The 56907-nt window shown below is 36.2% G+C and carries 65 protein-coding genes (1 of these 65 running past the window's edge); 40 read left to right on the forward strand and 25 right to left on the reverse strand.

What is annotated here, in order from left to right:
• Positions 1 to 51: 51 nt before the first annotated feature.
• Complete coding sequence (locus CG11_RS05940) at positions 52 to 480, reverse strand: SRPBCC domain-containing protein (protein WP_231512761.1); 429 nt, start codon at positions 478 to 480, stop codon at positions 52 to 54.
• A gap of 326 nt (positions 481 to 806) precedes the next feature.
• Between CG11_RS05940 and CG11_RS30120 the strand changes: the two genes are divergently transcribed.
• Positions 807 to 965, forward strand: coding sequence for a hypothetical protein (locus CG11_RS30120; RefSeq protein WP_156039671.1), 159 nt, complete (start codon positions 807 to 809; stop codon positions 963 to 965).
• Here CG11_RS30120 and CG11_RS05945 read toward each other — a convergent pair.
• From CG11_RS05945 to CG11_RS05960, 4 genes are all read right to left on the reverse strand, one after another.
• Positions 952 to 1176, reverse strand: a complete 225-nt coding sequence (locus CG11_RS05945) for a hypothetical protein (RefSeq protein ID WP_052594097.1) — start codon at positions 1174 to 1176, stop codon at positions 952 to 954. The genes CG11_RS30120 and CG11_RS05945 overlap by 14 nt on opposite strands.
• Positions 1177 to 1199: 23 nt before the next feature.
• Positions 1200 to 1505: a hypothetical protein gene (locus CG11_RS05950; RefSeq protein WP_052594099.1), complete on the reverse strand. Its 306-nt coding sequence runs from the start codon at positions 1503 to 1505 to the stop codon at positions 1200 to 1202.
• A 9-nt stretch (positions 1506 to 1514) separates the two neighbouring features.
• Positions 1515 to 1844, reverse strand: a complete 330-nt coding sequence (locus tag CG11_RS05955) for a zinc ribbon domain-containing protein (protein WP_052594101.1) — start codon at positions 1842 to 1844, stop codon at positions 1515 to 1517.
• A 239-nt stretch (positions 1845 to 2083) separates the two neighbouring features.
• Entirely contained in the window at positions 2084 to 2812 is a 729-nt protein-coding gene (locus CG11_RS05960; protein ID WP_052594103.1) for a LexA family transcriptional regulator, read from the reverse strand.
• A 67-nt stretch (positions 2813 to 2879) separates the two neighbouring features.
• Here CG11_RS05960 and CG11_RS05965 point away from each other — a divergent pair, with 67 nt between their 5' ends.
• The 15 genes from CG11_RS05965 to CG11_RS06030 all read left to right on the forward strand — a co-directional run bounded on the left by CG11_RS05965 (position 2880) and on the right by CG11_RS06030 (position 12452).
• Complete coding sequence (locus CG11_RS05965; RefSeq protein ID WP_052594105.1) at positions 2880 to 3089, forward strand: hypothetical protein; 210 nt, start codon at positions 2880 to 2882, stop codon at positions 3087 to 3089.
• A gap of 22 nt (positions 3090 to 3111) precedes the next feature.
• A complete protein-coding gene (locus CG11_RS05970) occupies positions 3112 to 5124 on the forward strand; it encodes a DDE-type integrase/transposase/recombinase (protein WP_052594106.1) in 2013 nt (670 codons plus the stop codon).
• 2 nt (positions 5125 to 5126) lie between these two features.
• Positions 5127 to 5363, forward strand: a complete 237-nt coding sequence (locus CG11_RS05975; RefSeq protein WP_052594107.1) for a hypothetical protein — start codon at positions 5127 to 5129, stop codon at positions 5361 to 5363.
• Positions 5364 to 5372: 9 nt separating this feature from the next.
• Positions 5373 to 5852 carry a hypothetical protein gene (locus tag CG11_RS05980; protein ID WP_052594109.1) on the forward strand — a complete coding sequence of 160 codons (480 nt, stop codon included), beginning with the start codon at positions 5373 to 5375 and terminating at the stop codon, positions 5850 to 5852.
• A gap of 5 nt (positions 5853 to 5857) precedes the next feature.
• Entirely contained in the window at positions 5858 to 6517 is a 660-nt protein-coding gene (locus CG11_RS05985) for a hypothetical protein (RefSeq protein WP_052594111.1), read from the forward strand.
• Positions 6518 to 6593: 76 nt separating this feature from the next.
• Positions 6594 to 7457: an ATP-binding protein gene (locus CG11_RS05990; protein WP_197043786.1), complete on the forward strand. Its 864-nt coding sequence runs from the start codon at positions 6594 to 6596 to the stop codon at positions 7455 to 7457.
• The gene (locus CG11_RS05995; protein ID WP_052594115.1) at positions 7457 to 7852 is read left to right on the forward strand and encodes a hypothetical protein; all 396 of its coding nucleotides are present in this window, start codon (positions 7457 to 7459) and stop codon (positions 7850 to 7852) included. Before CG11_RS05990 ends, CG11_RS05995 begins: the two co-directional genes overlap by 1 nt.
• A 35-nt stretch (positions 7853 to 7887) precedes the next feature.
• Positions 7888 to 8292: a hypothetical protein gene (locus tag CG11_RS06000; protein WP_052594117.1), complete on the forward strand. Its 405-nt coding sequence runs from the start codon at positions 7888 to 7890 to the stop codon at positions 8290 to 8292.
• Positions 8293 to 8364: 72 nt separating this feature from the next.
• The gene (locus CG11_RS06005; RefSeq protein WP_156039672.1) at positions 8365 to 8799 is read left to right on the forward strand and encodes a hypothetical protein; all 435 of its coding nucleotides are present in this window, start codon (positions 8365 to 8367) and stop codon (positions 8797 to 8799) included.
• Complete coding sequence (locus CG11_RS06010) at positions 8780 to 9196, forward strand: hypothetical protein (RefSeq protein WP_052594120.1); 417 nt, start codon at positions 8780 to 8782, stop codon at positions 9194 to 9196. The genes CG11_RS06005 and CG11_RS06010 overlap by 20 nt, the downstream gene beginning before the upstream one ends.
• The gene (locus CG11_RS30125) at positions 9139 to 9438 is read left to right on the forward strand and encodes a hypothetical protein (RefSeq protein WP_156039673.1); all 300 of its coding nucleotides are present in this window, start codon (positions 9139 to 9141) and stop codon (positions 9436 to 9438) included. The genes CG11_RS06010 and CG11_RS30125 overlap by 58 nt, the downstream gene beginning before the upstream one ends.
• Complete coding sequence (locus CG11_RS06015; protein WP_052594122.1) at positions 9435 to 10313, forward strand: hypothetical protein; 879 nt, start codon at positions 9435 to 9437, stop codon at positions 10311 to 10313. The genes CG11_RS30125 and CG11_RS06015 overlap by 4 nt, the downstream gene beginning before the upstream one ends.
• Positions 10314 to 10379: 66 nt before the next feature.
• Positions 10380 to 10883, forward strand: coding sequence for a hypothetical protein (locus tag CG11_RS06020; RefSeq protein WP_052594124.1), 504 nt, complete (start codon positions 10380 to 10382; stop codon positions 10881 to 10883).
• Positions 10884 to 10895: 12 nt separating this feature from the next.
• Positions 10896 to 11807, forward strand: coding sequence for a peptidoglycan-binding protein (locus CG11_RS30365; RefSeq protein WP_197043787.1), 912 nt, complete (start codon positions 10896 to 10898; stop codon positions 11805 to 11807).
• A 30-nt stretch (positions 11808 to 11837) separates the two neighbouring features.
• Complete coding sequence (locus tag CG11_RS06030; RefSeq protein ID WP_052594128.1) at positions 11838 to 12452, forward strand: hypothetical protein; 615 nt, start codon at positions 11838 to 11840, stop codon at positions 12450 to 12452.
• Between the two features lie 60 nt (positions 12453 to 12512).
• Here CG11_RS06030 and CG11_RS06035 read toward each other — a convergent pair whose 3' ends face one another.
• From CG11_RS06035 to CG11_RS06065, 7 genes are all read right to left on the reverse strand, one after another.
• A complete protein-coding gene (locus tag CG11_RS06035; protein ID WP_052594129.1) occupies positions 12513 to 13100 on the reverse strand; it encodes a hypothetical protein in 588 nt (195 codons plus the stop codon).
• On the reverse strand, positions 13100 to 13612 hold the full coding sequence (locus CG11_RS06040) for a phage virion morphogenesis protein (protein WP_052594131.1): 513 nt from the start codon (positions 13610 to 13612) through the stop codon (positions 13100 to 13102). The genes CG11_RS06035 and CG11_RS06040 overlap by 1 nt, the downstream gene beginning before the upstream one ends.
• The gene (locus CG11_RS06045) at positions 13612 to 15522 is read right to left on the reverse strand and encodes a phage tail tape measure protein (RefSeq protein WP_052594133.1); all 1911 of its coding nucleotides are present in this window, start codon (positions 15520 to 15522) and stop codon (positions 13612 to 13614) included. The genes CG11_RS06040 and CG11_RS06045 overlap by 1 nt, the downstream gene beginning before the upstream one ends.
• Positions 15523 to 15524: 2 nt before the next feature.
• The gene (locus CG11_RS06050; protein ID WP_052594135.1) at positions 15525 to 17957 is read right to left on the reverse strand and encodes a DUF935 family protein; all 2433 of its coding nucleotides are present in this window, start codon (positions 17955 to 17957) and stop codon (positions 15525 to 15527) included.
• Positions 17958 to 18036: 79 nt separating this feature from the next.
• Positions 18037 to 18594 carry a phage protein Gp36 family protein gene (locus CG11_RS06055; protein ID WP_052594137.1) on the reverse strand — a complete coding sequence of 186 codons (558 nt, stop codon included), beginning with the start codon at positions 18592 to 18594 and terminating at the stop codon, positions 18037 to 18039.
• Positions 18594 to 20102, reverse strand: a complete 1509-nt coding sequence (locus tag CG11_RS06060; protein ID WP_052594139.1) for a hypothetical protein — start codon at positions 20100 to 20102, stop codon at positions 18594 to 18596. The genes CG11_RS06055 and CG11_RS06060 overlap by 1 nt, the downstream gene beginning before the upstream one ends.
• Before the next feature lie 2 nt (positions 20103 to 20104).
• Positions 20105 to 20548 (reverse strand): helix-turn-helix domain-containing protein, encoded by a 444-nt coding sequence (locus tag CG11_RS06065; protein WP_052594141.1) that lies wholly within the window; start codon positions 20546 to 20548, stop codon positions 20105 to 20107.
• Positions 20549 to 20737: 189 nt separating this feature from the next.
• Between CG11_RS06065 and CG11_RS06070 the strand changes: the two genes are divergently transcribed.
• The 18 genes from CG11_RS06070 to CG11_RS06155 all read left to right on the forward strand — a co-directional run bounded on the left by CG11_RS06070 (position 20738) and on the right by CG11_RS06155 (position 32711).
• The gene (locus CG11_RS06070; RefSeq protein ID WP_052594143.1) at positions 20738 to 21739 is read left to right on the forward strand and encodes an HK97 family phage prohead protease; all 1002 of its coding nucleotides are present in this window, start codon (positions 20738 to 20740) and stop codon (positions 21737 to 21739) included.
• Between the two features lie 67 nt (positions 21740 to 21806).
• On the forward strand, positions 21807 to 22274 hold the full coding sequence (locus CG11_RS06075; protein ID WP_052594144.1) for a hypothetical protein: 468 nt from the start codon (positions 21807 to 21809) through the stop codon (positions 22272 to 22274).
• A 45-nt stretch (positions 22275 to 22319) separates the two neighbouring features.
• Positions 22320 to 22661, forward strand: coding sequence for a hypothetical protein (locus CG11_RS06080; RefSeq protein ID WP_052594146.1), 342 nt, complete (start codon positions 22320 to 22322; stop codon positions 22659 to 22661).
• A 70-nt stretch (positions 22662 to 22731) separates the two neighbouring features.
• Positions 22732 to 23661: a hypothetical protein gene (locus CG11_RS06085; protein WP_052594152.1), complete on the forward strand. Its 930-nt coding sequence runs from the start codon at positions 22732 to 22734 to the stop codon at positions 23659 to 23661.
• Positions 23662 to 23752: 91 nt separating this feature from the next.
• Positions 23753 to 24301, forward strand: a complete 549-nt coding sequence (locus CG11_RS06090) for a hypothetical protein (protein WP_052594154.1) — start codon at positions 23753 to 23755, stop codon at positions 24299 to 24301.
• A 60-nt stretch (positions 24302 to 24361) separates the two neighbouring features.
• Positions 24362 to 25600 carry a DUF2586 family protein gene (locus tag CG11_RS06095; protein ID WP_052594155.1) on the forward strand — a complete coding sequence of 413 codons (1239 nt, stop codon included), beginning with the start codon at positions 24362 to 24364 and terminating at the stop codon, positions 25598 to 25600.
• A gap of 53 nt (positions 25601 to 25653) precedes the next feature.
• Entirely contained in the window at positions 25654 to 26067 is a 414-nt protein-coding gene (locus CG11_RS06100) for a hypothetical protein (protein ID WP_052594157.1), read from the forward strand.
• Positions 26068 to 26085: 18 nt separating this feature from the next.
• Positions 26086 to 26412 (forward strand): hypothetical protein, encoded by a 327-nt coding sequence (locus tag CG11_RS06105; protein ID WP_052594160.1) that lies wholly within the window; start codon positions 26086 to 26088, stop codon positions 26410 to 26412.
• A 183-nt stretch (positions 26413 to 26595) separates the two neighbouring features.
• Entirely contained in the window at positions 26596 to 27255 is a 660-nt protein-coding gene (locus CG11_RS06110; protein WP_052594162.1) for a DUF6046 domain-containing protein, read from the forward strand.
• Positions 27245 to 27841 carry a hypothetical protein gene (locus tag CG11_RS06115; protein ID WP_052594164.1) on the forward strand — a complete coding sequence of 199 codons (597 nt, stop codon included), beginning with the start codon at positions 27245 to 27247 and terminating at the stop codon, positions 27839 to 27841. The genes CG11_RS06110 and CG11_RS06115 overlap by 11 nt, the downstream gene beginning before the upstream one ends.
• Before the next feature lie 2 nt (positions 27842 to 27843).
• Positions 27844 to 28242 (forward strand): hypothetical protein, encoded by a 399-nt coding sequence (locus CG11_RS06120; RefSeq protein ID WP_052594166.1) that lies wholly within the window; start codon positions 27844 to 27846, stop codon positions 28240 to 28242.
• A 6-nt stretch (positions 28243 to 28248) separates the two neighbouring features.
• Positions 28249 to 29214 carry a hypothetical protein gene (locus tag CG11_RS06125; protein WP_052594167.1) on the forward strand — a complete coding sequence of 322 codons (966 nt, stop codon included), beginning with the start codon at positions 28249 to 28251 and terminating at the stop codon, positions 29212 to 29214.
• Positions 29215 to 29241: 27 nt separating this feature from the next.
• Entirely contained in the window at positions 29242 to 29598 is a 357-nt protein-coding gene (locus tag CG11_RS06130) for a hypothetical protein (protein WP_052594169.1), read from the forward strand.
• A gap of 1 nt (position 29599) precedes the next feature.
• On the forward strand, positions 29600 to 30169 hold the full coding sequence (locus CG11_RS06135; RefSeq protein ID WP_052594170.1) for a hypothetical protein: 570 nt from the start codon (positions 29600 to 29602) through the stop codon (positions 30167 to 30169).
• On the forward strand, positions 30169 to 30483 hold the full coding sequence (locus CG11_RS06140) for a hypothetical protein (protein ID WP_052594173.1): 315 nt from the start codon (positions 30169 to 30171) through the stop codon (positions 30481 to 30483). Before CG11_RS06135 ends, CG11_RS06140 begins: the two co-directional genes overlap by 1 nt.
• Positions 30484 to 30486: 3 nt before the next feature.
• The gene (locus CG11_RS06145) at positions 30487 to 31374 is read left to right on the forward strand and encodes a hypothetical protein (protein ID WP_052594174.1); all 888 of its coding nucleotides are present in this window, start codon (positions 30487 to 30489) and stop codon (positions 31372 to 31374) included.
• Positions 31367 to 31861, forward strand: a complete 495-nt coding sequence (locus tag CG11_RS06150) for a hypothetical protein (RefSeq protein ID WP_052594176.1) — start codon at positions 31367 to 31369, stop codon at positions 31859 to 31861. The genes CG11_RS06145 and CG11_RS06150 overlap by 8 nt, the downstream gene beginning before the upstream one ends.
• Positions 31862 to 31874: 13 nt before the next feature.
• Positions 31875 to 32711, forward strand: a complete 837-nt coding sequence (locus CG11_RS06155) for a site-specific DNA-methyltransferase (RefSeq protein ID WP_052594178.1) — start codon at positions 31875 to 31877, stop codon at positions 32709 to 32711.
• Between the two features lie 746 nt (positions 32712 to 33457).
• Here CG11_RS06155 and CG11_RS06160 read toward each other — a convergent pair.
• The 5 genes from CG11_RS06160 to CG11_RS06180 form a co-directional block, all read right to left on the reverse strand.
• Positions 33458 to 35206 carry a M48 family metalloprotease gene (locus CG11_RS06160; protein ID WP_052594179.1) on the reverse strand — a complete coding sequence of 583 codons (1749 nt, stop codon included), beginning with the start codon at positions 35204 to 35206 and terminating at the stop codon, positions 33458 to 33460.
• Positions 35207 to 35362: 156 nt separating this feature from the next.
• Entirely contained in the window at positions 35363 to 35929 is a 567-nt protein-coding gene (locus CG11_RS06165) for a hypothetical protein (RefSeq protein WP_052594181.1), read from the reverse strand.
• Positions 35926 to 36501: a hypothetical protein gene (locus CG11_RS06170; protein ID WP_052594183.1), complete on the reverse strand. Its 576-nt coding sequence runs from the start codon at positions 36499 to 36501 to the stop codon at positions 35926 to 35928. The genes CG11_RS06165 and CG11_RS06170 overlap by 4 nt, the downstream gene beginning before the upstream one ends.
• Positions 36502 to 36541: 40 nt before the next feature.
• Complete coding sequence (lgt, locus tag CG11_RS06175) at positions 36542 to 37357, reverse strand: prolipoprotein diacylglyceryl transferase (protein WP_052594185.1); 816 nt, start codon at positions 37355 to 37357, stop codon at positions 36542 to 36544.
• 107 nt (positions 37358 to 37464) lie between these two features.
• Positions 37465 to 38007, reverse strand: coding sequence for an NADPH-dependent FMN reductase (locus CG11_RS06180; protein WP_052594187.1), 543 nt, complete (start codon positions 38005 to 38007; stop codon positions 37465 to 37467).
• Between the two features lie 725 nt (positions 38008 to 38732).
• Between CG11_RS06180 and CG11_RS06185 the strand changes: the two genes are divergently transcribed.
• Positions 38733 to 39437 (forward strand): metal-dependent hydrolase, encoded by a 705-nt coding sequence (locus CG11_RS06185; RefSeq protein WP_052594189.1) that lies wholly within the window; start codon positions 38733 to 38735, stop codon positions 39435 to 39437.
• A gap of 18 nt (positions 39438 to 39455) precedes the next feature.
• Positions 39456 to 41717 carry a leucine-rich repeat domain-containing protein gene (locus CG11_RS06190; RefSeq protein WP_052594190.1) on the forward strand — a complete coding sequence of 754 codons (2262 nt, stop codon included), beginning with the start codon at positions 39456 to 39458 and terminating at the stop codon, positions 41715 to 41717.
• 103 nt (positions 41718 to 41820) lie between these two features.
• Here CG11_RS06190 and CG11_RS06195 read toward each other — a convergent pair whose 3' ends face one another.
• On the reverse strand, positions 41821 to 42363 hold the full coding sequence (locus tag CG11_RS06195) for a DUF6794 domain-containing protein (protein ID WP_052594192.1): 543 nt from the start codon (positions 42361 to 42363) through the stop codon (positions 41821 to 41823).
• Positions 42364 to 42542: 179 nt separating this feature from the next.
• Positions 42543 to 43709, reverse strand: a complete 1167-nt coding sequence (locus CG11_RS06200) for an endonuclease/exonuclease/phosphatase family protein (RefSeq protein ID WP_052594194.1) — start codon at positions 43707 to 43709, stop codon at positions 42543 to 42545.
• Between the two features lie 399 nt (positions 43710 to 44108).
• On the opposite strand from CG11_RS06200, the gene CG11_RS06205 reads away from it, so the two are divergent.
• Entirely contained in the window at positions 44109 to 45284 is a 1176-nt protein-coding gene (locus tag CG11_RS06205; RefSeq protein WP_052594195.1) for an OmpA family protein, read from the forward strand.
• 268 nt (positions 45285 to 45552) lie between these two features.
• Entirely contained in the window at positions 45553 to 45921 is a 369-nt protein-coding gene (locus CG11_RS06210) for a hypothetical protein (RefSeq protein ID WP_052594197.1), read from the forward strand.
• 73 nt (positions 45922 to 45994) lie between these two features.
• On the opposite strand, the gene CG11_RS06215 is transcribed toward CG11_RS06210, so the two are convergent.
• Entirely contained in the window at positions 45995 to 47194 is a 1200-nt protein-coding gene (locus CG11_RS06215) for a thioredoxin family protein (RefSeq protein WP_052594199.1), read from the reverse strand.
• 286 nt (positions 47195 to 47480) lie between these two features.
• Positions 47481 to 48827 carry a (Fe-S)-binding protein gene (locus CG11_RS06220; protein ID WP_052594201.1) on the reverse strand — a complete coding sequence of 449 codons (1347 nt, stop codon included), beginning with the start codon at positions 48825 to 48827 and terminating at the stop codon, positions 47481 to 47483.
• 482 nt (positions 48828 to 49309) lie between these two features.
• On the opposite strand from CG11_RS06220, the gene CG11_RS06225 reads away from it, so the two are divergent.
• A complete protein-coding gene (locus CG11_RS06225; protein ID WP_052594203.1) occupies positions 49310 to 51577 on the forward strand; it encodes a S8 family serine peptidase in 2268 nt (755 codons plus the stop codon).
• A 239-nt stretch (positions 51578 to 51816) separates the two neighbouring features.
• Positions 51817 to 52425, forward strand: a complete 609-nt coding sequence (locus CG11_RS06230) for a T9SS type A sorting domain-containing protein (RefSeq protein WP_052594205.1) — start codon at positions 51817 to 51819, stop codon at positions 52423 to 52425.
• 61 nt (positions 52426 to 52486) lie between these two features.
• Here the strand turns inward: CG11_RS06230 and CG11_RS06235 are convergent, their stop codons facing one another.
• From CG11_RS06235 to CG11_RS06250, 4 genes are all read right to left on the reverse strand, one after another.
• Positions 52487 to 52816, reverse strand: coding sequence for a multidrug efflux SMR transporter (locus CG11_RS06235; protein WP_052594207.1), 330 nt, complete (start codon positions 52814 to 52816; stop codon positions 52487 to 52489).
• Positions 52817 to 53058: 242 nt separating this feature from the next.
• Entirely contained in the window at positions 53059 to 55617 is a 2559-nt protein-coding gene (locus tag CG11_RS06240) for a glycoside hydrolase family 2 protein (RefSeq protein ID WP_081909478.1), read from the reverse strand.
• 51 nt (positions 55618 to 55668) lie between these two features.
• Positions 55669 to 56397 (reverse strand): copper homeostasis protein CutC, encoded by a 729-nt coding sequence (locus tag CG11_RS06245; protein WP_052594209.1) that lies wholly within the window; start codon positions 56395 to 56397, stop codon positions 55669 to 55671.
• 2 nt (positions 56398 to 56399) lie between these two features.
• On the reverse strand, positions 56400 to 56907 hold the 3' end of the coding sequence (locus tag CG11_RS06250) for a glycoside hydrolase family 20 protein (RefSeq protein ID WP_052594211.1). Its footprint extends 1760 nt past the window's final position; 508 of the gene's 2268 nt are visible here — the last part of the coding sequence; the start codon falls outside the window, past its right edge — the gene reads right to left on this strand; its stop codon occupies positions 56400 to 56402.

Here is a 56907-nt window from a genome sequence, read left to right on the forward strand (position 1 = left end):
AATAACAGTAATAAAAAACACAAAATCAAAAACAAAGCATCGTAACAATGCTTAAGCGTTGGCGATAAGTTCTGCTTCTGCTTTCAAATCTTTGGTAAATTGCTCAAACGAAGCATCAAAGGAGGGAATTTGACTAGCAAATAAAGGGAATAGGGGACCACCTATTTTTTCATGCATACTGAATAATGTATCGTTACCTTGTGGTGTTAAGGTATAGGTTCGTTTCCCCATTGCATCTCCCCAAACTAATTTCTGCTCTGTAAGCATTTCTTTTACTTTCAATTTAAACGTTCGATTAGGGGCAAGTGTACTCTTTAGTTTGATAAGATTTCCTTCTTTTATAGTACCTTCTATAGAGATAATAGTAGAATTCCATTTCGGAAAATTATCTGCCTGCGTCAATAAACCCCAAACGACAGTAGGAGTTGCTTTTATTATTTGAGTAATGCTGGTTGATCTACTTAAGGGGGGTATAACCAAATGTATACTTTTATAAATAGCACTAAAAACGGCACAAACCTAATAAACATCGGGATTGTGCCGTTTTTTTATGCAAAAAGTACGGAAAAACAAAAGGTTGATTTTTGTTGACAAGCGGTTGACAACTTAAACGGACTTGGACAATTATTGAATAATTTGTGTACAATAATTGTCCAAGCAGTTGACAGATGGTTGATGCTTTGCTCTTGTTTGGACGCTAGAAACGGCTTATCTTAGTAATGCTAAGTATAGGTTACGTTGAATGTTACCAACAAGGGACTGGACAAAAGGTCTAGTCCTTTTTTTACAAAAAAAATATCAAGATTATGGGAAAGCCTGTTTATAACATCACTGTTAATATTAATATTTGTCCTAGTAAGAAAGAAGATAAATCCAAAAAAGTAGTAGAATTTGATCCTTCTCAATATGGACTGGATGTATCTGAAGTAATTTGTCAAATAATAAAAGGAGCTACGAATCCTTAATGCCTTTATAATCTTTAAATTTTTGGATTGATTCCTCTCTAAGCTCACCTAGCTCTTTTGTTATCTCATCTTCTGTTTGATTTATCAAAGGAGCTATATTTTTTATATAGTGGTTCTCCATTGCATTAATCCTAGATATAATATTCTTATGAAAAGCTAATTGCGCTTGTTTCATTCCTTCGCTTTCTTCTTCGTTTTTATTATCACTCATTTTTATAAGTTTTTGATTATGAATTAATTATTTTTTAATAACTTCTTTAGCAAGTCGTTTGTTTCTAAAAGCTTACTGAACTCTTCTTGACTATGTTTGTTTAGATCATTTTCGACTTCTTCAGTTAGGTTATGTATTTCCAATCTTAAATCCTCGATGCTCTTATCAGTTAATTCAGACATTTGCTTTACATAGTGTTTTTCTAATGCCAAACACAAAGCTGCGCTTCTATTCCACTGATTAACAGAATCTTTGTATCTTTCAATTAGAAACACAATTATATCTGTCATATCTCGGACATCCTTCTTTCTCTTTTCTTTTTCGTTCATGTTTATTTATTATTTAGGGCGTGTAAAAAGCACCAATAAGCCAAGCACAATATCACCAAACACCCAAATTACCATTATCATCATAGCTCCTAATCCTGTACCAATGGCAGCCCCCGCTTGCTCTGCTTCCGATGCGCTTGCATCAATTGTTTCTGCCGCTCCTCCCACACCTGCAATCATCCACCACAACATTAGGAGATTAAAAGCAATGAAGCTATACTTGATAATTTTGCCGACAACTCCTCTTTTAGGCACTCTTAGTGTTGTCCCACACTTGGGGCATGTTTTTGCTTTGTCGCTTACTTCTGCATTACATTCTTTACAATTTATTAGAGCCATTGTTACAATAGTTTTAAAGGTTATTTAATTGTTTATAATTTTTATTTATAGATGTAAGTCCAAAAAAAAAGCATCAAAAATGCTCTTCCTTTTGTCATAACATTGTCATAAAGTATTTAAAATACTTTTGCTTTGTCTATCTCTATTTTTCATACTGTTCAAATGACTTGAACACTGCTACTCGGTTTATTTGGGGTATTAGGGATACAAAAAGGAATACAAAAAAGGGGTACACAAGTTTATTCTATTTTGACTCCACCTGCTACAACTGCTAATCCAGTAATTTCATTTTTAGGAATTTCAAAAGAACTGTATTCTAAATTATCTGAATCCATTTTCAAATTATGTGTATTTTGCGCTTGATTAATTCTTTTCATTATTATTCCTTGTTCTCTGGTTGCAACAACATGGATCTTATTCCATTGAATAAAACTGTTTGACCGAATAATAGTACAAGCAACTATATCTCCACTATTATAACATGGTGACATTGAAGTTCCTCGAACACGCATCATGAAATCAATATTTTTATCCTTGAATTCAGGAATAATATAATAAGCTTCTACATCCTCTTCTTGAATACTAAAGGAGCTATTCCCAAAACCTCCTATGACTTCAATATTTAGTAAGGGAATTGGCTTTTGGCTTTTATAGTAAAAATGGTTCGATATTAAAGCAGCTGATGCTTTTCTTCCATCCTCAGATTTTAATAGCATTTCACCTTCTCCTGTAAATAGCCAAACTGGATTTATGTTTACAGAATATTCTGTACTGAAGAATTTATTAAAAAAATCAAAACTTGGTTTAGTAGGTTTTTTGCCACCACTTTTATTATTGGGGGTAATGTCATATATAGACTGGCTTCTAGCATAACCTAAATCTTTAGCAAAAGAATTCTTATTAACGCCATGATAATCAATAACTTGCTGTATTCTTTCAGAAATTTCTGTATTTTTCCCTGTATTCATCTTGCTTTTATTCAGAATATTCTGTATATTTGTAACAGAAACAATTAATAACAATCACAATGTAACTATGGAAATTGAAAAAAGAAAAAAAATAGCTATGTATTTACGTTGGGGTGACAAAACTGAAATTGCAACATTAGCAAATGTTAGTCGCCAAACAGTTGAAAGATGGATAAAGGGAGAAACTGTTTCAAGTACAGTTGAACCTTATATAATTGCTTTTTCTAACAAAAGAAAAGAAGAAGTTGAAAGAAGATTAGCAGCAGCTGACATCTAATTATATCCTATCAAATAACAGAATGATAATATTTAGAACTATATCTGAACTAATCTACATTAGCATAGACATTCTTGTTGAAGTTGGAATAAACTATACAACCATAAAGCAAGGTTATTCAAGAAAAGCTTCTCACTGGCAATCAATCAAAGACCCAAGCGACAAACGTAGACGCTTAATAGCTTTTGAGCCAATGAAGGACAAGTACAAGCAGCTAGTGATAGAAAAGTACGGCAATCCTACAGACTGGCTAAAGGGGCAAGCAATAGAGAATCAATTCAGAATACTAGAAGAGCTAGAGGAGCAGATGGGGGTTGATGGCAGACAATACAACTTTTTTCAGAAGTATTATCCTAAGCAGAAAGCTTACGCATACGCAAAGGTTTGTAAGTGGTTAGAATTAGTAATTAGCCTAAAACCAAGCATGTGTAAAGAATGGGGATTTAAAGGAAAAAAGCACTTTTTAGAACAGTTAGCTGCTTATCTAAAAGACAAGAATACACCTATCAGTATGAGTAGTAGAGCGATTATCGAACGCACACGAGGTAAGTATAAAAAGGCTTTAAAAGAGAGTGAAGAGGCTGCTTTAACAAGTATTATGGATGGTCGCCTACACAATCAAAATCCTCGAAAAATAAACGAGGTTCAATTGAAGTACTTGATAGGCTTAATGTCTAGGAGCAGTAAGCCTCCAATTACAACGGTAAAGAGCCTGTACAACCGAAAGGCTAGAGAAATGGGATGGAAGGAAATTAGTGAGCGTACTGCTAGAAATTATTTACTTGATCCCAATGTAGTAAGTCGCTGGTATTTGGCTAGAAATGGCAAAAAAGCAGCCTACAATGAGCTTGAAATTTCAACACTACGAGACAAAGCTACTGCCCCTAATTTACTATGGATGATGGATGGAACGCCCATTGATTTATATTACAAGTCAAGAAAGCGCAAATACAACGATGTTAAGCAAGATTATGAATGGACAGAAACGAAATGGAACCGCTTGAATATGTTTGCCATTATGGATGCTCATTCTTGGAAAATCATAGGCTATTATTTATCAGATAGAGAAAACCATATAGCAGTCATTGAAGGCTTGCGAGATGCTGTTAGAAATACAATGGAGCTGCCGCTTCAAATTATGTACGATCAATCTTCTGCCAATAAATATGTGAATAGTGTTTTAAAGGAATTAGCCAAGTACAACACAGCAAACAAAGCCTATCGAGCTAGACCAAAAACCCTGGAGGCATTGTTTGGACATTTTCAGCAAAAGATGTTACGCTATAATGATAATTGGGGAGGGCAAAATATTACTGCTAAGAAGTTGGCTAGTAGAGTGAATCCACAAGCTTTAAATAAAGCAATGAAGAAACTCCCAACTAGAGAGGAGTTGATAAAAAAAATACAGTTGATGGTGGCGACTTGGAATGAGTTAGCAACCGAAAAGAGAGAGAAACCAAACTACTTGTATGCTGCTAAAAAATCTAAAGGACAGGCAATTGATTGGATGACATTTAGCAATTTATTTTTTGTAGTAACAGAGAAGCCTTACAAGTATCAGACGCATGGTATTGAAGTAACAATCAATAAGCAAAAATACAACTTTCAGACCTATGACCAACATTTGCATTTGAATGTTTTGATCAACCAAAAGTTTCAAGTTGCCTACGATCCTGATACAATGGATTATATCTATTTGTATCAAAATAATAAGCCTGTTTTAGACGAAGAGGGACAGCCTCTTTTGATACCAAAACTAGAGCGTTTACCGCAAGCAATTGGAGACTATAAAACGGACTCAGGCAAGCAAGTAAAAGAATATATCAACGCTCAAAGTGAAGGCACACAATTACTAGAACAATGGGCAGACGAAGCAGATGCTATTGCAGCAGAATATGAAATAAACCTAACGCCTGAATTTGTATACAAAGAAGCTTATAACCGAGCTGAAGAAAATGTCAAGCGTCAGCAAGTGATGGACGAGTCTTGTACCAATGATTGGGAAGAGGCATTTAACAACCCTTATAATAGTTAAAAATGAATCAAAATCAAGAAATAGCCTACTGGGCAAAAGTAAAACACTCGAAGGAATACTTCAACGCTGAAAGTAGAGAAGAATTAAAAGCCGTAGAAAAGAAGATCGAGGCTGAAGAGTGGGCTCCTGTAGAATTAATAGAGCAAAATCATCGAACTTCTTTAGTGAGAATTTTAAAAGGGGACAGAGAAGGGTTTCGTGAAATTGTACCTAATCAATTTTTAGTATCAGAACAATAATATAAAATCATGGCAAAAACAGAAGTACAAAGCATAGTCAATGCTTTAAAACAAGAAGTAAAGAATCAAGAAACTCTCAAAATGATAAATGGTGCTTTAGCAGATATTCCTGTGAGAGAGACTAGAGCAAGTAACGCTTATCCAATAACACGGTACAATAAAAAGTTCCACCAAGAACTTCTGAGGGCAATTGAAATACTAGAGGGTGGTGCTCAAGCAGATGAAACAAGAAGAATAAAAGCTGTAAAAAAGGCTCTTTTTTATATTAATAAGCTAGTAGCTAACTTATTAAGAGTGTATGACAAAGGAGCGTTTTTGGAAGTAGGAATACTAGCAGATAAAGGATGTATGAACGAGGAAGAATCTGAGGATTGTTTAAGAGAAATATTTAATAAAGCTTATTCTGAATCAACACACAATACGTCAAGCCCATATTATGAAGAGTATTTGGCTATTCATTCTATTGCAGACCTAGTTTTAAATTACTAGAGCCTATGTTGTACGCTATCGACACAGACGGGCAACGCATCCGCCCAAGTATCCACAAACAATTAGCTACTGATCCTTATAGCGGACTACCTACTCAAGGGATCACTGGAGAAGGACTGGACTACTGGCGATTGATAGAAGGCAAGTACGATGCATGGGCATTGCCCAATGCTACTTGGAATTTACGATGGAAACTAGAATTTCCTGAGCCACTAGTTGAAATATCGATACAAGGAGATCATGCCAAGCACGTGGCAGATGTCCGAACGAATAAGGGGACGGTGTTAAAATTTCAAGCTCGAAACTTAAATGAGCAGCAACTAAGAGAGCGAGAGGTATTTTTTGAGCAAATGGTTTGGATTTTCAGAGCGGATAAATGGGACATAGAGTTGATGTTTAATCCGACCCGATACCGAACAACAGAAGGCAGAGATCGCCAACTACCGAAATCAGATAGTTTTAAATGGGTCAAGTTTCAGTCTAGGCATTCAAAAAGTGTTTTTAAGGCGTGTAAAATGCCTGTATTCTTGGACTTTGGAGATGATTGTATTTACTGGCTGAATTGGCAATCTAAAAGCAACTTAAACGCATTATACCACCCCACTCAAGGCTTGTTAAAAAGCTACCCTAAACAACAATTTATTCAAAAGTACTCCCAGCTGTAAAGCTAGGAGCACTAAAAACAACGCATCCTCTCTGTGTTTTGGACGACGCTAGAGGATGCAAAAACAGACACATGATATGTTAAATGAACAAAAAGACCAAATTGTAAGAGCAATAAAAGAAGAAATGCAAGCAAAAAGTTTAAGCCAAAATGCTTGGGCCACTAAAAAAGGGATTAGTAAAAGCCACATGAGCAACATCTTGAATCCTGATAACTGGGCAAAAGTTGGAGAGCGAACATGGAATGTACTAGCTAATAAAGTGGCAGCCGTTAGCCTTGGTTCTAGCTTGTATCCAACGAGCAATATGCGAATCATTACAGCAGCTTGTCAAGATGCTCAGATTAATAAACGTGTTGTAGCGATCAGTGGCTACACAGGAGCAGGAAAGACAACCGCTCTGAAGGATTACGACAGCACGAACTTCAACACCCACTACTTGGTCTGTCGTAGCTCTTTTGGAGTTAAGGACATGGCAATTAATATCGCTGAATCTATGGGCGTACAAGCAAAGAGTGGGCGCACGATTGATATTGAGGACGCCATTATTGAAAAGATGAACAACAGCTCTGAAAGCCTTTTGATTTTGGATAGTGTGTCCAAATTAAGAAAGGATGCTGCACTTCAATTTATAGGCGACCTATGCGAAGCAACCGAAAATAAAGCAGGAATTATCATAGCAGGAACAGAGTTTTTGAGTGATTACATCGGTAAGATGGTGCAACGGAATAAGCGTGGTTTTAGAGAATTAAACAGACGTATTTATGCTTGGACAAACCTACCGAGTTTTAATACTCCCAAAGTTCAAAAAGAAGCCATAGCAATTTGCAAAAATCATGGCATTTGGAATGAGCAGCAAGTAAAGACCATCCTCAAAAAGTCCACTTGCTTTGGAAGCTTGCACAACTCTATTGATAAAATGAAAAAAGCAATTGGAAACTAATGAGCAAGCAACTAGATAACCTCAAGAAGCACCGAAAGCAAACCAAGCAAGAGGTAGATAGATTGATTCAATATTGGACAGGCTTGACACCGTTTGATCACAGCAACTTAATCTATGAGTCAGGGCTAGAGTTCTTGGAATTTATGGAGGGCGACACCGAAGGCGAATATTTTAAAAAATTAGAATCTAAGCGTTCCTTTTGGAATTGGTGGACAAGTAAGTGGTTCTCTCGTGACGTGGCTTTCTTGCGCCAAAAATTGGACGAATACAGACATTTAAAAGCAGATTACATTCAGCCATACTACAGAGAATGGCATGACTTGGAATATATCAAAAAGAAATCTCCTATCGAACAGAGCTATTATCATTTTATCGCTCTCCAGGAAAAAATTTAACCATTTATTACAAACAATTTAAACACATCAAAAAGATGAAAAAGTTAAGTCAAAAACAACTTGAAAAAACTATTAATCGCCTAGCTAAACTAAAAGAATACAAATCGGATGTTGCCAAAGAGGAAAAGGAATTGAAGGAGCAATTGATGCAGCAATTGGAGCTGCAAGCAACAGAGAGCATCAGCGTTGGGAATGTTGTTATTGGAAAGAAAGTCTCTAGTTATGGGATTCATGTTTCTACTATAGGAGTCAAAGTAACTGAAGCAACAAGCGATCTGACGAAATCTTTACTTGATGGAGGTAAGACGAATTTGCTTTCTATCAAACCTAAAACAGCACTACTGTATCAGTTGCAGGAGCAAGGAGATGAAGAGACAAAGGAGCTGCTTGAAGGGTTGGGGATTGAAGTGGTTGAAAAGCATACGCTTGAAATCAAGTAACTAAAGCAATAAATGTGTTTGTGTAGGGGTTGCGTTCGCCATAGCGCAGCTCCTCTTTCTCTCAAATTAAAAATGATGTTAGAAAATAAATATATCGCTGCTATTTATGCAGGACTTAGAGCCCAAGGGCTTGAAGACCAAAAGGAGGAGCTTGTCTCCAGTTATACGAACGAACGAACAACAAGCACAAGAGGCATGACAAAAAGAGAAGCTCTAGATTTGATTGCTTATTTGAATGGTGATCAAAACAATAAGGAGGACAAACGCAGCAAGATGATCCGCTATATCTACTCCTTAGCCTATCAGATGAATATGACGCAGATCACCAAGAAAAAAACAAAGGTAGATACAGAACGCCTTAATGCCTTGGCAAAACGCTTGTCTCCCCAAAAGAAAGGCTTACAGGAGCATACTTACGATGAATTAAAAACATTGGTCACGCTCTTTAATAAGTATTACAAAGAACAACTAAATAAAGGAGGATTTTATGAAAGCCCTAATACATGAATTTTCAAGCGAAGATGCCTTTAAGACCTTTGCTCACTTGCTCAATTTCTCCTTGGAGCATTTACGTCAAATAGCAGCGGATTCCGAAATACTTCAGGCACGGTTAATCCTTAGCCTTGTTGAGGAGATTTACAAACAAAAGGTATTAATCAAATTACTGAACGACCCCGAACAATATAAGATATCCCTCAAGGAGCAGGAAGTGATTGCCATAAAAATACTATTGACCAATTATGATTTTATAGAAGCTCCCAATTCCTACACGATGGCAATTTTATCCGAGTTCAATGCCCAAATAGAAGACTATTTAACAAACAATCCAGTAAAAAACAAACAGCCATGCGTGAATCTACTCAGCAGCGATACCAACGAATCCAAGCTTTTTATCGAAGGTTAAGCAAAGCAAAGCTGAGTCATGAGTTTTGTTTGGAGATACTTTGCGACTTTTTTAATGTAAAAAATCCTCGGACGATCGAGCGAGTGATTGTAAAAGAATTAGGAGAGATAGAGCCATACGAACATCAGGACTTGGACAGGCTTTGGATAGATGGTAGGATTCGCAAGCACTTAGAAGCCATTGCTCCAACAGCAGACCTAGAATTAAATAATCCATTAACACAAGAATCAACAGAACAATGAGAGACATAGAATTTGATGAGTCCATAAATTTGGGAGGACACCGTTTTTCTAATAATGATATTTTTCAATTAAAAACAGCCATCCAACAACTAGCAACAGCCTACGCAGAATCTTTTGGTACTCATGGCAGTGGTGGTATAATGCTAGCAGGAGGCAAAGAAACAACGACAGCAACGGACATCAGTTACAGTGGTGGTTGGTTGTATCATAATGGTGCGTTTTGGAAAGTGAATCCAATGGCAGCGCAAACAATTACAGCAGGGCATATTATCTTATTTATTTACAAAACAATAAGAAACTATACAGCCGTTAACTACCAATCAGGAGCTAGTTTTCAACCGCACATAGAGCGTTTTGTAGATGTCATCTATACCGATAACTCGCACCCAGTATTGTCAGGAACCCTGAACCAAGACTTTACTCTTCCCTTCTACGTTCGTTTTGAGCGCATAGAGGACTTGATCAATAGAGAAGCTGCTAATACGGCACATAGAGAATTAGTAGAGCGTTCTTGGACAGAATTAACCGAAACACAACTAACTTCTTTAGTCCATTCGGGAATGACAGGAGTAGGAAATGGCTCTAGAATGAGATACAAAATAATAGGCAAGCAATGCTATATTCAAATGAATTTGATTACTTCAACCGTATCAGCCACTTCTACAATAGCCGTGAAATTCCCAACAGGAATAAGTTTAAGGACGACTACTTACCCCAGTATTATCGCCGCAGACAGCTATAATTTACTTAATCCATGCACCGTCCACTTTTCAGCAGCTTCAGGAAGCACTCCTGATTTAATGACTTTCTCAAGAAGCCACACCGATACCTCACAACAAACACTTTCATTTAACACGGTTATTGAAATCGCTTAAAATAGGAAGAAATTTTCAAGCAAGTTAATCTTATGATGACATTAAAGTTCCTTAAATCAAATCATTATGAATGTATACTATAACACTTCAGCTCAACTGGAGACGAATCAAAATATCTTCCTCAAGAAAGGCACAACACTATTCCTAGAAAACGAGAATGCCAAGGAGCACCGACTTGGAGAAGATACTTGTGCCACTTATCGCTTGTTGATTGATGACCAAGACTTTTTTAATCCTTTCTGCAATTTACATCTAGAGGGCGTGATCGAGTGCTATACAAATCCTGTTCAATTTGGTGGACGTAGCTATCCAAGAGACGAGTTCTTTGAACAAGTATTCTTGAATACAGATACCAACAAAGCAGCGATTATATGGAAGCACACTAGAAATGTTTTGAAGCTACAACGCTATACGGCTGCTTACTATTTGGAGGGTGCTATGATGTGTTTGTACTTACTGGACAACATGTATGCGAAGATTACAGATAGAGTGGGCTATCATGCTAGAGTAAGTTTTCGGGATGCAAAAGGCTATGATCCTGTGACAGGTTATATTATTAACAAGGCTTAAATGAATCATATTATGAACAAAGTCGAGGTAAAAAACCTTCAATACAAGCTTAGAAAGGTGCTTAGAATAAGTTTATCAGTAGATGGGATATTAGGCCCGTCTACTGAAGGAGCAATTAGAAAGTTTCAAAGATTAAATAACTTAGTAATAGATGGCATTGCAGGGCATAATACTTTGAAGCGGTTGAGACATGTCTACATTGAACTATTTATAGATAATTCAAGTTTACTCCATTTTGGGAAACAAAGATTTGTGGTTTTTGTCGATGCTGGGCATGGTGGAATTGATAATAAAGGGAAATATGTTACTCCTGGTAAAAGAGCTTATCATCAAGAAGAAGAAATGCATGAGCGTGGGCATTACTACGAAGGTTTTGAGAATAGGCTAATTACTGAAGCTTTTATTGAAGCTTGTACAGATGCAGGGATCATGTGTGTTAGAACCTATCATCCTTACAAAGATACATCCTTATCTGATAGAGCAGAGATTATCCGCAGTTGGCTTCGTAGAGGTTATTGTGGCTATCTACATTCCTTCCATTCCAATGCAATCTCAAGTAGCAATTCAGCCGCCAAATTAGATGCTACTCGTGGCTTCATGGTCTTCAATACACGAGGTGATAACTTTTCAGATCAGATTGCGACAAAACACTTTGAACATGTAAAGCAAACCATTGGAGCAGACAATTGGAACTATCGCACCCAGACTAAAGATGGAGATGTGGACTTTGAAGTTAACTTTCAAATTTTACGAGAGACCGACTTACAAGAATTTATGTGGTTTGGAGCTATCCTAGAGGAATGGGGCTTTCATACATCAAAGACAGATGCTCAATCTATTATAAATCCTGAGAATAGAAAGAAACGAGTACAGGCTGCTCTTAAAACGGCTCAATGGGTGAAAGAATCTCTTGAAGCTAAATAACTTAATTTTAACGATTTTAAATAGTAATTTATGGAAACATCATTAAAAAACTTAGATAAATTAGCTAAGGAAATATTTATAGAAAGATCATTAGAAAGCTTAGATGAGTTAGCTAAGGAAATACACAAAGCTCAACAAGAAGCTGGATGGTACGACAACGAGAGAAGTGACAATACACTTTTATTGCTAATCAAGTCTGAAATGTTTGAATGTTTTGAGGCTTACCGAAAAAACAAAGGAGTCAATCCATTAAGTCCTGCTGAATTGGACTATTTACTTAGATTAAGCATAATAGAGGCAGAACAATTTAAGAGCCTTTTTGAGTTAAGAGTAAAGGATGGAATGGCGGATGAATTTGCAGATATGGTGATTAGGTTGTTGGATTTTGTAGCTTACAAGAAAATTACAATCATACAAATTAAACGCTTAGAAATTAGCTTTTGTCCTGAAAACTATTTCTTACAATTAGATGAACGCATTACAAGCCTCTACAACAAAGAAGTAAAAGCACTGGATGTAGGGTTTATCTTTGAAACTATTGACCATATTACTGCTTATCATGGCTTTGACCTACGAAAGCACATTGAATTAAAATTAGCTTACAACAAACTAAGAGGTAAGCGTCATGGCAATAAAAAAATATAATTATGTTGGAATTTACATTTAATAAAAAAAGGTTAAGCATTTTGCTTAACCTTTTTCAATTTAAGAAGGTATTTTAAACGTCCCTCCAGTATCAGGCTTTTGGTTGTTGTCAGATAAATCTTGAATCTGAGTATCATTATTTCTATAAACATTAGAGTTAGCAGTAGTAATCTGCACTTGATCCAAGGCTCTAGCTTCCTCCAAAGAGCAATCAACCACCCTAGCAACAAAGTCCAAGGTATGATTAATTAAATTAGTCCTAGACGCATCGATCTCTTCTCTTACAAACTCAAAATTATGGGCATAAGTAAGCGTTTTTAAATCTAGCACATTAGCCAAAATAGAGACCTTATCCAAATTTGCCAAGGCTTGGCTCTGGGTAGTGCTTCCTGAATGGGTCTTTTGGTAATCGGATAAAACAAGATGCAAGCGAAAGAAGTATTCTTCCGATATACGGATATTTTGATCGTGCTGCCAGTCGCCTCCAACAAACTCAATTAAGACCAAAGGTTTTGGGAGCGCAGCTGCATTGTTATCTTCTCCTCGATAGTCGTCCAGTTGATTGTTGAATAAGTCTATTGCTCTGATCTCAGGCATTTGGTCGAGGATTAATTGTTGTATTTCTTCAAAGGTTGTTTGACGCCACATTATTTGAATATTTTTAAGAGTTCTAATTTAATTTTCCTAGCCATTTGTTGCTGCAAATCGGTGCTATTGCCTATGAATTTACGCCTAGGAATGCGTATTTCTAATTTGGTGGACATTGCCATTCGTTTGTATAGTTCGTTCCCTGAAGCTTTATATTTCGCCCAAAAGAAGGCTCGTTGTTTGTTGGTAACTTTTTGATTAATTTGTCCCCCTTCATTGTGGATGCGACCATAAGGAATCCCTTTAGTCCCAATAACTATTTCTGAAGGAGAAGCACGAATAATAGCAATGGACTTTTTCAGTTTACCACTTTGGGTTAACAAAGCTTTGCCTTCATTGCCACCGCTGAACTTTCGTTTCTTCCATTTGTTGACACGCCCACCATCCAAGAAGCCTTGTCGTCTAAAGTTATCTTTAGAAAAATTGACAGCTACTTGACCAATTGTTCTAGGTAGCCGACGCTTGAGGTGGTTGTATTTGCGCTGAATTTCCTTTATTTTATTCTTAGCCATTACCCTCGATTTAAAGTAGTTTCTCCTCCTTGAAGAACTTTAACAAACATTTCCTTGAGCGTATCCTGAATCTCTTCTGAAGCTTCAGCAACAGTTGAATGAATTTCTAGTTTATCAATCATGCTTTGAATATTGACAGACAAATTTCTGACTTGAGAGCCTCCTGTTGTGATTGAATTAATGCCTGTATTTAATTGCTCTTTTGCATTATTAGATAGTTGAGGTTTGTTCTCTTTTATATTGAAAACATTACTTTCTTTATTTAACTTAGTTAATGTTTTCTCTTGAGAGTTGGCAATCTCTTGACCAATCTTTTTACTATTTAAGCCTTCATTCTTTCTTTGCTTATCAGTTGTTCCATTTAAGCCAGACCGTATATCAGCCAATCCTGCTTTAATCTGAGAAAAGTCAAAGTTTTTAATTCCTTTTAGTGTTTCAACAATACCACCTAAGGCATCTCCTATGCGTCGTAAAGGTGTGGTTAAATAATTAAGTACACCACCAACTGCTGTTTTAATTCCATTAAATCCGCTTTTAATCCGCTGAACAAAAGATGATCCCATCACTCTATCAAATAAATTATTAATTGCATTTATACCATTAGTAATAAAATCAAATGTTCCTCCAATAGTGAATTTAAGCACTTTCCATGTATTGGATAATCCTGTACTTAAGGCATACCATGAAGCTTTTAATGCCACAGATACACCATTAATAGACCACAAGCGGCTTACCAAACCAGTAAAGGCACTCCCCAAAGTCCAAACTTTAGAAAACACAGAACCTATAAAATTGAGTCCATTAAAAAATGCAATTTTCATTTTGATTCCAAAGATTTTAACTTTATCGCCAACCTTAGCAAAGGCTTTAGACGATTTTAGCTGTGCCGATGCTAATTGCTTTTCTAATTCTAATTGTTGATTTTTAGACTTATTAAATGAATCGTTCTTGCTTACCAACTTATCTAGATTCGTTTCAAATGAAGAGAAATTATTAAGCAGTTCTACAGCGTTTCCTGAATCCTCTCCAAATATTTGAGCTGCTAAACCTTTAGCAGCACCTTTCCCTAGTTTAATTTGCCCTACAGCAGTACTAATAGCTTTCAAAGCATGAATAGCCGTAGCTTCTCCATTCTTGATATTTTTTTTAAGGCTATTGGCAAAACCTTCTCCAAAGTTCTGATCCAACAATCGCCCAACATCTCCACCGAGGTTAGGCAAATTTTTATTAAAAGACTCCAGGAGTTTGGGAGCATCTTTAATACCTTTAGAGACACTTTGTTGAAGGATCGCCATTTGTTGGTCAGCTGTAGCTCCAAGACCTTTAAAGGCATCTGCCGAATCTTCTAATGTTTTTAGCATGTCGCCTCCAATGTTTGCTCCTGAAGCATATCCTTTTTTGAGCAAATCAAAAGCACTGGCATTGTCAATACCAAATTTAGTAGCTAATTTGGATGCTGCTTGCACGGTGCTTGTATAATCATCTCCATAGACTTTACTCAATGCTGTAGCTTGAGCAGTTAGGTTTTTAGTTTCTTTAGCAGAGCCACCAAGGAGTTGGTTGGTTATTTGTAGGTTGTTTTGTAATTTTGTGCCACTATCCACCAAAGCAATTCCAAGCTTAACAGCTCCAACTGTAGCCAAACCGATTCCCGCAATAATAGGATTCAATCCCGCAGCAGCAAACCTAGAGGAAGAGCTGAAGGCAGCCATCCCATTTCTAGCTCCTGCTAGTCTCCCAAGGTTATTTAAGGCAGAGAGCTTTTTGTTGGTACGTCCTATTCCTTTGTTTGCTTTGCCTTCAAAATCATCAGCCGCTTTAGAAGCTATGCCAAAACGCCTAGAAACTTTATCCAATTGAGAAGAAACTAGGTCTTTAAGTTTTATTTTAAATGTTGCTAAATCAGTCATGATTATGCTTTTTTAATGAGTAAACCAGTTCGAGCTTTGTTGATATTAGAAGCGAAGCTCCAGCTTTTTATAGTCGTGTCCTTTTCTGTGATCACAAGCTCAACGACCAAAGGTTTGGGGTTGTAATATTGTAATAAAGTAAGCGTATAGCCTTTTTTAAGGCGTTTAAAATAGACCTCGTCAGGATTCTCCAGGACTTTTGGGATAAGGTCTAAAATATCCCAAGATTTATTCTCTAGGAGCGTTTTAGCATCCAAGTGAGCAGGGCGTTTGTTGTAGTCTAGTAAACGGATTCTATCCTTGCTGTTTAGATCATTTTTATCGGTCTTATCAACAAACCATAAGATTGCTTGATCTTCGTTACGTTTGACTTTTTGAGCCGTAGCAGCTTTGGTCTTGATTTTACTATAAGCAGCCAAACCAAAGTTTTTAAAGCTCAAGCTTTCTTCGGAAAAGTTAGGAAGGTACATTTGATCCTCTCCAAAGACAAAACCACTGGCTGCTCTATTAACCGCAAAGCCTGCCTTTTTCATTTGCTCAAATTCATCACCTAAAAGCTCCTTAGCTTGTTCTTCATCGATTAGCTGCTTACCTGCTTTGGAATCTCTAGGAATTTGCTCACAACGACAACCAAAACCATTAGGAGGCGTAAAAACACCGCTTTCTCCTGCTTTGAATACCATCCCATCGAGGGCAGCATGAGCAGGGCGTACTCGATCGTCTCCAACGGTCTGATATTCCCAATAAGGGAAGTCCTCGATCACTTCTAAGTTTCGTAAATAATTAGACGTGTTTTGAGCCGTGGAGTAAGCAAGGTTAAACTCTGTTTTTAAATGATGCTTGTTGTATTGCTCAAATAAAGGAGCCACTTGCTGCTCAAACTCATTGAAGCTCTTAGCATCAGATAATAGTTTGTTTGCTTGCCTGATTAAATCAATATCTTTTGTAGCAGAGAATCTGTACAAGTTGAGTTCAAGTAGTGTTTTAGTTAGGTGATCAGGACTATTGTAATCAATGCCTTTGGATTCATTCCAACCACCATTTAACTCCTCAATTAAGCTAGTGGCTAATAAATTAAAATAGGTTGGGTCAAAGCTTGCTTTTCCTTTGGCTTTATAGATACGCTCTAACAAACTGTTCTCTTCCTTCTTAGTTAATCGGAAGGTTTCTATTGAAAGCTCGTCCTTCAAAAGGCAACTACAGGCTAGGTTGTACCTACTTTTTTTTTTAGCTCGTTGCTTGGTTTCTTCTTCCTGCTCCTGGTTATCCTCCTCCTTTTTCTTTTCTTGGATAGATTCCTTTTCTTTGGGCGTTAATTTAACCCCAAAATGTTTCTCCAGGGTTTCCAATGGGATGTCTCCAAAGTTAGCCAAGCCTTGGAATATTTTAATCAAGTCTAGTTTGGAGATCTTCTCTGTTTTTTCATACTCAAACTCTCCATTGGCTACATCAAAGCCATGTTTTTCTAAAATTGGTTTGAGTTGAAAGTTTAAGACCATTTCAATAAACAACTTGTATCCTGCGATCAATTCATTCTCGCCTACTTCGTGTACTTCAGCTTGAGATCGAGAGGAGCCGTCTTTGGTAGTCATTGTTTGCAATAAGAAAATCAGTAACAATTCCTCGTCATTGGCTGCCTTGTAATCCTTAAAGACCGTAGAGCCAGCACCATCAGCTCCTTTGTGAATCTTTGTGCTTGTTCCATTGGGCATAATAATCTTAGCTCCTGATCCTCGTTCTTTTGCTTGTCGTTCAACTTCTTCCTTAGCTCCAGTAACTTGAGGGTCGTATTGATATTCCTCAATAGGTAAACCAAACCGCTCAATAAACTCTCCCCAGCTACTAATCCCAAATCTTTTGAAAATAGCATAAGGAGTGGCATTATTCAATAAGCCTAAGTCTTTCTTTTTACCCACACTCAATACATAATTTACATAAGGAGGGTCATTGTAAGCGAAGCCCTCTTGATCTCCAACTTGTTTGACAACGATCCCTTTCTCTGGGATAACATTTTTTCTAGCAATTAACTCTGCTTTTTTTATTACCCCTTTTTCAAAGTCTAGCTCAATTAATGAATAACCATACCATTTGGATTCAATGATCCAACGAATGATGTCTAAAAAAACAGGTGTTTTAATTACTTTAGAAATAGGATGTTCTTTATCTGTTTGACCGCCCACCTTAAAAATAATCTTAGAGTTTGTGCACTTCAGTACGATACGCTCAGTCACAGAAGTAATTAAACCATCTAAGGTTGTTTCTTCGTAAATATCATAAAGCACACTTCGATCAGGGTTCTCTTCATCCTCTGCATTTCTAAGCGCATATCTCCAGTTCCGAATATCAGGATTAATTCGGAGTGTAGGCTCTATAATTATCTGCTCGCTTATTTTGCGGTTATTAGTTAAGTTTAGTTGATAAGGTTTATCTTTCATGCTTATTTTACTTTGAGTTGCTTAGAATTGAATTTGAACACCATTTGAACAGGGTCTAAGTTTTAAGTTCAGTTGCGAACTAGTAAAAATTAGTTCTTTTGGGGTTAGATAGGATTGTAATGGTTTGGCTAGGGCTATTGGTATCCTCTGTATTAACTTGCTTTAAAGGAAGCATTGGATTCATTTTTTGAGTGCGAATATCTTTGAGCTTTTTAATGGCTTGTTCGTATCGCTCGGTGGTGTGTTTGGGGATCATATTGTCAGCAATTTTGCTAAAAAGATGATACGCCAATAAGTCCACTATAATCATCACGATAATAGGATTGCGACCATCTTTTTCTTCAAAGAAGTTCGTGTCGGTTAAAGTTACTGGAGCAACTGCATCCGCAATACAGGTATAAGCAATAGCCTGATCATTAACGACAATTTCCCCTTCTTTGAAGTCTTGAGTGTTGTTATAATCAAAAGCTTTGTACCCAAAGATTAAAGGCGTGTCGTATTGAAAATTCAAATAAGAAGCTGCTTCTTCTATAGCAAAATCCTCTGCTCTTTTTCTACTATATAGTGTGGCATGGATGACTTGCATCATTTGCTGCTCGTCTAGAACAGTTGTTAGGTCTGAATCGGTTATAAACATTAGTATCTGTATTTAGAATGTGATTTTTTGTGAGGGATGATTATTGTATTATCTTTTGTCTCCGTTCGTTTATTGAGTAGGAAGATAGCTCCTTCTACGGCATCAGGGCCATCATCAGCAGTTCTTGTACCTTTTTCCATGTTCGTGAATTGCTCAATCAATGTATCAATATGCTTGTTTCCTAGTTCTTTCTTGTCTATAAAGAAGTAACCATTTTCAAAATATGGAGAGAGTGCTTCTATACGACCAAATTTCTCAGGCTTCTTTCTTTTGTCAGGTCTAAGAGGGACTCCTAACTTCCTTTTTTTTGCAGCTTTCTTAAAATTGTCAATTAAAGTTCCTTGCAAGAAATTTGCTTCCATATAGTATAGAACATTGGCTTGACCATTAACATAAGCCATCATTTGATAATGCCAATCAATCATTGTAGCGATAGATGTTTGCTCGACAAAGGCTTTTAATAAGTGGTATTCCTCTCTTTTCTTTCCTATTAACACCGTTGCTTTATAATCACCTGTACTGGTAAAGGAAGGATCTGTATAGCAGATAATAGAATCGTAGTTTTTTAGATTTAAGCACTTTTTGTATTGGAAATATTCTTTTTTAAAGATAGTCCCCTCTTCAATAGGATTATTAAAATATTCAGCTTGAGCAAAACGATAAGTCATTGCATCTATCATATAATCACAGTCCTCCTTGGTATAAATATCCCAAGCAGGATTTCCATTCTCATCTAGCAAATTAATTTGTTCTACTTCAGCAATTTTATTCTCAGAAACCAGTTTAAGTATAGAGGTTTTTGATATTAGGTTTCCAACGATTACAAACCGCCCTGTACCAATACTGAAAGTACCAAATAAGGCTCTAATCATCCACTCATAAGCTTTTTTAACTAGTTTAGGGTTCTTGACTAATTCATCATCGTCCAAATCATCGCAAAGGATAAAATCAGGGCGTTGTCCTTTTACGTTCAGTCCACGTGGTTTTTCCCTTCGACCAAAACTTTTAAAAATGACGCCCTTTCTAGTCATGAAATCACCAAACTCCCAGTTACCTATCTTTTTGAAAACACCAAAATCATGTAATAAGCGAGGGTTTGCCTCTAATTGCGCCTTTATATTATCTAACAAATTTGCAGCCCCTTCTCCATTTGCTGAAGCTAAGACCATAAATTTTAATTTGCCATTTAACATCAAAAAGATGGGAATGATCATAGCAGCATACGTAGTTTTTGCTAATGCTCTAGACCACATTTTTACTAAGAGGCATCTTTTCCTTGTTGAAAGCTCATTAGCTAAATTAACATGGAAAGGAGCAGCATCTCCTTTGCATAATTTAGGGAAGTAATACCTTGCAAATTTATTGAGATCACCTAGAAGCATCTTTATGCGTTCTTTCTGATCTGATAGACTTTCATTAGGATTAACACTACACTCCTCAGCAGCTGCATCAAGCTTCTCTTGATAGGCTTTTAGTTGATCCTCGTATTTTTTTTTGATTTTGACCATATCTAATTCTTACTTAATTCGGATGCTTTAATAGTTAAGAATTCCATTTGATAGTCGCCTATTCGTTGGGCAAGTTCAGGGTCTTGTTTTCGCATGAAATTGACAAATTCCTCGAACGCTTGAATGTATGTAGCAAGGTCTGCTCCTCGATCTAATGATCGAATGCCAGCCATTAACTTTGCTATTTGATCTGACTCAGTAGAAGTCAATATCCTTTCTTCTTCTTCAGACTTTTCGTAAATCATTCCTATTTGTACATAAGTCCGTTGTACAATTTGCTCAGAAGTGACTAAACGAGCATTTCTAAGAACTTTCCAATTTTCTTTAGTTACCCATTTAGAAATCTGTTGCCGACTAATCTTTAGTCTTAAAGCGATGTCCGCTTGACTCAAGCCCAACTCTATGAAGAGTGTTTTTGCTATTTTTTTATTTTCTTTTCCTTTCATACCAACAAAAATGCACCTTTTTAACTAGTAATTAGCTGCTTATAATTTTAAGCTACACATATACGGAGAAAAACGACATGTATACGGAGCTTAACGCAAAAGGGCAAAAATGCTACTTGGAACTGACTTATATTTGTATAACAAGCCTGAACTATCAGGCTTGACATTGAAAAAAATAAGGATTAAACAATGACTGATACGAATAATAAAAAGCCAAAAACATTTGTCCTATCGGATGATTCAATAAACAAATCGGGGTCTAGGATTTTGACCGTTGGAATAGACATAAAAGAGTTTAAGAAAAATCCTGTCATGTTTTACAATCATCACCGCTCAAGCAACTGGGATCATCCTAATCTGCTCCCGATAGGTCGGTGGGTGAATATCCGTAAAGAAGACGGTCGCCTGTTAGCAGATGCAGAATTTGACATGGATGACGAATTTGCTGCTAAGATTGCAAGAAAGGTTGAAAAAGGAATTTTGAATGCAGCCAGTGTTGGGATTAGAGTGATAGAAGTCAGTACAGAGCCTAAACACTTAGTAAAAGGGCAAACAAGAGCAACAGTAACCAAAAGCCGAATGATGGAGTGCTCTATTGTTGATATTCCAGGCAATGGAAATGCACTAAGGTTAAGTTATGATGATGATGGTGATATATTGGAGTTAAGTGCGACCAAAAACAGAGAAAAAGTTAATACGATTTTACCACTTATAAATTCTACAAATAATACGCAGATGAAAACGATTTATAATTTTTTTAAACTAGGTGCAGATGCTTCTGAGGCTGATATATTAGCTGCGGTTACAACACTTAGAAACAAGAACAGTCAATACAAGCAACAAATAGCATCCTTGGAATCAGAGGTTGACAGCTTGAAAGGAGCAGAACAGAAAAACAAATGCTTGAGCTTGGTTGATAAGGCTATTGCCGATAAAAAATTGACTGAGTCTGATCGAGAGACGTGGATGCAGCTAGCAGAGGCAAACTACGAACACGCTGAGAAAGCTATTGGTAATATGAAAGGCTTTACTTCTTTGAGTGCTCAGATCGAAAGTACTACAACAGTGGACACGACTCTCAGCGATGCTGAAAAGTATGAAAAGAAATGGGAGGCAGGAGAACTAAAAGATTGGGAAAAAAAGAATCCTGAAGAATTTCAAAGATGCTATAATGCTTACTTAGAAGTATAAAATCAGCCAAACTAAAGCCCCAAAAGACCTAAAACCAAACCTATTATTAATATATCAATTAAACATTATGAAAACAATACTCTCATTAATTTTAGTTTTTAGTTCCCTATTTATCCTCGATAAGGTTTTTCCCTATCAAAGTCCTTGTGATTGCGAACAAGTACAACCCGAACAAGTAAAACAAGACACTTATGCAACGGTTGATCTTGTCGATTATACCTCATTAGAAGAGCATCAGGTAGCAAGATTTGAAAATGGAGAGCCATATGATTTTAGCCATGATTTAAATGTGACTCCCATTGATGATCCTGCTATTCCTGATGACATTCCCATTAGAGGGAACAAATATTTTGAAATAGAGCCATGCTTGGATTGCAATTATCAGTTTGTCCCTACAGATAATTTTGAAGAGGTAAGGCAATCTGTAGAAGAAAGGGTGGAGAACTTAAACACCTATCGACACGAGCCATCGAAATACGTCCCCAAGAGATGGAATCGCCACGCTAAGAAAGTTCTGACAAGAACAACACCTTAGCAAAAGCAAAGTAACAATTTAGAAACATCTTATACTTTACCTAATATGAAATTTTTATTCCTAACAAATACAGCTGTTGATTGGGGACAACTAACCGAATACGGTCTAACAGCTATGGTAGTTACAGCAGTATTTGTGATCATTGTAAAACCAATCATAAACCAAATTCTGAAGAATAATTCAGAGTCTACTGAAGCTTATAAGAAGTTGGCAGACACGATAGCCACAGGCGATAGCTTGAATAGAGAAAGCACCAAAGATGTAGAGGCAAGAGTCCTAAAATCTTTAAATGAGTTAACCGAGCCTTTGACTGTCATTAAGGAGAAGATAAAAGCTATCAAAGAACAATTGAATAGAATCGAAAAGCAAACCAACAGCAGCAATTAAATCAGATACTTCTATTTGTTTTTGCCAAAAAACGAAGGATTAATTCAACAACAAATAACACAAAATAAATATGCCAGCAACATTAAAAATCTCCCAGTGGAGTAAATTATTAGTCGGAAAGGATAATGAGTTCCTCCATGATAGTTCATGGTTTATTGCAGCAGCAGTAAATATGGATAAATTTGTAGAGGGGGAATTCATCAACTTTACCCATAAAGGAACGATTCCAACGGTAAGTAAGAATCCTACTTATCCTTTAACTCAAGTCAACCGTGCAGACATTCCTGATCGTATTCCATTAGCAGACTATGCGTCACAAGAGTTTATCATTCCTAAAATTGATTTGATTGGGCTACCGTATGACAAAAGAAAAAGTGTCTTGAAAGATTATCGAGATGTCATTACAGATACCATTACTTCTGAGGGACTTTGGAATGTGTCTCCTTACCAAAATACGTCAAAAACGCCAATGATAACTGCGACGGGCCCTGTTGTAAATGGTTATAAAACAATCATAGGGGATGATATCAAACGCCTAAGAATTGCACTTAATCAAGCTTTCCCTGGATTAAAGAAAGCTCCTTGGATATTGACATTAGATTCCAATTCTTACTGGGGTTTATCTCTCAATGATGACATTTTGAGAGGTCAAATGATGTACAAGAAAAATGCAGGAGATGTGAATCTTGATGGGATTAAATACTTAGGCTTTGAGTTGATGGAGGATGATAGAACCCCCTACTACGATGCCACTACTCGTCAACGTATGGCTTACGGCTCAACACCTGTCATTGGGACGGATTTTCGTTCTGCAACTGCTTTTATCAAAAACAAGACCTTTATCAAAGGTTTTGGTAAGCTTGAATTTTTTGACAATCCACGGGATAGCTCTATTCAAGCAGATAAAGGATCATTCTTGCAACACGCATACATAGGGCCTCTAACTGAAAACCTGCAAGATAATTTAACCTTCATGGGAGCTATTTATATGACTCCATAGAGTGTAAACCCACATCTTATTTAAAGAGCGCATTATATTTGAAGCAATGCGCTGCCTTATCCAATTTATTCCATTTCATAAAAATACCGCTATGAGCGATTTTGATAAAGTACTAGAACAGACAAAAACAAAAAACGGGCTTGAATTAACTGCTTATATTCAAAAAAACAAGGAAGCATTAGAACAATCTCAAGTAGCCCTAAAATCAACTCAAGACGAATTAGCTGCTTGTAAGGCAGAGTTAGAAACTGCTAAAAAAGAACGCTCAAAAATCAAAGGGCAAACGACTAAAGCCGAAAACAAAGCAACCTCTCTACAAAAGGAGAAAACCTTGCTAGAGAAAGAACTAGTCGAAGAAAAAAGAGCAAAAGAAGATTTGATGATGGAATTGAATAATCAAGCGAAAGAAATCGCTCAACTCAAAGACAAAATTCATCAAGATAAAAAGAACCTACCTTCTTTAAGTCAACTAAAAGACAAAGCAAAAATTGTCATGAAACAAGAAGGAGTACATAAGGTTTTTATTTCTCTTACTGCTCAAGTATTCTTAGATGAAAATAAAATCAAGAATGCTTTTGGAACAAAGTATAAAGTGGCGATTCTAGTTGATGAGGATAGCGTTCAGCTCTCTAATCCTTAAAAATAAGTAATTGCTTATTTTTTCATTTAATCCACAAACAAAAAGTAAATACACAAAGCTATGGCTTATCCAAGTATAGATATAAAAAAATCAAATGGCAATTTGAATCGCCCAGACTTAAACGAGGACAATATTGCCATGATGGTTCTTCCTGAAGGAACATATGCTATTGCAGCACTAGAGCCTGAAATTGTTTATAGTTTAAAACAGGCAGAAGCTTTCGGGTTCTCTCCAGCGAATGATGAGGTGTATGATATGTTACACCATGAACATATTAAAGAGTTTTTTAGAGAAAACCCTAATGGTGAGCTTCATTTAATCACTACAACAGGTCAAACTGTAGCAGCTATGTTAGGAAATAGCTCTACGGTGGGAAGTCTAGAGCCATACCTCATAGCAATGAATGGCAAGATAAAACAAATTGCTATACTTGCTGAGGAATCCGTTGCAGATTGGTTTGTGGACAACCTAATTACAGCAGATTTAGTAACTAAAGCTCAAGGTCTAGTTAATCGCTTAGCACAAAAAAACATCTTCTTAGATACCATTTTTTTAGAAGGAATGGGATTTAGTATGGCTCCAGGAGATGCTCCTGATATGAGAGCTAAAAATGCGCCCAATGTTGCCGTGGTTCTTGGAAAGGATTTAGGAGTAGCTAGTATAAAAGTAGACTTTCATAACTATGCAGCAATTGGAACCGTTTTAGGTTCTGCAACCAAAAAAGCTATTCACGAATCTTTTGCTTGGTACAAGAAAGAAAACACGATTACGAGCAATGTAGATGATCGCTTTTTGGAAGTAAGAATTAGCTCCAATTTAACAGTAGCTGACCCTTATGTTAACAATGATACCAACCTAAAAGTCCTACATGATAAAGGCTATGTTTTTCCTCGTCAAGTTCCTTTCTTGACAGGTTTCTATTGGAATCAATCCAATAACTGTGTGTTGGTTAGTGATGATTATAATTCTACAGAGTTGGTGCAAGTCATCAACAAAGCGATAAGAATTGTTGGAGCGACTATCGCTCCTCATATAAATGAGACCTATGATGTAACCAAGGAAGGAAGGCTAACAGAAATAGCTCGAAGAACCCTCACGGCTGAAATTAGAGGAGCTTTAGAAACGAATATGGGCGACAATATCAGCTCGATAGGAACGCTCCTTGTTGATCCGACGAATGACCAAAATAATCAACCCTATCCTTCGTTAGTGACTGATCCCACACTGAGAGTGTTTTTAGGGTTAGTTCCAAAAGGGAAAACCGAACAAATCATTTTCCAAGCAGGCTTTCAAAACTAGAGCATTTCTAATGTTCAAATAGTATTCAAATCACATTCAAATATTAAATAAAGATGTTAAAAAACGGTATTGAATATAGCTACTCAAGTCTTCAATTTTCTTTCTTAGGCAATACGGATGTAAAAGGGGTAAAGAGTATCAGTTACAAGGTAAAGCGAGAGAGCGAAAATTTAAAGGGAGCAGGAGATGAGCCTGTAGCAATTGGTTTTGGGCCTAAAGAATACGAAGGCGAAATAGAGTTGATGCGTAAAGACATCAATGCAATTCGTAAAGCAGCTGGCGAGAAATCATTGGTTGATATACCTCCCTTTGATATTATAATTGCTTATGCTAATGGTGTCGATCCTATAAAAACAGATACGTTGCGTTTCGTGCGTTTCATGGAAGATGGTTTGGAAGGCACTACTGGAGACAAAGAACTTCCCTTGACTATTCCTCTTGGTTTATCAGGGATTGAATATAGTTAATCTTAAAATAATCAAAATATGTTTATTAAAGTATCAAACGAGCAAATTGAAGCTTGGAAAAAAAAACATGTAGAAGGAGTCCTTGCTTGGGAAACCCAAGAAGGAAAAGTTTACTTCAAGAATCCTAATAAATCAGAAAAATACTTTCATACGATTAAAAGAGCATTGGTTTTTCAACAAAATAAAGACTTAGTATCTGCTGGAGAGGTCATTTTCAATGCGTGTTATTTAGGAGGTTTGGGAGACCTTAATAATATTGAAAAGAACCATCCTAGTTATGTTGGTGCTTGTTTAGCTTGCACTGATCTAATTGAAATTACTGAAGGAAATTTTACAGCAGCGTAGAGGGTTATTTAGATCAGTGCCCAATTATTACGAATGATAAGGCAGATTTATTCAGGAGAATGGATGCCCACATTTGGTATTTTCTTCGCATTGATCCTGAAACTTTAAGTCCTGAAAAATATTTTGAAATCTTTAGAGCCTTAGAATACATACGAAGGGAAGAACGCAAAACTAGTCTTAATTATGGAGTTTAACATTGATTTACAGGAGGCGTATGCCAAAGCATTTGGAGTTAGATTGCCTATTTATATTCCTGTAACTGTCCCAGTGACAGGACAGCCCAATGACTACACGCAGCCCCAAGCAACTCAAACAGAGGCTCTAAAATTTCAAAACATCTCTACGCTTAAAATAGATACTTCACCTGTCAAAAGTTCTTTAGGGACAATTGTCTTATCACCAATTACTTTCAGGGGAGGCTCTTATAAAGAACGGCTTAGAAGTGGTCAAATAATAACGAGTCAATATGATGATTTTATGTTACCTCCTACTGCGACACTTCAAGTGAAATTTGACAAAAATATTGTCAAAACACCTTTAAGAGGTGGGCGTGGTGAGTTCAAGGAAATGATTGGAACGAGTGATCCTAGAATAATTATCCGAGGTATTTTAATTGGAGAAGAATTAAAGCGTCCAGAGCAGGATATCAGAAAGTTAAAAGCATTGGAAGAAGTGCCTAGTGAGTTGGCTGTGGTCTGTGATTATTTGGGATGGTTGGGGATTGATTATTTAGTGATCCAAAGTTTAAATCTTCCTGATCTAAAAGGTAAGCCTAATATGCAGCCGTTTGAATTAAGTTGCCTTGGTGACAAACCTATTGAATTGATTTTAAATGGAAACTAAAAACGAGTATAAAAAAAGAATTGAGGCAGGTCAAGATATATTTGACCTATGTATTCAAGAATATGGAGGATTGAATGCTTTGTTCTTGTTGTTGGCAGACAATCCTCAGTTAGACTTAGTTCGTAAATTGGTTCCTGGAGAAGAAATCAAATTAAGAGTTGAAACACCCAAAGAAGTGCCTTTGAATAAGAATCAAATGGACTACTTCAGAAAGGAGGATATCAAGGTAAATATGCAAGAAAATGAGTTACTTCAGGATGATGTTGTTCTTGTGATCACAACAGGAGACAGTATTCAAGCAGCTCCAACAGGTTTCACAATTGCAGGGAGTAATACAACTTCTAACCCTCCTCCTAATCCTGTAACGCTCGATGGAGTGTTGACAAGTAGTGGTAAAACTTTGTTATCAAGTACGGGTGCTATTATAAGACCTCAAACAGCTCCTACCATTGGCACAAGTAACGGATTTACATTATTAACTGACCAAAGAATGCCTATAAAAATAAACCTCCCCATATTAACCTATTTAATCACAGCTTCGGGCAATTATATATCAACAGCTCAGGGCGATTTATTAATACTTTAAATATGCCATCTACACCAATAAATCAACTGCCAGTAATAGGCACAGTCACACTTGACGATGTTGTCATTGTAGAGCAGACAATAGGCTCAACAACGACCACCCACCAAGCAACCGTTCGCCAATTAGTGGGTGGTTTTTCCCCTGTTCCTACAATTACTAATTTGACATGGGATGCTCCCAGTGACGGTTTAACTATCCAAGGAGATAATTTGCTCCCCACAACATTAGTTCTAGTAAATGATATTCCTTACCGAGTAGAAAGTTTTGAGTATGGAGCTGCTCCTAATCCAAACAATAATGCCACTATATACTTGGAGATTGCCAGTAGCCTTCCTTCTGGAATACATACAGTCAAAGTGAAGAACTTTGTACACGAAGCTACAGATACCTTTACAATTTAGTATCCAATGAAGCAGCTTACCATTCAAATAACAATTGGTCAATATACTTTCTATTCTGTAGACCGTATTAATATAGAAAGTTCGTGGAATTTCTTGGCTGATACAGCAACCATCTTTTTATCAAGAAGATTGCTGGCACAAGGAAGCCTAAGTAATACGGAAGCTCCTGACTTGAGTACAGTAATAAAGGTTGGAGATAAGGTACAAATAGACTTAGGGTATGACTTTGTATTTGAAACGGAGTTTATTGGTTATGTAAAGTCAATTAGTCCCAATATTCCTGTAAAAATTGAATGTGAAGATGCCATGTGGTTACTAAAACAAAACCATTTTTCTAATGCTTGGAGAGCCGTTTCTTTAGAAGACTTACTGGGGTATATCGTTCCTTCAGATGTAGTATTTGAAACAACAGGAAACGCCAACCTTGGCAAGTTTAGAATAGACCAAGTGAGTGCTTTCGATATTTTAAAAAAAGTGCGAGAAGTTTATGGTCTAGTAAGTTATTTCAGAAGCGGTCGATTGATAGTTGGTTTTCCTTATCAAGAAGAAGCTAAAGAAATTAATCTGCACCTTCAGGAAAATATAGACGACTCTAAGACAAAACTATCTTTTAGAAGGTCGGATCAGGTTAAGCTCAAATTCAAAGCTATTTCAATACAAAATGATGGGACAAAGATAGAGGTTGAGTTGGGAGATCCAAAAGGAGAATTAAGGACAATCCATGTTCCTATTGGATTGAAAGAAAATGCAATTAGAACTGTAGCTGAAGAAAGGATGCAGCTTTATAGTTTCGATGGTTACGAAGGGACAATAACTACTTTTGGACAGCCCCATGTTAGACATAGTGATAAGGTGAGAATTACAGACGATTTATACCCAGACAGAGAAGGCGTTTATCGAATTGATACAGTCAAGGTTCAGGTAGGAGCACAAGGCTATAGAAGAACTTTGACGCTCGGAAACAAAGTATAATTTTTTTTAACCATACAATTAAACACAATGAAAAAATTAGGAATTGAGAACATCATGTTTATTATCTCTTTTGGGTTGTCATTTGGCAATGAACTTGATCAAGCTTTAGAAGATAAAAGCTTGAGCTTTGGAGAAGCATTAGGTTTTCTTGACAACTTGAATGATATTGATGATGTCATTGAAGCTGTAAAAAGAGCTCCTGCTGAGTTCTTAGATTTGGATGCTCAAGAAAAAGAGCAAATTCAAGCAATGGTAAAAAAAGATTTTGACATAGCAAATGATATGGTAGAGGAAGCTATTGAAGAAAGCTTCGGTTTTGCTTTATCTACCTTTAGATATGTTATGAGAATGCGCAAAATCTTTGCTTCTAAAAACGCAGCTTAAAATGGTTGCAGCTGAATTAAGAAGAATGCTTGAGCAGTTCATTGATAAGAGAACTGTTCGAGCATTTCTTATAGAAGGTAAAGTAATAGAGATTGATAAGGAGAATAAAGTTTGTGATGTATTGCCATTAGATAGTCAAGCTCCTTTTCAGGATGTGCGTCTTTTACCTTTATCAGGATCAGGTGGTTTTGGTTTTACATTGTATCCCAAAAAGGATACTAATGTGACAATCTTGAAAAAGACCGATACAGAAGCTTTCTTAATCTCTTGTCAAGAGATTGAAAGTATGGAGTTGTTTGTTGGAGATCAATTTAAATTGGAGGTCAAAAACAATGGAGATTGTATTTTTAATGATGGCAGCAATGGTGGTTTAATCATTGTTGACAAGCTCCAACAGCAAGTGGCAAAGAACAGCCAGTTATTACAAAAAATAATGACGGTTTTTAGTACTCCAGTTAATGAAGCAGGAAATGGTGCGCCTTCGGTTTTTCAGCAAGCATTAAATGCGGCTACTCAAGGAAGCCAAACAGCAGACCTATCAAATATTACAAACGATAAAATCAAGCACTAATGTCATTTAGAGAATTTATTGCAGGAGACATACAGGTAGATGATAATTTTGACCTTCTGATTAAAGAGGGCGATTTTGTAGTCGCTCCGTCAGACGAGCATAATCAAACTCTAATTATCATTAGCTCAAAGGGAGCTTTTCGCTTTGCGCCAATGGTAGGAGTTAATATTTACTCTTATCTAAATTCTACAGGTCAAGTCGATGCAATTAAACGAGACATTCAGGAGCAGCTAACCTTGGACGGTTATCGAGTAGATTCTATTGAATTTGCTTCAGACAATAAAATTAAAATAAACGCCAAAAGAATCCGATAGATCATGGAAGAGGAAATCCTAAATATATATAAATCCGCTGAGTGGAAATATGAAGATTATAAGAAACTTGCTGTTGATTCTAAAGAAGATATCAAAGCAATTCGAGCAGAGGTTTATAACGAATTAGACTCTGACCCCGATTTAGGATTGGTAAATGATCCGAGTAAGGCAGCTCTTTGGAATTTGTTTGCAGATATTTTTGCCTTTGTTGCATACATCTTGCACAAACTTTGGACAATTTATGAACAACGATTAAAAACAGCAGCTAAGGCTGTAATCCCACATACTCCTTACTGGTATGCCCTTCAAGCAAAGAAATTCCAATTGGGGGATAATTTGGACGCCACAAATGGCACAGTCGAATACCCCGTGATAGATGAGGCAAAACAGATCATCACAGCTTCAGCTGTTAAAGAAAGTGGTGGTACTTTGATATTAAAAGTGGCTAAAGCAGGAACAGGAGGATTAGTGCCATTGACTAGTGCTGAATTATTAGCCTTTAAAGGCTATGTTCGTAGCTTTAAGGATGCAGGTGTTAATACCTTAATTGTAAGCCAAAACCCCGACTTACTTAAACTTGAATTGAGTATTTATTACAATCCAATAATCCCCCTAGCAACCTTAAAAACAAACGTAGAAGCTGCGATTGTTAATTATGTCAATAATTTGCCTTTTGACGGCATATTTAGACGTACAAAATTGGTGGATGCTATTCAAGCATTAGAGGGCATAGAAGACGTAAAAATAAACATCTGTGAAGCTAGTGTGAATTATACTAGCACTCCTAGTTTTACGACTATAGATGTTTTTTATGAATCGGTTGCAGGGTACATGAATATTGACCCTAACTACCCATTATCAACTGGACTAAATTTTATAGCAAATGTTTGATTTTTCTTTTAGAAATACGATTAAAAGGTTGTTGTATCCTTTTTATAGAAAAACAAAGCACATTGCTGTTTTGATGACATTCTTAGTTTCCATAAGGAGGCTCAAAGATAATTTTATAGCTTTTAGAAACAAGACAGAATATGATATAAAATTTAATGCTCAAACCTTGTCTTTAGAAGCAAGATTGAATCAAGAATATAACCTCTTAATGGGGACTATATATATTGAAACAGTATCGTCAACAGACAATGCTGTTTATACTTTTTGGTTATCAGAAAATCAGGCTCCTGTATATGTTGGTTGGCTATCAGAAATGACAATTAATCCAGTGTATACTTTTTGGTTATCTGAGCCTCCGCCAGCAGGAATAGGAATTGAATTTATTGTTTGGGTTCCTTCTACACTCAACTTTGACCTTGAGCAGATGAAGGCTATAATTAATTTATATAAACTGGCTGGAAAGCGTTACGCAATAAAGCCGTATTAAACCAAACAACAGTATGAAGAATCAAATCTTAAATATGGATTGTCTAGAAGGAATGGCACAAATTCCTGAAGGTTCTATCGATATGATTTCTGCTGACTTACCTTATGGTATGCTAAAAACAAGGCATACAACATGGGACATAAAAATCCCATTTCTCCCACTATGGGAACAGTACAAAAGAGTACTAAAGTTAAATGGTGTAATTGTTCTAACTGGAGTACACCCTTTTACAAATGAAATTATTAATTCAATTCCCAAAGGTTATAAATACCGAGAATTGATTTGGTACAAGAGTAGTGGAAGTGGTTTTTTGAATGCAAAGAAAATGCATGTAAAACAACATGAAAATGTCCTTGTCATTTACAAAAAGACACCTTACTATGATCCTCAAAAATATCCGATCGAGGAGCGTTTTGTTTCAAAAGGAAAATCCAAGAAAAAGAACAATGCAAAAAATTGCAAAGCATTTGCTATTCGTGGTAAAGCTTCTGAAAACTATGTTTATAAAGATGATGGTACTCGTTATCCTGATACCGTACTTGAATTTGGAGAGTCGGTGCTGCCAATCAAAAGTGTACATAGAAAAGGAATGCATCCAACAGAGAAACCTGTTGATTTAGTTGCTTATCTAATTCGTAGTTTTACCCAAAAAGGAGAAACCGTCCTAGACAATTGTATGGGAAGTGGAACGACAGCTGTGGCTGCCATATTGGAAGAGCGCAATTTCATTGGATTTGAAATGGATGTAGATTACTACAATATGGCAATGCAAAGAATTGTTGAAGCTAGGAATCAAATGGAGCAATGGCAAACTGATGAAGTGAAGCCAGCAGGAAAAGGAAGTACTTAGTATTGTTTGGAGAGTGCATTCATGTACTCTCCAAATTCTATTCAAATGTTGTTCAAAAGTGAACTCTGTCAGCTTTGAATATATCTATTCTAAGCGTTTTTATATAAATTTGTTTACTAGAAGGACTTGATTTTTTAAGAAGCTTAATAACGTGTAGAAAAGCTTAAATATGAGGTAATTGTTAAAAAAGGCAACTTTTACTCTCAAAAAAAACGTTAACATTTGACTTGTAAGTTTTAAACTGAATGCCAAGAAAATGACACCCTGTGAGCTTTGAATATATCTACTCTAAGGGACTGTATTAAAATTTGCTTACTTAACGAAACTGATTTTTTTATTTATTCTTAGAATCTTATTAACTGCCAAATACGAGGGATTTCTAAAAAATGGCAACAAAAACAATCAAAAAAAACTTTAACATTTGAAGCTAAAAAACCGCCTAAAAAGTATACATTTGGTTATCAAAAAAAATATACAAATAGTTTTGCGGTTTTTATACTGAAGGTCTTTTTCTGAGTAACTGCAATTCCATGTTGAGCCATTGTATAAAACGTATTATGATGAACAATTGAAGTATTTGATGTTTTGATAATGATTTACATTACCAGTTTAGTTTGAGCGTACAGCTTGTAAAAACTAAAAGGTCAATTTGTTGAGAAAAAAAGAAGAAAGATCATTTAAGGTTCTTTTCGATCAACAAATTGACCCACAACAAAAATTGGTTAAAGAGGTTCTATTTTATGATTCTATTTCACTTTTCCATAAATAAGCCAACGGGTAACATTATTATCTGCATCCAGCAAGAAGATAAGCCCTGTTTTTTCATAAAAAACAAAGTTGTTTTGGCTTCCTCCAAGCATTCTAGTTGGCTTGCCGTACAGTTTTTTTATAGCATCCAAAGAAGAGCCAATTTTAATACCACGAGCCGTTTCACCTTCGTAATCAGGTTTTGTCATTAAAAAGCCCTCCAGTTCTTCTTTGGTACTCCAAGGACCGCTGTAAGTCGCTACTAGAGTTGCGTCAAAATCTTCTTCTTCAACGGTAACAACAACCGTTTCTGGACGTTTTTCGTTTTGTTTTTTGATATCAATACTTTTGAAAGCATCTTTATCGTCAAACAAAACCTCTATTGCTTCTACGCCTACTTCTGCAATTGTTTCTTCTTCTCCCTCAATTTCTTCAGATATTTTTTTCTTAAACAACTTGGCAAACACATTGTTGGTAACAGCATCTAAGTTTGTCGTAGCAAGTAGAGCATTGCCAGATTCAGCCGCTTTAAACTCTTTTTTTGCATCTGCTTTCTGATTGGATAAGGCAAATGCAATGCCACGGGCAATATGCCCATTGCCAACCAATAGTTTATTATCGTTGGTAGCGGCAAATTGAATGGCTTTATTAGCTAATCCAAGTGCCATTTCATATTCACCTAGTAGACAGTGTGCTAAGGCTGCATTAACATAAGCTGGTGCATACTGGTCGTCAATACGAAGGGCATCGTTAAACAAATCTAGGGCATCTTTTGCCAATCGCAATCGCTTATCTTCTTTGGATTCTCCTGCCCCTTTTGTTCCTGCATGACTCAATCTTGTGTCCAAGTCAAGCCCAAAGGGATAGACGAATTTCAATTCTTCAGGGCTATACATGCTCATTGCTTCTTGTGCCAATGCGACTCCCGCATTGTTGTACATCTCTCGGCTAGGGAACGTAACAATAACATGGTCATAGCACATAGAAGCCTTTTCATAACGGCGTACCAAGTTGAGCAAATTAGCGGTATTAAAAACTGGAATTAGCTCTTCTAGCATTTCTTTAGAGTTGTTGTAAATAGCAATTCTATCTTGACGAGAAGGATAACCAAATGTCTCGTCAGGAATCTCTAAAGCATCGTACAGTTTATCAAAAAAGACTCCACCAACACCCAAAGTATTGTATCCGCTCATATAACCAAATATGCCACCAAAATAGTCAGCTTCCGCTTCCATTCTAGCACGATCATCCGAGTCGTACATAGATTCTTTGACATTCTTTTTAATATCATTGTCAGGGTTGGCTTTTCCAAAAGCATGAGCCCAGCCGTGATCTTTGTAAAAGTGGGCAATTTCGTGTGCCATTACTGTAGCAACAATATCCAATGAGTCGGCACCCAAGTCTGCCGCCAAATCATAAATCCCTTCTCCAAAATTAATGGTATTATTACTAGGACTATAATAAGCATTATAATAAGGCTTTCCTTGATAATTATAAATAAAGTTAAATGTAGGAGCTTTGCGAGTATCTTTGACAGTTTTGCAAATTTTGTTGAAAATTTGCGCTGCTTCTCTTGCTTTTAACTTTTGATAATCAGATAGATCGGTTTCTAGTGGTTTGTAATTGTGCGGACTGATATTGCCTGCACTCAAGAAAATAGAAGGTAGTGCAAAGCATAAACCAATTTTTAACCATTTAGAAAAAGTGGTTTTTTCTTTGGTTGGAACTGTTTGGTAAAGGTGTTGCATTAATTATAATTTTTAGTGGTTGAATGAGGATGCAAATGTCGTATCTATTGTCCTAATTAATATAGCAAAAACTATGCTTAAAAGAAACGCTGAGTAGTATTTTTTTCCCTTTTGACAGGAAAGTAGTAGAGTGGTTAAACTCATAAAAAAGAGCGTTTAAAGCAAGTGCGACTGAATTATACTTAACGCTTTTTCGGGCGCTTCTACTTGAACCATAACTAACTGCTGGTGCGGTTTCTGAGACCAATATTTGAATGTTTGAAAGGAGACAGGTTGGATCGTAGATAAATAAATGTTGGCAGTATCATCCGATTGTTTGCTGCTATGTACTTTTTCTATATTGCTAAACGGAATAGACTCAATGTGGATTTGATTATCTTTATACAAGATAAAAATGACACGTTTGTTGGTAATGATATATTGTGTGTGCTTTTTAGCTAGATCTAGTTTTTTGATTTTGATGGTTTGATGGTATTTAATTAAACCAATCAAGCAAGGAATAGAAAATAAAAATAGGAGATCAAAGTTATCGTCATTGCTTACATTGTAAATGAGAACAAAGAAAAAGAAAGAGAATAGTATTTCGAAAAGACATCCTGAATTATAGTTTTCTAAGTATTTAAGCGGTTTGCCCATTTTTCCTTCCCACAAAACCGTTTCAACTGTTTTAATGGTTGAAAGGTAGTCGTGGATTAAAGCAGCGTCTTTGAATTTAAATTTCATTTTTCTTGGAGTAGGTGCTCACGGATAATTTTAGTGACTCTATTGGCTTGATTTCCTATGTTAATGAATCCGATAAAATCGGTATTTTTATCATCAATAAAATAGGACATCTCAAAGTTTATCGCCTGTTTTGTATGAAACAAGACAGCAATTTCCCCATTAGTATTTCGATGTGTTTGTACTTGTTTAATCGATTTTGCACTAACCGCATTGATATGAATTTGTTGTTGATACCAATGAACAAGAATGCATTGTTTGGACGTAATAAGGTATTTGCTGTATTTGAGTTTGTTTTGTTGGATGTCTTTTTGTCGTTGTTGCAAAATAAATAAAAAAGCACCCAATAAGATAGATAAAATAATTATTGTTAACCCAATATGAATTAAAAAAGTGGCAATGGAAATACCTATTAGAAGTAATATAAGATTAATAATAAGCAAAATTTCATCTTTGAAAAGAGTATTCTTCACTTCTAAAGGAATCATTCGCCCTTCCCATAAAATAGCTTCTTGTGCTTTTATAGTGTTAATATAATCTCTTACAAGAGAATAATCTTCAGGGTCTATAATCATTTTAGGTGGACTTATTGAAGCAAAGGACTACAGTGGAGCATCAAGAATCCAACGTTTTATTTCTTGTGTTCCAAGCGAGAATAGCACCAATTAAAATCATTGGCAAACTCAACAATTGCGCCATGTTAATAATACTATCGGGATCAAAAACATAGTGTTTTTTTATAAACTCCATACAGAAACGTAAGATGCCTAGCAAAAATAGGAAAACAGCAAAAACATGTCCATCCTTTACTTTTCCAAAGACTTTTTTGTGGTAAGCAAGTGTAAAAAAGAAAAGACTAAGGTAAACGACAAAGCCATATAATTGAACAGGATGACGAGCAATGTCATCGACTTTAGGAAAAATAAATGCCCAAGGTAGATCGGTTGGAGCACCAACAATTTCGGAGTTCATGAAATTCCCCATTCGTATAGAGGCCAAGCAAAGTCCTGCAACCAATGCTCCTTTGTCTAAGAACCACAAAATAGATTTTCCTGTTTTTCGAGAAAGCAACCAATAGGCAAGTAGGAGCCCTAGCATGGCGCCATGACTTGCCAAGCCACGGTAACCAGTAAATTCAAACTGTGGTGAGAACTTGAAGGGGAGTAAAATTTCTAAAGGATGTTTGGAAAAATAGGCAAAATCGTAAAATAAACAATTGCCAATTCGTGCCCCCAGTATGGTTCCGACAACAGAATAGAGCAGCATTTTGTCTAAAACTTCCATGCTTACATCTTCCTTTTGGAACTGTTGACGCAAGATAAAAAAGCCAATAATAAAGCCTGTAGCAAATAGCATGGAATACCAACGCAAAGCAAAACCACCAAATTCGATAATAATAGGGTCAGGATTCCATGTAATAGCAGTAAACATTAGTTGATGTTAAAATGATAAAATAAAGCAGTCTGGCGACTATTCTTGTATGCAAGCAAATATAAGAATTGTTTTTAAGGAACGATTCTTATCCCATAAGGATCGCATTAAAATTCTAAGAATTCTGTGATCTGTTGTTGCAAGGCTTTTTGCGTACCTTCGTCTGTCAGTGTATCGTCGGTCAATAGCATTTCAATTAGAGAAATAGGCAAACGATTGGGAAGCACGGTAATTTTGAGGTAGTTTAAGAAGCCCGTCATATACTCTAAGCCTCTGAGACCTCCCGAGCGACCTGCCGAAACCCCAACTAAAGCAGCTTTCTTGCCCCCGTGAAATGAGTCCACATATTTTCGAACAGAGCAAGCATCTATAAATAACTTCAATGCGCCAGGAATACCTCCATTGTATTCAGGAACAACAAAATAAAATTTGTTGGCAGGGACAAGATATTGGTCTTGTATGCTTGCTAGTGCTTTGGATTGCCCCGCTTCGCTGTACATGTCTGCATGTAAAAAATCATGGGGCAAATCTTCTAAACAAAATAATTGTACTTCTTCTTCTGTTTGGGCTTTTAGTTGTTCGTAAATATAACTTGCAATCAATTGAGTGCGACTGTTTTTTCTATTTGTTCCTGAGAATACGGTAATCATTTTTTTATTTTCGTTTTACTTAGAATGAGTAGACTGTTTACGGATTTCTATTTTAGAAAGTTAAAAAATACCATGGATAAGATTTTTCAATTTTCAAATTTTGAAATAAATTAATAGCCAAAGTATATTTAAACCATGTATTATAATAATAATACTCCGTTGATTTTTTAGTTTTTCTACGAAAAACATAAAAAAGCACTCATGCAATACCACGTAGTAGCAGCGAACCGAGCTGTGCGAGCTCACGACCGTAGGGAGTAACAAAGCTAAGCTAATACGATTTTTCAACGGAGTAATGTAATAATACTCTGTTGCTTTTTTAGTTGTTACTTTGGGAACCTTTGTTGCTTGCTACGCTGTGAGCTCGCTGCGTTCGATTCGAATTTTACAAAAAACATAAAAAGCATCTTGTTGATAATTAAGTTAATATGATTTGCTTCGTGAGCGCTTTGCTTTTAGTTAGATGCGCTGTTACTGCGTGTTTTTAACGGAGTAATTTTCTAATCAATGATCAGAAAATACGATACAATAATAAGATAACTTTAAGGAAGCTTACAATAATGGCTTAAGCAATTTTATTTTTGAAATAGTTTATAGTATTTTATGGCATTTCTCCTAAGTTCGTGTTACTAGATTATGATACAAAAACAGCAAAACTACTTTATGTCGGCAGTAGGTTGATATTGTTAAACTATTATAAAATCACTCTAAAAGTAAATTAAAATATGCGAATTACATATTATGGGCACAGTTGTTTTCTTGTAGAAGTAGGAAATAAAAAACTGTTGTTTGATCCTTTTATAACTCCTAATCCCAAAGCCAAATCTTCGAAAATTAACCTGGAGAATATTCAACCTGATTTTATCTTGTTGTCTCATGGGCATGGGGATCATCTTGCAGATACTTTAGAAATAGCAATTCAGAGTAATGCAAAAATTATTGCTGTGTATGAAATTGTTCAGTGGTTTGAAAAGCAGGGGATAGAGGGGATCGGTATGAATACAGGAGGAAAGGCTAAATTTGATTTTGGGGTGGTTAAATTAGTTAATGCTGTACATTCTAGTTCTATGCCAGACGGTACTTATGGGGGCAATCCTGTGGGGTTTGTCATTAGCAATGATCACAGTGGTACATTTTATTTTGCAGGCGATACGGCACTAACAATGGATATGAAACTAATTCCAATGATGTGCCCACGACTTGATTTTGCCATATTGCCAATTGGCGATCATTTTACAATGGGCTATGATGATGCGGTATTGGCTAGTAATTTTATACAGTGTAACACTATTATTGGTTGCCATTTTGATACTTTTCCACCTATAAAATTAGATCATTCAGCAGCTAAAAAAGCATTTTCAGAAGCTGGTAAAACATTATTTTTACCAGAAATAGGGATGTCTTTTAATATCAAGAAAAAAGTAAACTAATTGTTGCTTGGCTGAATTATGAAACAATATTCCTATAAAAATGCCCCCAAAACTCAGAAATCGAAAGTACAACACCTGTATGTCGAAACAGATCGAAACACAGGTTTGTTGCCCGACGATGTTTTTGAGTATACCAATATAGAAATACTTTCTGTTCGTATACTAAATGCTATTCCTCCCGAAATTACACAATTGAAGAAGTTGCGAAAATTGAGTATTGCTTTTTGGGGAGGCGGGGCTTTGCCTGTTTATATCGAGGATTTAAAAAATTTGGAAGAACTAAGCATTAGAGTGGTATCCAAGGCATTGGAAGTGCCTGAAACATTGGCTAATTTGGTGCATCTCAAAAAAATAACACTCTACGATTGTCAGCTAAAAGAAATTCCTAGTGTCTTGTTAAAAATGCCTCAATTGCTTAGCTTAGAAATATCGGCAAATGAGATTCCAAGTTTTGACCTGCCCAATCATTGTTACTGGCCTAATCTAGAAACCTTAGATTTGAGAACGAATGGTTGTCAAATAATTCCTGATTGGGTTTATCAGCATACTCAGTTAAAAGAACTGTATTTACCCAACAACAAACTCACCATACTGCCTTCGAAAATTGGTCAACTAACAAAATTAGAGCAGCTGACCGTTGATAACAACAAGATTGAAACGATAACGGCAAATTTCGGTTTGCTTCCTCAACTTCAATTGTTTAACTGGTTTGAAAATCCAATGGGATGGCTGCATCCTTGGGTTTTTGAGTTGAACGAGAAGCTTTTGGATTTTAAATTGTTTTGGCGGCAAAGTAGCAAACAATCGGTCAAGGATATTTTAGCCATTAAAAAAGCTTTAAGTAAAGCAAACTTATTAGAAAATCAAGGGGTTGTCCAAGCAATTTGTCTATTATTATCAGACAAAAAAAAGGCTAAAAAAGCACTTTCTAATGCCGAGGTTTTAGGGTGTTATCCTGTTAATCATCTAAAAGTTAGAGCTGCTGTTATGGCAGAAATAAGTAGTCGATTACAGCCTTTTGATAAACAAAACTTTCAGGCAGGAAGTGAATTACTTGTATTGGGGACAACGATAAAGAAAAAAGCAACATTAAAAGCTCAGTTAAAAGATTTAGGAATTGCAGTAGTGGCTAAAAAAGGTGCAAAGACTTCACATGTTGTTTTGGGCAAAAATATAAAGAAGACAGAAGCTTTGTTAGATAATGCGCTTATCTTATTGACAGAAACAGAGCTGAATCATTATTTGGATGAAGTAGCCCCTGCTTATTTATTAGAAGATGAAGAAAGCACTACTAGTAATGTTGCTCATCTAAGAGCAATGCTGGTGACATTGATAGATGAAAATGTTCTTATTGCACTAGAGTTGTTGAAAAGTGGTGGTGTTCCTAAAGATTTAATGACGACGTTGTTTTTTGTGCATAAATTTAGTAAGAATGCCCAAATTGTTCGAAAGTCTAAAAATCTTCTGACATTAAATGCTTCTGAAAAATTATTGGAAGTATTAAAAATACGATTCAATTTTAAACAGAATCGAGTGGGATTTTTTGATGCAAAGCGTTACCTCGAAAAAGTTTGTACGGAAACGGAAATTGAACCCATTGAATTGTTAAAATATGCTTACAATTATTACAGCCAAAAATATCCTTTTCCTAGTTTGTATACGGATGCTATAAAAGAACTACCTGAAATAGAACAAAAAGAGGAAGCTGCTTTGTTTTGGAATGGACGAGTTGAAAATGGTCAATTGTTCTTACAAGAAGGAGATGGGAAAATTATCAATCACTTGTTTGATATGGATATTGTGGAAGTATTAGAAGGTAGGCATTATCCCGTTCATGCGCTCACAAGTCAGCATGGGGGAGCAAAAATGAGAAGATTAAGAAAGTTAATTCTAGAGTATAAAAGGGAAAAAATTCGATTACCTCAAGATTTTGGTACTTTAGAAAATTTAGAAGAGCTAGACTTAACAAATGCCAATTTCTATGAACAAGGTTGGGAAGAACTAGGAAAACTAAAGGCACTTAAAAAGTTGACATACCAATCTGATAGCACTGAAATTCCTAACGAAATTTTTAGCCTTAAACAATTAGAAAAATTGGTGTTAGATGGCAAGTACATTCCCCTTACGTTTCCTATTTCAGCGTTGGAAAATTTAAAAGAAATAGACGTGAAAAACTCATCAATGGAAGGCGCAGTAATTTTTGTGGATGCACTCAAGAAATTACCCAATCTGAAAAGTGTTCAGTTGCATACAGCTTTAGATGCTGTTTATAGAAAATGAGACTTTGGAAGCTTTTAACAAGCCACTTCCAGTACACTGCAATCTGAAATATGTTTATGTTGTTTTGCGGTGCACTGGAAGTAAGGTGATTGTGTTGTTTGTTTTATTCTTTAACAGTGCCGCGCTGAATCAATTCTTCTGCTTTAGCCTGTTGTTTTTTTGCCCAAAGTTTTCTAAAAAAAGTAACTTGTTCCTTAATTTTTAAATCTCGACCGTGCAAATGACGATGATAGGAGGTGATAATAATTCCAATCATATAGTCATAATGAGGAACTCGCATTTTTCTAAAATACTCGGATAGTCGAGAGCCTTCGCTGAGTGACCATTTGTGTTCCAACCAAACCCCTAAAGAGCCATGTGTTTTTCGATCTACCTCTGCATCAGAATATGCCATGAAAGTCTGTTTAGCATCGTCATCCATCAATTTGTCTAGCTCGTTAAAAACATCGTACAGATCTCTAGGAATGTACATGCCGTCTAGTTCCGATTGCTGAATGCGAATTTGATAGAGACTATCGTTAACAACATCCCCTCGTTTTTTTTGTGTTTTTATAATGACTTTTGCCGTTTCTTCTTGCGGTGGTTCTTGAGCAAAAGAAACAAACCCTATACTACTAAGTAGTACCATAATGAACGTGCGAATCATACTTACAGTTTTATTTAAATTTTTACTTACTTATGGTCTTAATACGAATCTTGTACCAATGTTACAGGTTTCTTCTAAAAAAATAAAAAATGATTAAAAGAGGGGGATTTTAAATCATATGGTAGTTTTAGATGATTCCATGTGTTAGTTCTTAGTTGAGAAGTCAGAATGTAACTAATTTAAGAATTTGGAGCAAGAGAATCTGTCGAAATACTATCTATAGTTGGTTGAAGCCCTAGGAGCTCCACCTCTAGCAAAATAGGATTGTGATCAGAATGTTCAAACTGTAAGTTTTTGCCTTCTATTTTCTTAACGTTTACATTAGGCGAAACCAAATAAAAATCGACCAAAGTGACACTTGTCTTGCCATATTCTAAAACATCAATTACGCATCTATTGGTCGGAACAACAGGATCGTATACCCATTGCCAGCCTTGAGGCATAAAATCGCTCGGAATATTAGCCGCATAATAACTAGAATCGGTTTCGATGCCTATTGATTTGCCGACAGCATCAAAGGCAATGCCTGGAGGTGTTTGATTCCAGTCGCCACCAACTACAATGTAGTTGCCTTTGTTGTATTCTTCTAAAACCAATTGCTTGAAGTATGCCATTTCATCATCCTTCAATTTGCCACCATCATAAGCAGAGTTATGGGTATTGATAACAATCAACTCTTTGCCTTCTGGGTGTGCAGTTGGGTAGCGTTGTAATGACATACAGCGGTCTAAGTGAAAAATATAATCTGGCCAACCATAAGAACCGGGGAACTGATATCGGGTACTTTGACTGGGTTTGTATTTAGAATAACTTCCAAGACCACTTTCCATTTTTCCCATGACATTCCACGGTTCAGCAACAGGAATAACAACACGTTCCACTTTATAATTGGGGGCAAAACTGCTGCTATAGTTGGGCAGTTCTTTTAGGTATGTCTCGTATTGATTGATAAAATAGCTGCGTTTAGAATTTAAATCTACTTCTTGTAAAAGCACAAAATCTGCTTGTTGTTGACCAACAAAATCGGCAATTGCCTGTATGTTTTCTTCTACGTAGGCTTTGGGAGAACGAACCATTTTGCCTCCAGAAAAGAAAAAAGGATTGCCATCATCATAGAAAAAATTAGATTTAGCTCCCAAGCCCCCATATCCTACATTCCAGTTCAAAAAGCGTAATGTCCCAGCTTGGATGGTGTCAGGAGTATTGCCTTTAGGAAGACTTAATTCAATGACTTCTTGAGGTTGATAATCTGTTGCGGTACCATGCAGAAGGCAAATGATAACATAGGTTAGAAATAAGGCAAGGGCAACAAATGTCCATTTTAGAACTTTTTTTAAAATTTTCATTTTGTGATTACTATTAACTTTTATTGATTGAAATATAAGGTTCGAAAAGGTTACTTAATACTTCTTATGTTCATTAAAAAATAAGAAATGATAGAACTTTAGGGCAAAGGAATTTTGAGATAAAGTTCAATAAGCAGACTCTTATTGTCATATCTTTTGTTGACTTGTCTAAAATGTTTATTTTTGATGCTGCTTCAATCAGAATAAACGAATCGTAGCGCAAAACTACACCTTAAATCTTAGATAGGCAAAGGATGTGTTAGAAGAATAAATAACTTCTATATGAATGTTTAGGAAATAAATGTAGCTTAAATTTTAAGGAGTAAATTATTGCAAAAAATTATTAAAAAATGGTACTCCCGAACCCCAATAAGTACCGTCATAGCAAGTCTTAAAACTATGAATAAAATACAATCCCTACTGGTTACTTTAGTGCCAATTTCACTTTTATTGATTGGTACGACAACTTATGCTCAGGTGTTACAAAATATGGTTAAAAACCCAAGCTTTGAACAGTATCGAAAGGTGCCGACAGATTTGGGAGAATGGGGAATGGTGGATTATTGGTCTTCGCCAACTGAAGCAAGTCCAGACTATTTTCACAAAAGGGCAGCAGGGAAAAATGTAGATGTGCCTTATAACAAAATGGGGCGTTGTATGGCTCGATCAGGTTATGCATATACTGGAATTTATGCTTATGCTAGCCGATATCTAAAACGCAACTTTAGAGAATATGTACAACTAGAACTCAAGCAACCTTTGTTGGCAGGAAATACGTACTGCGTAAAAGCACATGTATTTTTGGCGCAATCTTCTAACAGGGCGGTAGGTGCTTTGGGTATGACGGCTTCTAAAATTAGAATCAATCAAAAAGATGAGTTACCAATTGTTACTAAAAATATGACTTATATGTTGCAAGAAGATCGCTCGCCATTAGATGAACGCGCTTGGGTAGAGATAACTTGTCAATATAAGGCACAAGGAGGAGAGCGTTATTTGGTATTGGGTAATTTTGATGATGATAAAAAAACAAAAGTTACAGGTGCCATAGAAAACGATACGTTCAAAAATCCTCATGTTGACTTTGCTTACTACTACATTGATGATGTTTGTGTTACCAATTCAAGTACCAACTTTAGTTGCGATTGTGGTTCTTTCGACTTGATTCGAACAAGGGGAGAAGAACGCATTGTTTTGGATGTAAAAGTACAGCAAAAACAGTATTATTTAGGGCAAGTAGTTATCATGCAAAATCTAGATTTTGAAAGAGGAAAAATTACAATGTTGTCAGGTTCGCAAGGGGCTTTAGATGATTTGGTTGGTACGTTGCGCTTAAATCCTAATTACCATGTAGAAATATCTGGTCATACAGATGATAAAGGAGATCCTCAAAAAAATCAAATTTTATCCAAAAAACGGGCAGAGGTCGTTTATAATTATTTATTGTCCTCTGGAATCAGAAAAGAACGACTGACGTACAGAGGCTATGGTCAATCTCGTCCTATTGCCTTGAATAAAACAATAGAAGGTCGCCAAAAAAATGAACGCATTCAATTTAGGATTACAAAAAAATAGCGTACATTTGTTTGGTAAACTCAAGTGACGCATCATCGATTGTTGCATGAAATTGCCTGTTTTTTCACGAAGTAATGTACAAGGAAGCGGGAATAAAGCAATGAGTCATCACTTTCATTCTAAGGACAATTCATTGATAGTTCCATCTTGTAACTAACTTTTACGCTGCAATAGTCAACGATTGCTTTAGTTTTAAGTTAGATATGATAACAATTGATTTAAAAGCGAAATTTTGATCTTTATAATTGTAGAAAGAGACTAATTAAATATGAAAAAGACGGTTGATAAAAATGTACTTAATTCTATTAAGGAAATTATTAAAGGATTAGTTACAGCTTATAAAACAAATAAGGAAGTAACCCCAGAAATGATTGAGCAAATGAAGGCTATGAGAGAGTTGTTTAAGGAATTGGAGCAACCTACAATTGTTAAATCAATTCGTTTGGCTTACGAGCACATTGGGAATCATGGTAGCTTAGACAACTTACCTTATTGGGAAGAAGAAGAAATTGAATTGGACGAGGAAAATTCTAGTTTTGAGTATTATTTGGGCTTGTTGACCAACCCAACCAACAAATACAATAGAGAAGAAATTAAGGAACTAAATGTTCTATTAAAAGAAATTGCAGAAGCTTAGGCTATTGGCAAAAAGATAAAAAAAGTGCTGTTGAATATTAATTTCAACAGCACTTTTTTGCTTTTAGAGAGGATTAAACTATTTTTTCTTTATTAGAAGAATGTTTGTCTTTGATTCTTCTGCCCTTTTTAGCATTGTCTAAGTCTTCATCTATGATGGTTACGTTGCCAGAAGTACTATTGCCAATGTTCTTTTTGTTAGAAATGGCAAATTGCTCCATGATGCGTTTTAAGTTAGATGGATTGATATAACCAGTATGTTTACCGATTACTTTGCCATCGTGTACAAAAACTAAAGCAGGCACTTCATTTACACCGAAATTTTTGTGCAAGATGTGGGTGTGGTCCACTTCTATTTTTTCAAATTTGATTTTGTGATAAGCATTGGAAAGTTTATCAACAACAGAAGTCGTTTGTTTACAAATACCACAAGATGGTTTGACAAAATAAAATAGGAGATGTTCGCCTAAATTATAAAGTTCTTTTTGGTTGACAGATTTGAGTTCAGAGATAGATTTTACGGTGCTACTATCAGAAAAATTAGCACCTGTTAACAGAATACCTATTTTTTGTTGCACAGAAGAAATACTCAAGTACCCTTCATGTTTAGAAACTACTTTTTTGCCTCTTTTGAATAGAATCGTTGGGAAATTTTCAATTCCGAGTTGATGCGTAATTTTAGCTTCATCTTTGACCAAATGCAATTCTATGTCCAACAAGCCTTCGAATTCTTCTTGTGCCCGCTCAATATTTTTGCGCATATTTCTACAGCGAGAACTTTTGGAACCATAAAAAACAATAGAATAACCATCGTCGTTTAATGTTTTGGGAGCAGCAATAAGCTTTTTTGCTTGATCATAAATATGAGCCATCAAGATATTGGTACTATTATCTTGAGAAGAATCAGAAAATTTGCCATACCAAGTCGAAACTAACTTTTTTAGTTGAATTGCTAGAAGAGTTGTTTCTTTAGAAACAGGGGCTTTGCTATCAAAAGAAGTTTGTATATCTCCAAAACAAGACGCAAAAGCAACAGAGCCTTTGGCTAACGCAATGATTTTTTCTTGCAAATCGCCAGCGTCCAAATCTTCGCCCACGTCACTAGCTTGCTTTTCAATAAGTTGTCCAGTTTTTGTTTGCAGTTGCTGCATTTCTTTGTACTGCTTTCTTAATTTACTGCTGTGTTTTTCCAGATTATTGCGAAGATAATCTTCAATCCAGCTACTGGATAATTTATAAAGCTGCAATACGTCTTTGTATTCCTCTAAAGTCATAATTTATTTGATAATAGGATTCTTCTTGAGAAAAAATAATATAATTTCAAGCGCTAAACTTACAAAAAAAAAATGACTATAACAAGTGATTTTTTATTCCTAAGTAAGGGTTTAAAGAATTGTTCAATCTTTTTCGCACTAAAAAGAACTATGTTTGTTTGCTGTTTTTCATTTTGTGCCCTGTTGTTTTTATGCTTATTTGACAATGGTAAGGTTAAAAAATAGCAGCATAAAAAAAGCTACTTGATATTTTTCAAGTAGCTTGACAGTATTATTTTGAGGGATTTTAGGAGGCATTTGCCTCTTCAATCCATTTATCTCTATCATCGGGAGAAAAAGCCCAAGGAGCACCATTGTTTTCAATGGCATTGAACATATTGTTCCATTCTTCAGGAGAATCCGATTGCTCTAGGATTTGGTTTCTACGCATATCCATAATAATGTCCACTGGACTAATCATAATTGGACAAGCTTCCATGCAAGCATTACAAGTCGTACAAGCTCGTAGTTCTTCTGTTGAAATATAATCAAATAGATTTTTCTTATCGTCATAATTTTCAGCTGTCAGAACACTTGTAGACTCTTTTTTATCATCAGCTATCAACTCAGTTTTGTTCGCCGCAATGTTTTTCCCAATCTCTTCGGCACGATCTCGTACGTCCATCATGATTTTTCGTGGCGATAGTTTTTTGCCAGTTAAATTAGCAGGACAAACAGAGGTACATCGACCACATTCTGTACAAGTATATGCCGCTAAAATATCTGTCCATTGCAAATCAAAAACATCCGCTACACCAAATTTTGGCATTGGTGCATCTGGATCTGGCTCGTCAAAAGCAGCATTGGGATCAAACATAGAAGCAACCTCTGCTTGAATGTCTGGCATGTTTTTCATTTCTCCCTTTGGGGTCAAACGAGCATAATAGGTGTTGGGAAAAGCCAACATAATGTGCAAGTGCTTGGAATAGGGTAGGTAGTTCAAGAAAGCAAATACAACCAAAATATGTCCCCACCAACCAACACGCTCTGCTATGTGTAGGCTCTGTGGAGAAATGGTGTCCCCCCAGAGTGGTGCCAATTGACCACTTATTAAGAAATTTAAATCAGGATGAGCTTGCATATCGGCACTGTTCATTATAAAAATGAACAAAACCAATAAAAATTCGCCGTACAAAATTAAATTACCGTCCAATTTGGGCCAACCTTCCATTTCTGGTTTGACAAAACGGGGTAGTTTTAATAAATTTCTACGAGCCAAAAATACAAACGTAGCAACCAACGCTCCTAAAGATAGAATTTCAATGAAGCTAATCAAAATGGTATAAATAATGCCTAAGTAGTGGCTGAAAAATCGGTGTGATCCTGTAAGACCATCCACAAAAATTTCAATCAACTCAACTTGGGTAAATAGGAAAGCAACATAAATGAACAAATGCATAACGGCAGCCAAAGGACGTTTAAACATCTTTTTTTGACCTAAAGCAATCATTAAAACGTTTTTGATGCGCTGCGAACGATCGCCTTCAATTTTATCTTTTTGCCCCAACATGATGTTGTCATACACAAATTTGTATTTCCTAAAGGCAAGCCCAAAAGTTATCAGTAAAATAACTGCAAATATGGCCTGTTGCATATTCTAATTTATTTTTGTAAGTTTATTAGTAACAAAGCAATAGAGTAAATCGCTCCATAAATTGTTACCTTAATATTGATTGATGATTGATTGGTGTTTAACACACTTTTGTAAACAAGTGGCTAAATCAGCCCAAAAGTTATAAAAAATGTTAAAAATGCCCAACTTAATTGGAATTTAAATGTCAATATAAAAAGGTTCTAAATTATTTATTCTTAAATTAAGTTGCTGTGAGCAAGTAACAAGGAGTATCGTGTAAGCTTCTCAATTGCTATCTACTGACATACCCAAAACTTGTAAAATAAGAGTCGTGGTTTTATTTAAATATTCCAGATTATAGTACCCAATCTTCCCAAAAAATCTGTACTGTAACAACATATAAATAAATTGACCTTAGAATTTAATTACCCCAAAAAGTTAGCTGAGAACCAGTTCAAATTTTATAAATAACAACTTCTGAACGAAATGTAATACAAATCTATATGAAATATTGGATACTTTTACTCTCTTTTTGGGCGCTCCAAGTAAGGGCACAGCAACCTTCTAAACTAAGTACAGATTTATACTTAAAACTAAAAAACACGGCTTTAGTTGACTATTCAAAACAACTTTTGTCCCTTTTGGTAAAGGGAAATTTGAATACGATCCAGCAAATTGTAACGACTGATGGTGGAACGTATAAATATGGGGTAAAAAATATTGCCTCTGTTTATATTTCCTTGGCAACCGTTGAAAAGTTATTGGGACATTCTGATATACAGCGAATTGAATATAGGGTTGCCAAGGGGAGGCATTTAGCTTATTCGGAAGATACGATTATGTTGACGAATAATAACGTTTGGGATGCGCATGCTGGAGGTGGTTTGCTACCACATGGGTTTCAAGGAGAAGGAGTTTTGTTGGGAGTGATTGACGATGGGTTTGAGTGGCAACATCCTGATTTTTGTTATCCAGATTCTACAACTAGAATTCTATATTTGTGGGATCAAATTTCTAATAATACCACTTATCATGAAGCGTATTATGGCTATGGAGCGTCTTGGAAAAAAACAGATATTGACAACCATCAGTGTACGCATCAACCCGACCAACATGGTTCTCATGTGATGGGAACGGCTGCTGGCAATGCGCGTGCTTCTGGAAAATATTTGGGGATTGCACCCAAGGCGAATTTAGCCTGTGTTAGTGTTGCTAGAGATGCCACCTTCTTGAGTAGTTTTGTGGATGGCATACATTATTTATTTGGCAAGGCAGACAGTTTGGGGCAGGCTTGTGCTATTAATTCAAGTGTTGGGAGTTATTCTAGTGGCCACGATGGGAAGGATTTGTACAGTCAGTTGATTGATAATATGCTGGAAGAAAAAAATGGTCGTGCCTTGATACAAGCGGGGGGCAATGCTAGAGCATTTCCAATTCACCTAGGAGTAGCTTTAAATAATAGTAGCTCCAAGACGCAATTCAAATACCACAATGCTCGACGAAAAGTACATTTTGATTTATATGCTGATACTGCTACATTTTCAGAAATAGATTTTTCTTTTCAATTAATCAATCCACAAAATCAACAAACAATTGCACAAACAAGTACTTATAATGTATTGGAGGATTTTTCATTTACAGGTTCTGTTGCGACACTTTCTCAAGTCTTATTTTTAGATGCAAATGGCAATCCTGTCACCTTAGAAATTTTAATCGACCAATATGAAGATGCTTATGAGGTGCGTGTCAATTTACATTCTTCTTCTAATTTGGGGCGTTGGCAATTGACGACTACAGGGACAGGAAAATATGATGTGTGGAGTCACGAGACGCTATTGGAGTCATCGGATATGATTAGTGATGTTCCCGTGTCTGACTATACTAGTCCTGACAATATACAAAGTATTGTTGGTTATTGGACCTGTTCAGAAAAAGTGATCACCGTAAGTTCGTATCAAAATAGAACAAGTGCTGTTTCTTGGTTTGGCGATACATTGCAGGTCGGCACTCCTGGTTACCCTCAATTTGGAATCTCTGGATTTTCGAGTTTAGGACCCACACGTACTGGGCTGCAAAAACCAAATATAACAGCGCCAGGGGGGCAGGTGATGTCTGCGTCAACATTAGGGGCTTTAAATTATTATAAAACGATTAATAATAACCGTTTGGATGCAGACGGTTGGCATATTTTTAATAGAGGAACATCAATGGCTGCTCCGATGGTTGCAGGAGCTGTAGCGCTGTATTTTCAATGCAAACCTTATGCGAATTATGCCGATGTTCTACAAGCATTAGAAAGTAGCGCAAAGGTAGATTCTTTTGTATTGGTAGAGGTATTGGCTTTGCCCAATATTCATTGGGGGTATGGCAAGCTGGATGTATACCAATTATTAGAACGGTGTTTGGTTTATGGTTGTATGGATACCTTGGCTTTAAATTATAATCCATTGGCAACCTATCAAGACAGCTCCGCTTGTTTTTATGTGCCAACAGGTATAAAATCGTTGGAAGACGACGCCTATCTTCGTTGTCAACCCAATCCATTTAGTATACAAACAGCCATTCACTATAAGTTGCCAGCTATGCGTGATTATACAGGTAGTTTGTCAGTTTATAATAATCTAGGTCAACTTGTCTTACAGAAAGAGTTGAATGCACAACAAGGTGTTTGGATGATGTCATCGGAAAACTTAGCGATGGGGTCTTATTGGCTTGTATTAGAGTGCAATGGCGAAAAATATGCTTACCAACAGTTAATTATTCAGCCTTAGAGAATATTTTAATCTAAATTATGTACCTATTTATCGACTTTATTCGTACAGTAACTAATTAATGTCTAGTTTAATATAATATTATAAAAGAATCCCATCTACCATTTGCCTCTTAAGGTAGAGCATTTAACCTTGTTGTTAATAATGGTTATACGACTTTATGTTGAGTAAAGGGTTGTTACTACACCAAACAATATAATTAACGAATTCCTATTTGTTTAACCTAAAAAAGAAACACTATGAAAGCAATGTTTCACTTGATTCTAATTTCATTATTTTTAGTTGGTACTACTTCTATCTCAAAAGCACAAATTAGCAATAAACCTAATTTAGATTTTAAAGTAGAATTGAATAATTTAAACCAACAATTAGAAGTTGTCTGGGCTACTTGCCTAGAAAATAGCGTGGTAAAATTATTAGACAACAACCTAAACCCTATAAAAACACAAACACTTTGTAAAGAAACACAAGGAATCATTGATATTTCTGATTTGCAGAGTGACTTGTATTATGTACAAGTGGAACATTATACTGGGATAGGAATTCAGCCTGTTGTAAAAGCAGCCAAAGAAACGAACTTGTCAACTAATAATGCCAAAACTCTAAAAGCAGACTTGGTATTTGATGTATATCCTAACCCTAGTCAAGATGAAATTACCATCCAGAGCAAAGATTTTGCTTCGAACAGTGTGGTGACTATTCTTGATTTGCAAGGGCATCAAGTACAATCTAGAACCTTGAACAATGCTAGCTCGGTTATTGATATTTCCAATTTACCTCAAGGAGTTTATTTTATTCGTATTGAAGACGAATATAGAATTGGAGTGCAGCAATTGGTTAAAAAGTAGGTTTAGTTGAGGTGGCATAATTTGTTATGGTTATGTTGCCTATTTTATTTGCACGAGAAGTCTAATGCACATTAGTTTTAGAAACCAAATTCATAATTAATACCCCTGCGATAATTAAACTCATCCCTATAATTGCAGCAGTATCCAATTTTTCTTTATAAAAAATAAAACCGAAGAGTGCAACAAGAACAATGCCCAATCCAGACCAAGTGGCATAGACAGTTCCTAAGGTTAACTTTCGAAGTGATAAGGTCATGAAATACATGGAACCTATATAGCCTAAAATAACCCCCAAAGTGGGGAGCCATTCTTTGAATTCATTACTCGCTTTAAGACAAGAGGTGCCGACTACTTCACATACAATAGCTAGGGCTAAATAAACATAGGTCATAAATTATTGAAATATTTTTAAGTATTAATAATTCAATAGTTCGTGGGAAAATCGCATCAGTTTGATTATCAATAGAGTATGCTTTTGTTGCTTGGTTTCTTAAAGAATTGATAATCAGGCTGATGCAAAGATGCTTTTTTAGTTTTTTACAAAAAAGCTAAAAAGTCCACGAACTACTAAATAATTGTGTACTTGTTGTGTTTATAAGAATATTATTGCTCGATTTTTTTCCGAACAAATACTTAAATTAAAGTATTGATGGATAAAAAATACAAATTTTCTAAAGTTATTTTTTCAGTTGTTTTTAAGACGATAGTTTGGGGCTGGTTGGGAAGCAAATCAAAAAAGTTGTTGCTCCAATTACCATGCTTATTGCCTTGCACAAAAAGATTTTTTATCAAGGTATTGCTTGTGATACTTAATTCAAAGCCCCCTTTGATAGGAGTTAATTTTGTTTGGAGGTCTGGTTTGCTTAGAGCTAATCTTTTGGGAGGAAGAAAATAATACAACTGCTCGTAATTTTCTGAAGCAGTAGAAAAGCGGACTCGAATAAAGCTGTTGTTGGGTCGGGCAGCACCAACTAAGGTCGAATAAGGGTAGGTGAAATGCAAACCTTGTTGATTCGAACGCAGCGATAAGTTTTCCTCTTTTATCGTATTTAAAATGGTGCCATCAAAACGAACAACTTCGATTAATAAATGCCCTCTAGTATCCTGCATTTTGTCAGATACAAGATCAATTTGAACTTGATGATTGTCTGTTGGTTGAACTCGAATCAGAATATCTTGGTAAAGCTGTCTTACTTGATAGTGTAAGGCTTTCCAGTTCCCCAGATAATCAATACTAGACCAAGAGGGACCTGGCCAACAATCGTTTAATTGCCAATACAATGTTCCCATGCAATGCCCCTTACTTTGGCGATGACTTTGAATGGCTAATTGCATCCCATAAGCTTGTGTTAATTGACTCAAATAGACAAACTCTGAAAAAGAAGAGGGGGTAGGGTAATACGTTTCTAAATGCTTTTTAATCATTCCATTGCCAATATAGCTTTTTTGATGATGTTTCATAACAACACTTTCTAAATGCCATTGGCTAGAATCCGAAAATTGTTGTACCGTTTGCATATTTGGAAAGGATTGAAAGCCATATTCGCTCATAAATCGTCCAACATTGGTTGTATAGTTTTCAAAAGGTTCTCGACCATGCCAAACTCCCCAGTAGTGCATACTGTGGTGTTTGAAATTGTCAGGAGTTCCCCAATTGCTTAGAGGCGAAGTAGGAACATAAGGCTGTTGAACCTGCATTTTTTGTAGGGTATTGGGAATTATTTGTTCAAAAATCGTTTGATAACCTTGGATAATGGTTGTCGAATCTAGAGGAGAGTAACCAAATTGTTTTTGCCATCCCCAGTTGTTCCAAGCTACTTCAATTTCATTATTACCACACCAAAGCGCAATACAAGCATGGTTGCGCAATCGTTGCACATTTTGTTCTACTTCTTTTTGAACATTATAAACAAAATTAGAATCGCTAGGATACATACCACAAGCAAACATAAAGTCTTGCCAAACTAAAAGCCCCGCAGCATCGCATTGCTCGTAGAAGTAATCAGATTCATAAATTCCACCTCCCCAAACACGGAGCATGTTCATATTGGCATCAACAGCGTTTTGAATGGTTTGTTGATACGCTTCTTGGGTTACTCTAGGCAGTAGGTTGTCTTGCGGAATATAATTGGCTCCTTTCATGAAAACAGGACGTCCATTCAGTTTAAAATAATAGCTTGTTCCAATAGAATCGGGCGATTGTACGAGTTCAATTTTTCGCAAGCCAATTTTTTTTGTTTGAGAGCACAACAACTGTTTGTCTTTCGAAACGTCTATTGTAAATTCATACAAATGGGCGTCTCCCAAACCATTGCACCACCACAATTGGGGCTGAGGAATAGAAAAGTCAATTTGATGTTGAAACGTTCGTTGATTGGGGCGAATGGATTCCGTTGCTAGAATTTGTGCATCATTTTTGATGACAATAGTCAGGTTTTCTTCCTCCAAGTTCGGGTAATCCAATTGAATGTGGGCGGTAAGGGCTGCTCTTTGAGTATTAATGGACGTTTGTTCATAATAAACATCTTGAAGCTTGACAAAACTATATGCTTCTAGATAAACAGGTCGCCAAATTCCCATCGATACCACCCTAGGACCCCAATCCCATCCAAAATGGTAGGGCGCTTTGCGAACGAAAGGACTTACTTTGGGACTGCCCGCATCGTTGTCAGCAGGAAGGGTATAACCTAAGTTACGAAAGGCTGCTTCCTTTTCTTTGAGTGGAGATTTAAAAACAACTTTTAATTGATTTTTTCCGACTTTGAGATGTTTTTGACAATTGACGCGCCAAGTACGGAACATATTATCTGATTTTAACACAGTTTGTCCATTGATCCAAACTTCAGCATAAGTATCCAGTCCTTCAAAAACCAACTCAATAACATCTTGTTGGAGCAATGTTTCAGATACTTCAAAATCTTTTTGATATTCCCAATCTTCCCACTCAATCCAGCCAATTTCTGTTTCATTCGTACCATAAAAAGGATCCTCTATTAAGCCTGCGTTTAATAAATCTAGTTGCACAACACTAGGAATTACAGCTTTTGTCCAACCCGTTTTACCAACTTGCTTGAATTGCCAATCTCCAGTTAAATCTATTTTTTCAATAGTTGGTATGTTTAAAGGCGTTGTGCAAGCGTAGAAGAATAGCAGGCTATGAACTAGTAAAATTAATTTAAAAAGCTGAGACATAATTGTTAAGGTCAGAAAGTGAAATGATTGGTAGCTGTCCTGAAAAGGTGATTAGTTGCCAATAGTTTGATGAATAATCTCCCCACAGGCTTTTAATTTTTGAACATCAAATAATTTTTTTTGATACTCAGTATTAGGGAAATTAGGGTGTTGAAAGCTTGTCGTCTGTTTGGCAAATTGCTGTGCCGTAAAATGAAATTCTGTTGCCCCAATTGCTTTTAGTTGTGCGATATTATGGGGACCAACGCCAGAACCAGGAAGAATTTGGATTCTTTTATTAGCTTGTTGAATCAGCTGCTCAATAAGAAGGAGTCCTTGGTCGATTTTATTGGCTTGCCCAGATGTTAAGATTCGGTCAACGCCTAAGTCTATTAATTGCTCTAAAGCTTTAAGAGGAGCTTTGCAACGATCAAACGCACGATGAAACGTTACTTGCATAGGACGAGCTAGTTCTACCAACATTTCTGTTGTTTTTAAGTCAATTGCTCCTGTTGTATCCAAGGCACCAATCACAACACCATCCACTCCTAATGCATGGCAGACTTCTATGTTGTGCCGCATTTGTTCTATTTCATAAGCGTTATAATAAAAATCACCCCCTCTAGGGCGAATGAGTACAAACAAATCAATATCAATTGCTTTTCGGGTTGTTTTGATACAGCCCCAGCTAGGCGTAGTGCCCCCTTCCAATAAGTTGGCACAAAGTTCGACTCGTTGAGCGCCATATTGTTGTGCTAATAAAGCCGCTTGAGGACTATCTAAACAAATTTCAATGACCATTATTATTCTATTACAAATTCATCAATAAATAACCAAGCTTCGCTACCTGCGGCGGCATGCCAGTTTGGACAATAAGTAATGTTATGAGCTTTTAGACGGACATAACGTGCAGTAGTATTTTTAGCTTCTAATTCAAATGTTTGTATGAATGAACCATCTTTTTTAGGCGAAACATCGTTGGAAACGGTTCCCAAGCGAGTAAAGTTCTGCCCATCATTAGACATAAAAAAGTCAATTTTGGTAGGTAAAAATATCCAAGAGTCTTGTTTTTGGAAAAAAGCAGTTGATAACTTAGAAATTGGTTGTGGTGCTTGCAAATCAATAGTGATTTCCATTGGAACTTTTTGAACGGCTTGCCAGTTCCCATCTCTAAAATTTAAACTTCCTCTAGCGCCATTGCTTACAGCTTGCACACCTCCTCCTGTGTAGTAAGAACTATATTCATAACTCAAAGAAGGCTCTAGCCCATTACCCAAATGCTTGGTAAAGGTTCTTTGAATAGGTACTCCG

Source organism: Aureispira sp. CCB-QB1, assembly GCF_000724545.1.
Classification (GTDB): domain Bacteria; phylum Bacteroidota; class Bacteroidia; order Chitinophagales; family Saprospiraceae; genus Aureispira.

Bases quoted from the DNA above. Each gene is read 5' to 3' on its own strand.
- CG11_RS06235 (WP_052594207.1), bottom strand. From the start codon at position 52,816: ATGACCTATGTTTATTTAGCCCTAGCTATTGTATGTGAAGTAGTCGGC.
- CG11_RS06210 (WP_052594197.1), top strand. From the start codon at position 45,553: ATGAAAAAGACGGTTGATAAAAATGTACTTAATTCTATTAAGGAAATT.
- CG11_RS05965 (WP_052594105.1), top strand. From the start codon at position 2,880: ATGGAAATTGAAAAAAGAAAAAAAATAGCTATGTATTTACGTTGGGGT.
- CG11_RS06140 (WP_052594173.1), top strand. From the start codon at position 30,169: ATGTCATTTAGAGAATTTATTGCAGGAGACATACAGGTAGATGATAAT.
- CG11_RS05960 (WP_052594103.1), bottom strand. From the start codon at position 2,812: ATGAATACAGGGAAAAATACAGAAATTTCTGAAAGAATACAGCAAGTT.
- CG11_RS06035 (WP_052594129.1), bottom strand. From the start codon at position 13,100: ATGTGGCGTCAAACAACCTTTGAAGAAATACAACAATTAATCCTCGAC.
- CG11_RS06065 (WP_052594141.1), bottom strand. From the start codon at position 20,548: ATGAAAGGAAAAGAAAATAAAAAAATAGCAAAAACACTCTTCATAGAG.
- CG11_RS05950 (WP_052594099.1), bottom strand. From the start codon at position 1,505: ATGAACGAAAAAGAAAAGAGAAAGAAGGATGTCCGAGATATGACAGAT.
- CG11_RS06215 (WP_052594199.1), bottom strand. From the start codon at position 47,194: ATGACTTTAGAGGAATACAAAGACGTATTGCAGCTTTATAAATTATCC.
- CG11_RS06240 (WP_081909478.1), bottom strand. From the start codon at position 55,617: ATGTCTCAGCTTTTTAAATTAATTTTACTAGTTCATAGCCTGCTATTC.
- CG11_RS06095 (WP_052594155.1), top strand. From the start codon at position 24,362: ATGGCTTATCCAAGTATAGATATAAAAAAATCAAATGGCAATTTGAAT.
- CG11_RS06005 (WP_156039672.1), top strand. From the start codon at position 8,365: ATGATGTTAGAAAATAAATATATCGCTGCTATTTATGCAGGACTTAGA.
- CG11_RS06230 (WP_052594205.1), top strand. From the start codon at position 51,817: ATGAAAGCAATGTTTCACTTGATTCTAATTTCATTATTTTTAGTTGGT.
- CG11_RS06045 (WP_052594133.1), bottom strand. From the start codon at position 15,522: ATGACTGATTTAGCAACATTTAAAATAAAACTTAAAGACCTAGTTTCT.
- CG11_RS05995 (WP_052594115.1), top strand. From the start codon at position 7,457: ATGAGCAAGCAACTAGATAACCTCAAGAAGCACCGAAAGCAAACCAAG.
- CG11_RS06100 (WP_052594157.1), top strand. From the start codon at position 25,654: ATGTTAAAAAACGGTATTGAATATAGCTACTCAAGTCTTCAATTTTCT.
- CG11_RS06225 (WP_052594203.1), top strand. From the start codon at position 49,310: ATGAAATATTGGATACTTTTACTCTCTTTTTGGGCGCTCCAAGTAAGG.
- CG11_RS06020 (WP_052594124.1), top strand. From the start codon at position 10,380: ATGAATGTATACTATAACACTTCAGCTCAACTGGAGACGAATCAAAAT.
- CG11_RS06145 (WP_052594174.1), top strand. From the start codon at position 30,487: ATGGAAGAGGAAATCCTAAATATATATAAATCCGCTGAGTGGAAATAT.
- CG11_RS06055 (WP_052594137.1), bottom strand. From the start codon at position 18,594: ATGTTTATAACCGATTCAGACCTAACAACTGTTCTAGACGAGCAGCAA.
- CG11_RS05945 (WP_052594097.1), bottom strand. From the start codon at position 1,176: ATGAGTGATAATAAAAACGAAGAAGAAAGCGAAGGAATGAAACAAGCG.
- CG11_RS06120 (WP_052594166.1), top strand. From the start codon at position 27,844: ATGCCATCTACACCAATAAATCAACTGCCAGTAATAGGCACAGTCACA.
- CG11_RS06165 (WP_052594181.1), bottom strand. From the start codon at position 35,929: ATGAAATTTAAATTCAAAGACGCTGCTTTAATCCACGACTACCTTTCA.
- CG11_RS06080 (WP_052594146.1), top strand. From the start codon at position 22,320: ATGAAATTTTTATTCCTAACAAATACAGCTGTTGATTGGGGACAACTA.
- CG11_RS06070 (WP_052594143.1), top strand. From the start codon at position 20,738: ATGACTGATACGAATAATAAAAAGCCAAAAACATTTGTCCTATCGGAT.
- CG11_RS06110 (WP_052594162.1), top strand. From the start codon at position 26,596: ATGGAGTTTAACATTGATTTACAGGAGGCGTATGCCAAAGCATTTGGA.
- CG11_RS06200 (WP_052594194.1), bottom strand. From the start codon at position 43,709: ATGAAAATTTTAAAAAAAGTTCTAAAATGGACATTTGTTGCCCTTGCC.
- CG11_RS06160 (WP_052594179.1), bottom strand. From the start codon at position 35,206: ATGCAACACCTTTACCAAACAGTTCCAACCAAAGAAAAAACCACTTTT.
- CG11_RS06125 (WP_052594167.1), top strand. From the start codon at position 28,249: ATGAAGCAGCTTACCATTCAAATAACAATTGGTCAATATACTTTCTAT.
- CG11_RS06090 (WP_052594154.1), top strand. From the start codon at position 23,753: ATGAGCGATTTTGATAAAGTACTAGAACAGACAAAAACAAAAAACGGG.
- CG11_RS06085 (WP_052594152.1), top strand. From the start codon at position 22,732: ATGCCAGCAACATTAAAAATCTCCCAGTGGAGTAAATTATTAGTCGGA.
- CG11_RS30120 (WP_156039671.1), top strand. From the start codon at position 807: ATGGGAAAGCCTGTTTATAACATCACTGTTAATATTAATATTTGTCCT.
- CG11_RS06000 (WP_052594117.1), top strand. From the start codon at position 7,888: ATGAAAAAGTTAAGTCAAAAACAACTTGAAAAAACTATTAATCGCCTA.
- CG11_RS30365 (WP_197043787.1), top strand. From the start codon at position 10,896: ATGAACAAAGTCGAGGTAAAAAACCTTCAATACAAGCTTAGAAAGGTG.
- CG11_RS06195 (WP_052594192.1), bottom strand. From the start codon at position 42,363: ATGATTCGCACGTTCATTATGGTACTACTTAGTAGTATAGGGTTTGTT.
- CG11_RS06180 (WP_052594187.1), bottom strand. From the start codon at position 38,007: ATGATTACCGTATTCTCAGGAACAAATAGAAAAAACAGTCGCACTCAA.
- CG11_RS05955 (WP_052594101.1), bottom strand. From the start codon at position 1,844: ATGGCTCTAATAAATTGTAAAGAATGTAATGCAGAAGTAAGCGACAAA.
- CG11_RS06040 (WP_052594131.1), bottom strand. From the start codon at position 13,612: ATGGCTAAGAATAAAATAAAGGAAATTCAGCGCAAATACAACCACCTC.
- CG11_RS06015 (WP_052594122.1), top strand. From the start codon at position 9,435: ATGAGAGACATAGAATTTGATGAGTCCATAAATTTGGGAGGACACCGT.
- lgt (WP_052594185.1), bottom strand. From the start codon at position 37,357: ATGTTTACTGCTATTACATGGAATCCTGACCCTATTATTATCGAATTT.
- CG11_RS06010 (WP_052594120.1), top strand. From the start codon at position 8,780: ATGAAAGCCCTAATACATGAATTTTCAAGCGAAGATGCCTTTAAGACC.
- CG11_RS30125 (WP_156039673.1), top strand. From the start codon at position 9,139: ATGCGTGAATCTACTCAGCAGCGATACCAACGAATCCAAGCTTTTTAT.
- CG11_RS05970 (WP_052594106.1), top strand. From the start codon at position 3,112: ATGATAATATTTAGAACTATATCTGAACTAATCTACATTAGCATAGAC.
- CG11_RS06205 (WP_052594195.1), top strand. From the start codon at position 44,109: ATGAATAAAATACAATCCCTACTGGTTACTTTAGTGCCAATTTCACTT.
- CG11_RS06030 (WP_052594128.1), top strand. From the start codon at position 11,838: ATGGAAACATCATTAAAAAACTTAGATAAATTAGCTAAGGAAATATTT.
- CG11_RS06190 (WP_052594190.1), top strand. From the start codon at position 39,456: ATGAAACAATATTCCTATAAAAATGCCCCCAAAACTCAGAAATCGAAA.
- CG11_RS05985 (WP_052594111.1), top strand. From the start codon at position 5,858: ATGTTGTACGCTATCGACACAGACGGGCAACGCATCCGCCCAAGTATC.
- CG11_RS05990 (WP_197043786.1), top strand. From the start codon at position 6,594: ATGTTAAATGAACAAAAAGACCAAATTGTAAGAGCAATAAAAGAAGAA.
- CG11_RS06060 (WP_052594139.1), bottom strand. From the start codon at position 20,102: ATGGTCAAAATCAAAAAAAAATACGAGGATCAACTAAAAGCCTATCAA.
- CG11_RS06050 (WP_052594135.1), bottom strand. From the start codon at position 17,957: ATGAAAGATAAACCTTATCAACTAAACTTAACTAATAACCGCAAAATA.
- CG11_RS06105 (WP_052594160.1), top strand. From the start codon at position 26,086: ATGTTTATTAAAGTATCAAACGAGCAAATTGAAGCTTGGAAAAAAAAA.
- CG11_RS06245 (WP_052594209.1), bottom strand. From the start codon at position 56,397: ATGGTCATTGAAATTTGTTTAGATAGTCCTCAAGCGGCTTTATTAGCA.
- CG11_RS06115 (WP_052594164.1), top strand. From the start codon at position 27,245: ATGGAAACTAAAAACGAGTATAAAAAAAGAATTGAGGCAGGTCAAGAT.
- CG11_RS05980 (WP_052594109.1), top strand. From the start codon at position 5,373: ATGGCAAAAACAGAAGTACAAAGCATAGTCAATGCTTTAAAACAAGAA.
- CG11_RS05975 (WP_052594107.1), top strand. From the start codon at position 5,127: ATGAATCAAAATCAAGAAATAGCCTACTGGGCAAAAGTAAAACACTCG.
- CG11_RS06135 (WP_052594170.1), top strand. From the start codon at position 29,600: ATGGTTGCAGCTGAATTAAGAAGAATGCTTGAGCAGTTCATTGATAAG.
- CG11_RS06130 (WP_052594169.1), top strand. From the start codon at position 29,242: ATGAAAAAATTAGGAATTGAGAACATCATGTTTATTATCTCTTTTGGG.
- CG11_RS06170 (WP_052594183.1), bottom strand. From the start codon at position 36,501: ATGATTATAGACCCTGAAGATTATTCTCTTGTAAGAGATTATATTAAC.
- CG11_RS06075 (WP_052594144.1), top strand. From the start codon at position 21,807: ATGAAAACAATACTCTCATTAATTTTAGTTTTTAGTTCCCTATTTATC.
- CG11_RS06185 (WP_052594189.1), top strand. From the start codon at position 38,733: ATGCGAATTACATATTATGGGCACAGTTGTTTTCTTGTAGAAGTAGGA.
- CG11_RS06220 (WP_052594201.1), bottom strand. From the start codon at position 48,827: ATGCAACAGGCCATATTTGCAGTTATTTTACTGATAACTTTTGGGCTT.
- CG11_RS06155 (WP_052594178.1), top strand. From the start codon at position 31,875: ATGAAGAATCAAATCTTAAATATGGATTGTCTAGAAGGAATGGCACAA.
- CG11_RS06150 (WP_052594176.1), top strand. From the start codon at position 31,367: ATGTTTGATTTTTCTTTTAGAAATACGATTAAAAGGTTGTTGTATCCT.